The 55,693-nt window shown below is 59.8% G+C and carries 47 protein-coding genes; 24 read left to right on the top strand and 23 right to left on the bottom strand.

Features of this window, described 5'->3' with window-relative positions; all coding sequences use genetic code 11:
- The 5 genes from VIL80_RS06795 to VIL80_RS06775 form a co-directional block, all read left to right on the top strand.
- Positions 1-1,014, top strand: a 1,014-nt coding sequence (locus tag VIL80_RS06795) for a vitamin B12 dependent-methionine synthase activation domain-containing protein (RefSeq protein WP_332035364.1), incomplete at its 5' end; no start/stop codon positions are given.
- A 49-nt stretch (positions 1,015-1,063) separates the two neighbouring features.
- Positions 1,064-1,279 carry a DUF2970 domain-containing protein gene (locus VIL80_RS06790; protein ID WP_332035363.1) on the top strand — a complete coding sequence of 72 codons (216 nt, stop codon included), beginning with the start codon at positions 1,064-1,066 and terminating at the stop codon, positions 1,277-1,279.
- A 627-nt stretch (positions 1,280-1,906) separates the two neighbouring features.
- Positions 1,907-3,571 (top strand): nitrite/sulfite reductase, encoded by a 1,665-nt coding sequence (locus VIL80_RS06785; protein WP_332035362.1) that lies wholly within the window; start codon positions 1,907-1,909, stop codon positions 3,569-3,571.
- Positions 3,555-4,115 (top strand): DUF934 domain-containing protein, encoded by a 561-nt coding sequence (locus tag VIL80_RS06780; protein ID WP_332035361.1) that lies wholly within the window; start codon positions 3,555-3,557, stop codon positions 4,113-4,115. Before VIL80_RS06785 ends, VIL80_RS06780 begins: the two co-directional genes overlap by 17 nt.
- Positions 4,116-4,283: 168 nt before the next feature.
- A complete protein-coding gene (locus VIL80_RS06775; RefSeq protein ID WP_332035360.1) occupies positions 4,284-5,474 on the top strand; it encodes a mechanosensitive ion channel family protein in 1,191 nt (396 codons plus the stop codon).
- 33 nt (positions 5,475-5,507) lie between these two features.
- Here VIL80_RS06775 and VIL80_RS06770 read toward each other — a convergent pair whose 3' ends face one another.
- The 5 genes from VIL80_RS06770 to VIL80_RS06750 form a co-directional block, all read right to left on the bottom strand.
- Positions 5,508-6,551 carry an ArsA family ATPase gene (locus VIL80_RS06770; protein WP_332035359.1) on the bottom strand — a complete coding sequence of 348 codons (1,044 nt, stop codon included), beginning with the start codon at positions 6,549-6,551 and terminating at the stop codon, positions 5,508-5,510.
- Positions 6,551-6,844, bottom strand: coding sequence for a cory-CC-star protein (locus VIL80_RS06765; RefSeq protein WP_332035358.1), 294 nt, complete (start codon positions 6,842-6,844; stop codon positions 6,551-6,553). The genes VIL80_RS06770 and VIL80_RS06765 overlap by 1 nt, the downstream gene beginning before the upstream one ends.
- Positions 6,845-6,919: 75 nt before the next feature.
- On the bottom strand, positions 6,920-8,596 hold the full coding sequence (locus VIL80_RS06760) for a carbon starvation CstA family protein (RefSeq protein ID WP_332035357.1): 1,677 nt from the start codon (positions 8,594-8,596) through the stop codon (positions 6,920-6,922).
- 170 nt (positions 8,597-8,766) lie between these two features.
- Complete coding sequence (locus VIL80_RS06755; protein ID WP_332035356.1) at positions 8,767-9,300, bottom strand: MliC family protein; 534 nt, start codon at positions 9,298-9,300, stop codon at positions 8,767-8,769.
- Positions 9,301-9,510: 210 nt separating this feature from the next.
- The gene (locus VIL80_RS06750) at positions 9,511-10,734 is read right to left on the bottom strand and encodes a CaiB/BaiF CoA transferase family protein (protein WP_332035355.1); all 1,224 of its coding nucleotides are present in this window, start codon (positions 10,732-10,734) and stop codon (positions 9,511-9,513) included.
- Between the two features lie 165 nt (positions 10,735-10,899).
- Between VIL80_RS06750 and VIL80_RS06745 the strand changes: the two genes are divergently transcribed.
- The gene (locus VIL80_RS06745) at positions 10,900-11,250 is read left to right on the top strand and encodes an Mpo1-like protein (RefSeq protein WP_332035354.1); all 351 of its coding nucleotides are present in this window, start codon (positions 10,900-10,902) and stop codon (positions 11,248-11,250) included.
- Between the two features lie 6 nt (positions 11,251-11,256).
- Here VIL80_RS06745 and VIL80_RS06740 read toward each other — a convergent pair whose 3' ends face one another.
- A complete protein-coding gene (locus tag VIL80_RS06740; protein WP_332035353.1) occupies positions 11,257-12,702 on the bottom strand; it encodes a TyrR/PhhR family helix-turn-helix DNA-binding protein in 1,446 nt (481 codons plus the stop codon).
- A gap of 211 nt (positions 12,703-12,913) precedes the next feature.
- Between VIL80_RS06740 and phhA the strand changes: the two genes are divergently transcribed.
- The 4 genes from phhA (at position 12,914) to VIL80_RS06720 (ending at position 17,636) form a co-directional block, all read left to right on the top strand.
- Positions 12,914-13,714, top strand: coding sequence for a phenylalanine 4-monooxygenase (gene phhA, locus VIL80_RS06735; protein WP_332035352.1), 801 nt, complete (start codon positions 12,914-12,916; stop codon positions 13,712-13,714).
- Positions 13,715-13,997: 283 nt separating this feature from the next.
- On the top strand, positions 13,998-14,468 hold the full coding sequence (locus VIL80_RS06730; protein ID WP_332035351.1) for an Lrp/AsnC family transcriptional regulator: 471 nt from the start codon (positions 13,998-14,000) through the stop codon (positions 14,466-14,468).
- A 66-nt stretch (positions 14,469-14,534) separates the two neighbouring features.
- Complete coding sequence (locus VIL80_RS06725; RefSeq protein WP_332035350.1) at positions 14,535-16,187, top strand: aminotransferase class V-fold PLP-dependent enzyme; 1,653 nt, start codon at positions 14,535-14,537, stop codon at positions 16,185-16,187.
- A gap of 279 nt (positions 16,188-16,466) precedes the next feature.
- A complete protein-coding gene (locus VIL80_RS06720; protein ID WP_332035349.1) occupies positions 16,467-17,636 on the top strand; it encodes a cation:proton antiporter in 1,170 nt (389 codons plus the stop codon).
- 91 nt (positions 17,637-17,727) lie between these two features.
- Here the strand turns inward: VIL80_RS06720 and VIL80_RS06715 are convergent, their stop codons facing one another.
- The 3 genes from VIL80_RS06715 to VIL80_RS06705 are packed head-to-tail and all read right to left on the bottom strand — an operon-like array spanning position 17,728 to position 23,599.
- Entirely contained in the window at positions 17,728-20,883 is a 3,156-nt protein-coding gene (locus VIL80_RS06715; protein WP_332035348.1) for an efflux RND transporter permease subunit, read from the bottom strand.
- On the bottom strand, positions 20,880-22,178 hold the full coding sequence (locus VIL80_RS06710; protein ID WP_332035347.1) for an efflux RND transporter periplasmic adaptor subunit: 1,299 nt from the start codon (positions 22,176-22,178) through the stop codon (positions 20,880-20,882). The genes VIL80_RS06715 and VIL80_RS06710 overlap by 4 nt, the downstream gene beginning before the upstream one ends.
- A complete protein-coding gene (locus tag VIL80_RS06705; RefSeq protein ID WP_332035346.1) occupies positions 22,178-23,599 on the bottom strand; it encodes an efflux transporter outer membrane subunit in 1,422 nt (473 codons plus the stop codon). Before VIL80_RS06705 ends, VIL80_RS06710 begins: the two co-directional genes overlap by 1 nt.
- Positions 23,600-23,993: 394 nt before the next feature.
- Here VIL80_RS06705 and VIL80_RS06700 point away from each other — a divergent pair, with 394 nt between their 5' ends.
- From VIL80_RS06700 to VIL80_RS06685, 4 genes are all read left to right on the top strand, one after another.
- Complete coding sequence (locus VIL80_RS06700) at positions 23,994-25,181, top strand: acyl-CoA dehydrogenase (RefSeq protein WP_318954251.1); 1,188 nt, start codon at positions 23,994-23,996, stop codon at positions 25,179-25,181.
- A 246-nt stretch (positions 25,182-25,427) separates the two neighbouring features.
- Positions 25,428-26,054, top strand: a complete 627-nt coding sequence (locus tag VIL80_RS06695) for a trimeric intracellular cation channel family protein (RefSeq protein WP_318954252.1) — start codon at positions 25,428-25,430, stop codon at positions 26,052-26,054.
- A gap of 89 nt (positions 26,055-26,143) precedes the next feature.
- Positions 26,144-27,865: an alpha/beta fold hydrolase gene (locus tag VIL80_RS06690; RefSeq protein ID WP_332035345.1), complete on the top strand. Its 1,722-nt coding sequence runs from the start codon at positions 26,144-26,146 to the stop codon at positions 27,863-27,865.
- Between the two features lie 63 nt (positions 27,866-27,928).
- A complete protein-coding gene (locus tag VIL80_RS06685) occupies positions 27,929-28,801 on the top strand; it encodes a sulfurtransferase (RefSeq protein ID WP_332035344.1) in 873 nt (290 codons plus the stop codon).
- Here the strand turns inward: VIL80_RS06685 and msrA are convergent, their stop codons facing one another.
- Positions 28,802-29,431 (bottom strand): peptide-methionine (S)-S-oxide reductase MsrA, encoded by a 630-nt coding sequence (msrA, locus tag VIL80_RS06680; protein ID WP_332035343.1) that lies wholly within the window; start codon positions 29,429-29,431, stop codon positions 28,802-28,804.
- 166 nt (positions 29,432-29,597) lie between these two features.
- Positions 29,598-30,215 (bottom strand): class I SAM-dependent methyltransferase, encoded by a 618-nt coding sequence (locus tag VIL80_RS06675; protein ID WP_332035342.1) that lies wholly within the window; start codon positions 30,213-30,215, stop codon positions 29,598-29,600.
- A gap of 264 nt (positions 30,216-30,479) precedes the next feature.
- On the opposite strand from VIL80_RS06675, the gene VIL80_RS06670 reads away from it, so the two are divergent.
- The gene (locus VIL80_RS06670; protein ID WP_332035341.1) at positions 30,480-31,745 is read left to right on the top strand and encodes a porin; all 1,266 of its coding nucleotides are present in this window, start codon (positions 30,480-30,482) and stop codon (positions 31,743-31,745) included.
- Positions 31,746-31,799: 54 nt separating this feature from the next.
- Positions 31,800-32,339, top strand: coding sequence for a J domain-containing protein (locus VIL80_RS06665; RefSeq protein WP_332035366.1), 540 nt, complete (start codon positions 31,800-31,802; stop codon positions 32,337-32,339).
- A gap of 20 nt (positions 32,340-32,359) precedes the next feature.
- Here VIL80_RS06665 and VIL80_RS06660 read toward each other — a convergent pair whose 3' ends face one another.
- Entirely contained in the window at positions 32,360-33,154 is a 795-nt protein-coding gene (locus VIL80_RS06660; RefSeq protein ID WP_332035340.1) for a methyltransferase domain-containing protein, read from the bottom strand.
- A 34-nt stretch (positions 33,155-33,188) separates the two neighbouring features.
- Positions 33,189-33,893 (bottom strand): DUF599 domain-containing protein, encoded by a 705-nt coding sequence (locus tag VIL80_RS06655; RefSeq protein ID WP_332035365.1) that lies wholly within the window; start codon positions 33,891-33,893, stop codon positions 33,189-33,191.
- A gap of 252 nt (positions 33,894-34,145) precedes the next feature.
- Between VIL80_RS06655 and VIL80_RS06650 the strand changes: the two genes are divergently transcribed.
- The 4 genes from VIL80_RS06650 to VIL80_RS06635 all read left to right on the top strand — a co-directional run bounded on the left by VIL80_RS06650 (position 34,146) and on the right by VIL80_RS06635 (position 40,452).
- Positions 34,146-37,058 (top strand): insulinase family protein, encoded by a 2,913-nt coding sequence (locus tag VIL80_RS06650; protein WP_332035339.1) that lies wholly within the window; start codon positions 34,146-34,148, stop codon positions 37,056-37,058.
- Positions 37,059-37,080: 22 nt separating this feature from the next.
- Positions 37,081-37,821: a carboxy-S-adenosyl-L-methionine synthase CmoA gene (gene cmoA, locus VIL80_RS06645; protein ID WP_332035338.1), complete on the top strand. Its 741-nt coding sequence runs from the start codon at positions 37,081-37,083 to the stop codon at positions 37,819-37,821.
- A 15-nt stretch (positions 37,822-37,836) separates the two neighbouring features.
- A complete protein-coding gene (cmoB, locus tag VIL80_RS06640) occupies positions 37,837-38,814 on the top strand; it encodes a tRNA 5-methoxyuridine(34)/uridine 5-oxyacetic acid(34) synthase CmoB (RefSeq protein WP_332035337.1) in 978 nt (325 codons plus the stop codon).
- A gap of 252 nt (positions 38,815-39,066) precedes the next feature.
- Positions 39,067-40,452, top strand: coding sequence for an L-serine ammonia-lyase (locus VIL80_RS06635; RefSeq protein WP_332035336.1), 1,386 nt, complete (start codon positions 39,067-39,069; stop codon positions 40,450-40,452).
- An 18-nt stretch (positions 40,453-40,470) separates the two neighbouring features.
- On the opposite strand, the gene VIL80_RS06630 is transcribed toward VIL80_RS06635, so the two are convergent.
- The 8 genes from VIL80_RS06630 to VIL80_RS06595 all read right to left on the bottom strand — a co-directional run bounded on the left by VIL80_RS06630 (position 40,471) and on the right by VIL80_RS06595 (position 46,926).
- Entirely contained in the window at positions 40,471-41,268 is a 798-nt protein-coding gene (locus VIL80_RS06630) for a class I SAM-dependent methyltransferase (protein WP_332035335.1), read from the bottom strand.
- 34 nt (positions 41,269-41,302) lie between these two features.
- A complete protein-coding gene (locus VIL80_RS06625; protein WP_332035334.1) occupies positions 41,303-41,671 on the bottom strand; it encodes a SpoIIAA family protein in 369 nt (122 codons plus the stop codon).
- 159 nt (positions 41,672-41,830) lie between these two features.
- Positions 41,831-42,262: a hypothetical protein gene (locus tag VIL80_RS06620; RefSeq protein WP_332035333.1), complete on the bottom strand. Its 432-nt coding sequence runs from the start codon at positions 42,260-42,262 to the stop codon at positions 41,831-41,833.
- A 319-nt stretch (positions 42,263-42,581) separates the two neighbouring features.
- A complete protein-coding gene (locus VIL80_RS06615) occupies positions 42,582-43,121 on the bottom strand; it encodes a hypothetical protein (protein ID WP_332035332.1) in 540 nt (179 codons plus the stop codon).
- Between the two features lie 89 nt (positions 43,122-43,210).
- Positions 43,211-43,861 carry a YiaD family glycine zipper/OmpA-like lipoprotein gene (locus tag VIL80_RS06610; RefSeq protein WP_318954267.1) on the bottom strand — a complete coding sequence of 217 codons (651 nt, stop codon included), beginning with the start codon at positions 43,859-43,861 and terminating at the stop codon, positions 43,211-43,213.
- A gap of 694 nt (positions 43,862-44,555) precedes the next feature.
- Positions 44,556-44,783 (bottom strand): SlyX family protein, encoded by a 228-nt coding sequence (locus VIL80_RS06605; RefSeq protein WP_332035331.1) that lies wholly within the window; start codon positions 44,781-44,783, stop codon positions 44,556-44,558.
- 30 nt (positions 44,784-44,813) lie between these two features.
- Positions 44,814-45,959, bottom strand: coding sequence for a serine hydrolase domain-containing protein (locus VIL80_RS06600; protein WP_332035330.1), 1,146 nt, complete (start codon positions 45,957-45,959; stop codon positions 44,814-44,816).
- Between the two features lie 133 nt (positions 45,960-46,092).
- The gene (locus VIL80_RS06595) at positions 46,093-46,926 is read right to left on the bottom strand and encodes an ion transporter (RefSeq protein WP_332035329.1); all 834 of its coding nucleotides are present in this window, start codon (positions 46,924-46,926) and stop codon (positions 46,093-46,095) included.
- A 149-nt stretch (positions 46,927-47,075) separates the two neighbouring features.
- Here VIL80_RS06595 and yciH point away from each other — a divergent pair, with 149 nt between their 5' ends.
- Complete coding sequence (yciH, locus tag VIL80_RS06590) at positions 47,076-47,399, top strand: stress response translation initiation inhibitor YciH (RefSeq protein ID WP_332035328.1); 324 nt, start codon at positions 47,076-47,078, stop codon at positions 47,397-47,399.
- Between the two features lie 18 nt (positions 47,400-47,417).
- On the opposite strand, the gene VIL80_RS06585 is transcribed toward yciH, so the two are convergent.
- Together VIL80_RS06585 and VIL80_RS06580 are read right to left on the bottom strand one after the other, a co-directional pair.
- Positions 47,418-50,069 carry a hypothetical protein gene (locus VIL80_RS06585; RefSeq protein WP_332035327.1) on the bottom strand — a complete coding sequence of 884 codons (2,652 nt, stop codon included), beginning with the start codon at positions 50,067-50,069 and terminating at the stop codon, positions 47,418-47,420.
- 297 nt (positions 50,070-50,366) lie between these two features.
- The gene (locus VIL80_RS06580; RefSeq protein WP_332035326.1) at positions 50,367-51,077 is read right to left on the bottom strand and encodes a TetR/AcrR family transcriptional regulator; all 711 of its coding nucleotides are present in this window, start codon (positions 51,075-51,077) and stop codon (positions 50,367-50,369) included.
- 287 nt (positions 51,078-51,364) lie between these two features.
- Here VIL80_RS06580 and VIL80_RS06575 point away from each other — a divergent pair, with 287 nt between their 5' ends.
- The 3 genes from VIL80_RS06575 to VIL80_RS06565 all read left to right on the top strand — a co-directional run.
- Entirely contained in the window at positions 51,365-52,972 is a 1,608-nt protein-coding gene (locus VIL80_RS06575) for an acyl-CoA carboxylase subunit beta (RefSeq protein WP_332035325.1), read from the top strand.
- A 24-nt stretch (positions 52,973-52,996) separates the two neighbouring features.
- Positions 52,997-54,157: an acyl-CoA dehydrogenase family protein gene (locus VIL80_RS06570; protein WP_332035324.1), complete on the top strand. Its 1,161-nt coding sequence runs from the start codon at positions 52,997-52,999 to the stop codon at positions 54,155-54,157.
- Between the two features lie 25 nt (positions 54,158-54,182).
- On the top strand, positions 54,183-55,693 hold a 1,511-nt coding region (locus VIL80_RS06565; RefSeq protein WP_332035323.1), incomplete at its 3' end, for an acetyl-CoA carboxylase biotin carboxylase subunit.

Below are 55,693 nucleotides of genomic sequence, written 5' to 3'. Positions count from 1 at the left end.
CGCGAGCGCACCGCCAACCGCAAGCGCAACGACCCGCGCCTGAGTTACGCGGACGCGCTGAAGGCGGGCCCGCAATTCGACTGGGCCAGTTTCCAGCCGGTGGCACCAAACAAACCGGGCATCACGGTGCTGGACGACTTCCCGCTGGACAAACTGGTCGACACCATCGACTGGACGCCCTTCTTCATCTCCTGGGATCTGGCGGGCAAGTTCCCTGCCATCCTGAACGATGAAGTGGTGGGCGAAGCGGCGACCGACCTGTTCAAGAACGCCCAGACCATGCTCGCGGACATCATCGACAACAAGCGCCTGAAGGCACGGGCGGTATTTGGCCTGTGGCCGGCGAACTCGGATGGCGACGACATCGTGGTGTACACCGACGAAAGTCGCAGCGAAGAACTCGCACGCCTGCACCAGATGCGCCAGCAGGTGCAGAAACGCGGCGGTGACGGCTACTGCCGCTCGCTGGCAGACTTCATCGCACCGGTCGGTTCCGGCGTGGCAGATTATGTGGGCGGTTTTGCGGTTACCACCGGTATCGGCGCGGACGAACTGGCGGCGGAATTTGAAGCCAGGCACGACGACTACAGTGCGATCATGGTTAAGGCGCTGGCAGACCGCCTCGCAGAATCCCTCGCGGAGTACCTGCACCGCGAAGTACGCAGGCATTACTGGGGTTACCAGGCCGACGAGGCACTCAGCAATGAGGAGCTGATCAAGGAGTCCTACTCCGGCATCCGCCCTGCTCCTGGTTATCCCGCCTGCCCGGATCACACCGAAAAAGCCACCCTGTTCCGCCTGCTGAACGCGGAGGAAAATGCTGGTATCGAGCTGACCTCCAGCTTCGCCATGATGCCCGCGGCCGCGGTCAGCGGCTGGTACTTCGCCCACCCGGAGTCAAAGTACTTTAACGTGGGCAAGATCGCGCGCGACCAACTGGAAAGCCTGGCCGAGCGCAAAGGCATGAGCGTGGATGAACTGGAGCGCTGGGTGCGACCAAATCTTGAGGACTGATTCGGTCGAAACTGTTCAAAGTGAAACAATGCGCGGGAAGGAGACCAACATGACAGACAACAATAAAAACCGGAAACCGTCCTTCGGCCAGGTGGTGCTCAGCACACTGGCCGCCGCCATCGGCGTACAGTCCAACAAAAACCGGGAAAGGGATTTCAAGGGCGGCAGCATCAAGACTTACGTTGCCGCAGGCGTGATCTTCACCACACTGTTCGTGATCGCACTGATCCTGGTGGTGAAGACGGTATTAAGCAATATGGGATAAGCCCGCCGAGCCAGCGGCGAACTTCAACTGAAACTGCTTAAGGAATCGCTGAAAAACGTAGCGAGCGTGTGGCTGGTGGTGGCCGCAGGAGCGCATCAACCGGAGCGTACATTAGTACGCAGGGATTGTGAGCACCACCCGGACGCCGCCAGACGCACGCGCAGTAGCTTTTCCCTACCCCTGAGACGCCACCCAGAATATGCAGGTGCCTACAAAGATGGCTACCAATGCCACCGCTGCAAGGGCGTCTACCAGGTTATCACTATCGTCCGATACAACTACTACTTCTCGGGCTGCTTGATCGCTCATCGCAATACTCCGTCACTCAAGAACTCATTATTGTTTTTAAAGGTAGCAGTACCGCGGAAAAACGGCGGTTGTCCAAGTAGACCAAATCCCCGCAGGGCGTGCAACCGCGCGGTTTTCCAGCATTTTCACCAAGACCTGCTGCTTATAACCATCAGTTACTAATTTAGCGGAAAATATTGTTATTTTTTGTATAAGGCGGCTGGTATGTTAACCGCCATCTCAGGGTGGCTGATAGCCTCAAGAAGTCCCGTTGGGCATTGGTCGGGCGCAGACCTGGCACTGAGAGTCGGCGTAAAAAAGCAATGGAATCAAGCTCTTATGTATCAATACGACGAACAGGACCACAAACTGATCCGGGAACGCGTGGCCCAGTTTCGCGGCCAGACCGAGCGCTACCTCGCCGGTGAGCTGAGTGAGGAACAATTTCTGCCCCTGCGCCTGCAGAATGGCTTGTATATCCAGCGACTGGCGCCGATGCTCCGTATCGCAGTGCCCTACGGCCTCCTGAACAGCACCCAGGTGCGCCGCCTGGCACATATCACGCGCAAATACGACAAGGGTTACGCCCACTTCACCACCCGCCAGAATGTGCAACTGAACTGGCCGAACCTGGAAGATGTCCCGGATATCCTCGCGGAACTCGCCGAAGTGGAAATGCACGCGGTGCAGACCAGCGGCAACTGCATCCGCAACACCACTACCGATCAGTTCGCCGGTGTAGCCCGCGACGAACTGGTAGACCCCCGCCCCTACTGCGAACTGATTCGCCAGTGGTCCACTTTCCATCCGGAATTCGCGTTCCTGCCGCGCAAATTCAAAATCGCCGTATGTGGCGCGGCGGAAGACCGCGCGGCCATCCGCGCCCACGATATCGGCGTGCAAATCGTACGCAACGATCACGGTGAAACCGGTTTCCAGGTTTTCGTCGGCGGCGGCCTTGGCCGCACCCCGATCATCGGCGTCGCCATCCGCGATTTCCTGCCGGAAGTGCACCTGCTCTCCTACCTCGAAGCCATTGTGCGCGTGTACAACCAGCTGGGCCGCCGCGACAACAAGTTCAAGGCTCGCATCAAGATTCTGGTGAAGGCACTGGGTGCGGAAGAGTTCGCCCGCCGCGTGGAAGCGGAGTGGGAGCAGATCAAGGACGGTGCCGATGAACTGCCGCGGGAAGCCATCGAATGGTCCAAGCGCTTCTTCCCGCAGCCCGCCTATAAATCCGTCAATGGCAGCCATGCGGAGGCCGTACTGCGCGACCAGGCGGGCTCCGACAAGGCATTCTCCCGCTGGCTCGAGCGCAACACCTTCCCGCATCGGGTACCCGGCTACCAGGCGGTGACCCTCAGCACCAAGCCCACCGGGATTCCCCCGGGCGACGTTACCGATCGCCAGCTGGAGGCCATTGCCGATCTCGCCGACGAATTCAGCTTCGGAGAAGTGCGGGTTACCCACGAACAGAACGTGGTACTGGCAGACGTGGAACAGGAGCGCCTGTACGAACTGTGGCAGGCGGCGCGCAAGCACGGCTTCGCCACCCCGAATATCGGCACCCTGACCGATATGATCTGCTGCCCAGGCGGCGATTACTGTTCGCTGGCCAATGCCAAGTCCATTCCGGTGGCGGAAGCAATCCAGCGTAAGTTCGATGACCTGGATTACCTCTACGACCTCGGCGACCTGCACCTGAACATCTCCGGCTGCATGAACGCCTGTGGTCACCACCACATCGGCCACATCGGCATCCTCGGCGTGGACAAGAAGGGCGAGGAGTTTTACCAGATACAGCTCGGCGGCAGCGCCAACGAGAAAGCGAGCCTGGGCACCGTGCTGGGCCCCAGCTTCTCCCGCGACGAGATGCCGGACACCATCGGCAAGATCCTCGATGTATTCGTGGAAAACCGCCAGCCGGAAGAACTGTTTATCGACACCTACCACCGTATCGGGCTTCAGCCATTCAAGGAGCGTGTGTATGCCAAAGCCAGCTAAGAAACCTGTAGGTGCGCAACCGGAAAACCCCGCACGCCTGATCATCGACGGTGCGGTGGTGGAGAATCAGTGGAGCCTGTTGCCGCTGGACGAAGAAGCGGAAATCACTGCCGCCGACCTGGCGCCGGGCAGGGTTATTCTGCCACTCAGCACCTGGCTGGAACTGCGCGACCAACTGCAAGCACGCAAAGGCGAAATCGGCGTGTGGCTGGACAGCGATGAAACCGCCGATCTGATCGGTGAATATGCCAGCGAGTTACCGCTCATTGCCGCGCATTTTCCGCTGTTTACCGATGGCCGCGCCTTTACCGCCGGTCGCCTGCTGCGTAGCCGCTACGGATTCACCGGCGAACTGCGTGCGGTCGGCAGCTTCATGCGCGACCAGCTGACCTACCTGACACGTTGCGGTTTCAATGCGTTTGCCTATCAGGGGGAACAAACGCTGGAAGGCCTGCTGGATTCACTGCAGGATTTTACCGACAGCTATCAGTCTTCAGTGGATCAACCACTGCCGATCTATCGCCGCCGCTCTCTCGCGGGCTGACACACCCAGGCAGCCAGTTCCTGCGGGGCTGGCTGCGGCATCCTGCCGTGTGCGTCGTTTCCCAGCACACACTCTCTCAACCGATTTCAGTTTCAGGCCCAGTGAAGCGCCGCGATCCGTGCTTCTGCGATATGATTTGCTCTCGCACGCTCATGGAGTTTGGCCTGTATGAACACCCCCCTTCCTGAAACGTCAGCGGCCAACCCGGCCGACTGGTGGCCACAACAACTGCAGCCGGCCAGCGCACTGCTCGCGGACCACCCACTGCTGGGCGCCGCGGCCATATTCGCAGGTGCGCTAGTAGTCGCGGTGCTTTGTCGCATTGTGATATTTAAACAGCTGAAACGCTGGCTGCCGCAGGATGATTTGGGTCCCGGCTCGCGATTGCTTGTGCAGCTACAGCGGCCGGTTTTCACCACCATTATCTGTGTCGGGCTGATTATTGCGTGCCGCCTGGCAATACCGGACAACAGCCGTATTTTAACCAGTCTGTTAACCACGGTCGTACTGGCGAGCTGGGTTCGCACCCTGTTCCTCCACTGCGGCACATTGCTGGAGGTCATCAGCACCCAATCGGCACGACTGTCACTGATCGACCAGCGCGCGATCCCCCTGCTCGACCTGACCTGCAAGATGCTGGTCATTCTTTTCGGCAGCTATCTCCTGTTGCTCGTCTGGGGGATCAACCCCCTGGGATGGCTGGCGTCTGCCGGTGTGATCGGTATTGCAGTGGGTTTTGCCGCAAAGGACACCCTGGCCAACCTGTTTTCCGGCTTTTTTATTCTCGTCGACGCACCTTACAAGGTGGGCGATTTTGTGAATCTCGACAGTGGCGAGCGCGGCCGCGTTACCCAAATAGGCCTGCGCAGCACCCGCATACTGACGCGCGGGGACGTGGAGATCACGCTGCCCAATTCACTGATCGCGAGCGGCAAGATTGTGAATGAGAGTGGCGGCCCCAGTCCTTCCATCCGCGTCACCATCCCGGTGGGCGTGGCCTATGGGTCGGACGCCGAGCAGGTCTGCAGGATTTTGCTGGATATTGCAACGCAACACCCGGACCTCGCCACCACGCCCGAACCGCGGGTACGCATGCGACAGTTTGGCGCATCCAGTCTCGACTTCGATTTACTCGTCTGGATTTCACTGCCGGAAGAGCGCGGACGTATCCGCCACGAACTGCTGTTAGGCATTTACAAAGCCTTCGCAGTACATAAGGTAGAAATTCCGTACACAAAATCGGATATCTACATCAAGGAGTGGCCGCGGAACCCAAGTGGCGCAGAGCAGCCTGCAGAGATGCCAGTTCGCACTCACGCATCCGGCCAATTGGCTGAGGACACCTCCGAACCCAGCTGAGCAAACCACTGGTAACCAGCAAGCCGCTCCGCACTAGAGCGGCTGACCTGCCACAGCAGTCGATTGCGCGACGAGCTCTTGCGCCAGCCATTCCAGCCCCGCCCGGCCCTGCAATGCACGCCCGGTCATCGGCAACTGTAACTTTGGCAGGTGTGCAAATTTCGCAGACACTTTCTCCAGTACTTGCTGCTGAAGTGCCCAGGCGCCGCGCAGAAAATCCACCTGCTCTGCTTCCTGCGGCAACAGGCGGTTGAGCACCAGCCCCGCAACGGCGATATTCTCTTCTGCCAGGGCCGCCGCCGCACGCAGAGTTTCTTCCAGCGGTAGTGATTCCGCCGTCATTACAAACAGAAAGCCGGTAGCCTTCGGGTCGCACAATACTTGCGCGGATTCGCGAAAACGTTGCTGGCGCTCGAGCAATGGTGCGAGAACTGGCGGTAAATTTTTGCTGGGCTTCTCGCGTTGCGACGAAGACTTGCGTGGAATACGAAGAGAGCCAATCACGTCGCGAAAGCGCTCGGTGCGCTTTTTCTGCGACACCAACCCATCCACCCAGGTGGACATCACCGCTGGCAGTGACAACAAGCGCAAGGTGTGCCCGGTGGGGGCGGTATCGAAAACAATCAGGTCGTACTCGTGCCGACGCTGGATCAGGCGGGTAATTTCATCAAGCAGTGCAGCTTCTTCCGCCCCCGGCGAATGGCGCGTGAGATGCAGCTGCTTTTCAAGCTGGGGGCGCAAGTTGATGGCTACGTGGGGCAACATCTGGCTACGCACTGTATCCAGATACGCGTCCAGCGCCGCACTTGGATTCAACTCCTGAGCAAGCAATCCACCACCCGCCCAGGGGATCTGCTGCGGGGCCTTGCTTCCCAAGGTACATTCAAACAGGTCACTGAGATTGTGTGCGGGGTCGGTGGAAATCAGCAGGGTTTTGCGCCCCCTGTTTGCCGCAGCCACCGCGAGGCTCGCCGCCACCGTACTTTTACCTACGCCGCCCTTGCCACCCACCATCAGCAGCCGGCGCTGCAACAGCTGATCGAGATTGAGCGGCGTTGTCGGAAGATTATCGGGCATCAGCAGCAGCGCAATTCGTCGAGGGGGGATCGCTCCATACCCATGCGCCGGTGCCATTCGTGGAAACGCTCCAGCATCAGCGGCTGCAATTCCAGGGTGTACAGGCTCACCGGATTGGGAATACCGAGGGACTCCGCGTATACCAGCAGCATGAACAGGTCTTCCTCATCCCGCTCGGCACGGGCCAGGGCACTGCGGTAGGGACCGTTGTAGTAGGCCTCCAGTTGTTCGCCGATTCTGCGAAATACCAGCTTCAGATTCTTCGGCAATCCAGGTTTTTTCGGTGTATCCATCACCTCACCCTCTTCCGCTTGGAATTGAACGCTTTGCGCAATAATTAATTCATCATCCCAGATTCATATACTTTTTCAGGATTCCCCGCCGATGGAGTCCCGCGCAGGTTTTTTAAATGCGGAGGCGCACTCCAAGGTCACCAGGATCGCCGCCACCAGCACCACCACATCCAGCCCCAGCAGGAACCAGTCTCTTTTCTGGTAGAACTCGTTCAACTGGATCACCAGCGCCGCCAGCGTCATCACCAGCAGGAACACCAGCGGGATCAGGGTGATCCACATGGGGCGCTTTAACCGCACCAGCATCACCGTGATCACCAGCAGCGTGAGCCCGGCGAGCAGCTGGTTGGTGGTACCGAACAGCGGCCAGATCAGCAGGCCACCGGAACCTTCGGCACCGCCGGCACCAAACGCCAGCAGGATGCAGCAGCCCACCGCCATCAACGTCGCCGGCAGCGGCCTGCCAAGCCAGTGAATACGATAGATCTCTCCGAACTCCTGGAAGATGTAGCGCTGCAGGCGCAATCCGGTATCCATGGTGGTACCGGCAAACAGCGCCGCCATCACCGTCAGGATGGTGGCGGACACTTCCGTGTCGATGCCCACACCGTTGTGCAGAATGGTGGCTCCGCCGTCTACAAATGCCTGTACCCCACCCTGGCCAAATGCGGTATACACCCCCTGCCACTCGCCGAGTGTCGCGAATCCCGCGGAGACAGCAATGATCGCCGCCAGCGCCAGCGCTCCCTCTCCCACCGAGCCGAAATAGCCCACGAAGCGGGCATCCGGCTCCCTGTCCAGCTGCTTCGATGTGGTGCCCGAAGCCACCAGGCCGTGGAAGCCGGAAATCGCCCCGCAGGCGATGGTCACAAACAATAGTGGAATCAGCGGCGGTGCGCCCTCGGGTACATTGTGGTTGATCATCGGCGCCACGACCTCGGGGCTCGCGATCAGCACCGCGCCGTACAACAGGATCAAACCCACAAACAGTTGCAGCCCGTTGATATAGTCCCGCGGCTGTAATAGCACCCATACAGGCAACAGCGAGGCGATGGCCGCATAGGCGAACAGAATCAGAATCCACGCGGCGCCATCGGACAAACCGAAAACCTGCTCCGGCAGTGAAACAGGTATGTCGGGACCGATATAGATCAGCGTGTAAAGCGCAACGACGCCGAGCAGGGAAACCAGTGCGAGATTTAACTTGAAGCGGTAAATCGCCTGACCAATCACCAGTGCCACTGCAATTGCACCCCAGATTGGCACCACCGAGGCGGGGTTCTTGATCAGCAGGCCCGCGATCACCACGCCGAACACGGCGTTGACCATCAGCAACACCAGGAATATCACGATCATGAAAATGGTACGGGCGCGCTTGCCCACCACCTGACCGGTGAGCGAACCGACGGAAAGCGCCCGATTGCGCACACTGGCCCAGATGGCACCACTATCGTGTACGCCGGCGAAAAAGATGGTACCGAGCACCACCCACAGAAATGCCGGGAGCCAGCCCCAGATCACGGCGATGGCAGGCCCCACAATGGGCGCAGCCCCTGCCACGGAAGTGAAGTGATGCCCCCAGAGTACGAATTTATTGGTGGGGACATAGTCAACACCGTCTTCAAACTCGTGGGCAGGGGTAATGAAATCCGGATCGAAACGATAAATCCGATCGGCAATAAAGCGGGAGTAAAAGAGGTAGCCCGCGGCCATGCCGCCAAGCCCGAGCAACATCAGCAAAATTGCGCTCATGCAAACTATCCCTGTTGTGCATTATTTTTTGCGCAGAGCCCTCACAGACTGGCAGCCCTCTAGAATTCACTACCCTCGCAAATTCACTGAATAGTAGCGCAGTCGCCATTTACCACACCACAATTGGCGCCGAATTCCATTTATTGGCACCAATTAATCCAATTACACCCTTAGTGTTCCACCGTGCAATACATTTCCGGTGCACCGTAGCCCCATACGATGGTGGCCTCCCCCTGATGCTCCCAGATGCTTTCGTTACGCCCGACATAGTGGCTGCCGCTGGCACTGCGCGTAACGCGCATGATCGACTCCTCCCCTTTGTAGCGGGCCAACAGTGCAGACGGCTCAGTTGCAAAATAGGTGGCGGTTACCACGAGGCCATCACACAGATAGGTCGCAGAACCTGTGATAGGTACCAACCGGTATTGAATCTGTAACTCTGAAATGCGCTGCCGGTAGCGGTCGACCACACATTGGCGCTTGTCATCCGCCTTCCAGCAATCGTTGCGCCCCTTGATCCACCCGCGCTGGCTGGCCTTGAAATATTTATCCTGCTGCGCCAATTGCGTTTTGCTGGCTGCGGCAAAGACCTCTGCCATCTGGCGGTCGAGTGCCGCGAGAGATACATCGCGACAGATCAGTTCCTCAATGGAGCTGTCCAGTTTTGCGCTGCAATCGTAGGAAGGTTTGGTGTCCGTCGGCATCGGTTGTTTGGCAAGATGGTCTTCCGCAGATTGTGCCGCCAGCGAGAACTCTACGGCATTGGGCGCCGCCTCTGAACTTAACGATGTATTTCGCTCACAGGCGGCCAATATCACTATCGCGACTAACCCGAGGGAAATCGCAATCCCACCTTTTCGTCCTGAAAATGATATCGGCATAAACTCTCCCCCTGCCAATATCGGCAGGCGCCTCTAGATCACCCCCTGCTCACGCAGGTGCCCAATTTCCTCATCATTCATGGACAACAGAGAGTGCAAAAGTTCTTCCGTGTGCTGCCCGAGTACCGGGGGTGCCTGCTCGTATTCCAGGGCTGAAGCAGAAAATCCCAGCGGATTACGTACCGTTTTGACTTTACCCGCAACCGGGTGTTCCTGTTCGACCACCATGCCCCGCGCCTGCACCTGGGGATCCGCAAACACCTGCGCCAGGTTGTTGATCGGCCCACAGGGCACGTGGGCATCACTCAGTTTTTCCAGCCACCAGGCCGCGGGCTGCTGGCGGGTCGCCTGCTCAATCAGCGGCACCAGTTCATCGCGTGCCTGCACCCGTGCGTTATTGCTGGCATACGCCGGGTTTTGCGCGATCTCATCCAGCCCTGCGATGGCGCAGAATTTCTGAAACTGGGCATCGTTGCCCACCGCCAGCATGAAGTAACCATCGCTCGCGGGCACCGCCTGATAGGGAACGATATTCGGATGTGCGGTGCCCTGTCGTTCGGGACTTTTCCCGGAGGTGAGATAGTTCTGGGCCTGATTGGCAAGCCAGGCCACCTGGGTATCCAGCAGCGCCAAGTCAATCTGCTGGCCCTCGCCAGTTCTGTCGCGGTGGATTACCGCGGCGAGAATTCCGGAAACCGCGTACATGCCGGTCATCAGGTCCGCCACCGCAACCCCCACTTTTTGCGGTCCGGCGCCGGGCTGCCCCTCGGGTACACCGGTCAGGCTCATCAAGCCGCCCATACCCTGGATCATCGCGTCGTAGCCGGCACGGTTGGCATAGGGGCCAGTCTGGCCGAAGCCGGTAATTGAGCAGTAGATGACCTTCGGATTCACTGCGCGCACGGCGTCGTAATCGAGTCCGTACTTTTTAAGGCCACCCACCTTGTAGTTTTCCAGCAGCACATCGCACTGCTTTGCCAGCGCAAGCACCAGCTGCTGCCCCTTGGGGCTGGTGATGTCCACCGTAATGGATTTCTTACCGCGGTTGGCGCACAGATAGTAGGCCGCCTCATTGGTTTCCTCACCGGCCTGATCCTTCAGATAAGGAGGCCCCCAGTGACGGGTGTCGTCGCCCTTTTGTGGACGCTCAACCTTGATGACTTCAGCCCCGAAATCCGCCAGCACCTGGCCGGCCCAGGGGCCCGCCAGAATCCGACTGAGATCGAGAACCTTGAGGTGTGCCAGCGGACCGGCCATAACTACCGCCTTATTAAAAAAGTGATCACAAATATAGATGCGTACACTACCAGCCCTGCGGCAATAAAACAGGTACCAATTGGTCTAAAACTGGAACAGACGTACACTTCTCGTCAACGCAAACCGCATTAGTGAATCCAAAATAACCGATAACAGGATAGCGAGATGGCCGACACCGCAATGAACGAGCAGCAACAAGTGCCCACGGAGAAAACGCCCGAATTTCGCAGTTTTCGCGACTTCTACCCCTACTACCTGAAAGAGCACAGCAACCTGACCTGCCGCCGGCTGCATTTCGTCGGCACCAGCCTGGTGATCGCCCTGCTGGCGACGGCGCTGATCACCGGCCAGTGGTGGTATTTCGCTGCGCTGCCTGTTGCCGGATATGGCTTCGCCTGGATCGGGCATTTCTTTTTCGAACACAACCGCCCCGCCACCTTCAAGCATCCGTTCTACTCACTGTGGGGCGATTTCGTGATGTACAAGGATATGTGGCTGGGCAATATCGAGCGCTAAGGCTGCCTATTCACCACTCAGTCCATATTTACGCAATTTATTGGCAACGGCGGTGTGGGAAATACCCAGCCGCCGCGCCAGCTCCCGGCTGGAATGCTGTGCGGGCGGCGTTTCTGCCAGCATTTCTGCGAGAATTGCCCGTTCCACTTTCTCCATCTGCTCCGGCAGGCTCAACCCCCGCCCCCAGTCTCTCCACGGCAATTCTTCCGTCGCCGGTTCATCCGGAAAATCCTCAGGCGCGAGCACACTGCCACCCCGCCCCCGCAAATGAGCAAAAGCAGCCTGTAGATATTGAGAGAGCCCAATCAGGTTGGTCGGCCAGTCTCGCAGTTTGAGCATGTGTACGACGTCTTCCAGCAGTGGGCCATCGACCTCACCAAGTTCACGCTGGATCAGTGCAGCAAACCGCCCGATCACCGGCCGCATTGCGCGCAGCGGCGGCAGGTTAACCTGGTTCGCGTCAAACAATTGCTGCAGCGGACGCTGCAGGCTGTCGAGAGACCGTGCCGATGCGATCAGCCGAGGGCGAAATCGGCCGTGAAGGATCATCTCCGCGAGACCGAGTTGCACCGCCTCCGGCGCAAGCTCCAGATCATCCACCAACAGCACCGCGGTTTCCGCCAGTGCAGCGGCCGCCGCCAGTGCCGAAGGCGTAAAGGTGGCGCCGCGGAATTGCTGCACTTGCCCGTATTCCGCCAGCGGGCTGAGATAGTAGGCCGCGCCGAGAAAAGTACTTTTGCCGGTGCCACGCTCGCCGGTGAGTAGCAGCGCTTCCCGCAACGGTGCGAGCTGCTGCAAACGCAGACAGCACTCGCGGCGCTTATCCAGATCCCACAATACACAGGGCGTGGGCGGCTCCAGGGAGGCATCCCTGTCCCGCGTCTGTTCCTGCGCCTGCAACGTCAGAACCGCACCCGCCAGTGAAGAGACTTGCCCCGGATCATCCGCCAGCGCTATGGGCGACCAGTCCAGCAGGTAATCGCGGCCACGCACGGATACCGGAAAACCGTATCGCGGCGCGGTGATCCCCCGCAGCAGCTCTTCCAGCTGCAAACGGGGCATGAAACGCTGCAAATGCATACCCGCCACCTGTCCCAGGCTTACGCCGAAGGCGCGCGCGGCCGCGAGATTGGCGGCAACAATTTGCCCCTCCCGGTCGACAGAAAGTACCGGAAAGGCTACATGACGCAGCAGGGTATCCAGCTCAAAGTGCCGGCGTTCCGAGGGAATCAGGGCAATTCGGCGCACCTTCTGCACGCCGGGAACCCGGTGTAAGGCCTTTTCTATTGACTGAAATTGCGTCACCAGCAGCCCGGGGGCAGACAAATAGACCTTATCACCACTGTCACCGCCGATCTCACCAGTGCGCACATTGATCCGGAATTCGGCAAATATCGCCATAATTTCCTGAAGGATGCCCACGCGATCACTACAGGTTATTTCTATTCTCACGGCAGACCTGTAAACAATTATTTACAGGAAGTGTAGCCAGTAGCTGACTGTAGCTTCAAGTTCTCCACCCTCCCCCCTGCCGAACCGGCCTCCGGGTGTCTAAGAATAGAGAGTACAAATAACAACAGATGAGGCGGCACATGCTGACCGCCCACAAGAGGTAACAGCCGTGAGCGTTGAAAAAGCAGCCGTGAGCGTTGAAAAGACAACCGTGAGTGCTACCAAAAAGCCCAGCAAATATGTCGCGCGTGAGCCCGACGCCAGCGGCTTCATCGAGTACACCGAACTCGAACACCAGACCTGGCAGCAGCTGATCGAACGCCAGCTGCAGGTCATACCCGGTCGCGCCTGCGACGAGTTCCTGCACGGCCTGGAGCTGCTCGACCTGCCCCGCGACCGCATTCCGCAACTGGAAGAAGTGAGCGCTGTACTGCGCCGGGAAACCGGCTGGGAATGCGCACGGGTACCGGCACTGATCGGTTTCGAAACCTTTTTCCGCCTGCTGTCTGAGCGCAAGTTCCCGGTGGCAACGTTTATCCGCACTCCGGAGGAATTCGACTACCTGCAGGAGCCGGATATCTTTCACGAGATCTTTGGCCACTGCGCCATGCTCACCAATCCGGCCTTCGCCAATTTCACACAGAACTACGGCGAACTGGGGCTGAATGCCTCCCCCAAAGAACGCGCCTACCTCGCACGCCTCTACTGGTTCACCGTGGAGTTCGGGCTGTTGAATACCAAAGATGGGCTGCGCATTTACGGCGGCGGTATTCTCTCCTCACCGAAAGAAACCCTCTATGCACTGAGTGATGAGCCGGTACGCGCAGACTTTGATGTGGTGGATGCATTGCGCACGCCCTACCGCATCGACATCGTACAGCCCATCTACTACGTGCTGCGTAACCTTGAGAACCTGCAGCAGCTTACCGAGATCGACCTGATGGCGCGTGTGCGCGAAGCCATGGCCGCTGGCCTGTACGAGCCCATGTTCCCACCGAAGGAAGCCGCCTGATTCTTCAGGACAATTTTCCAATATCTCCCTGTTGATTGGCCGGGCATCGCCCGGCCTTTTTTGTTGCCTGCATAGCGCAGAGAAAATTCCACTACTGACACCCCGGAACTGAGATTATCGTTACCAGCAAGACACGGGGCACAGCAAAGGATTCTTCCGAGGCTCACCAAAGTCGGATCTCGCTGCGCCCTCCAAAATTACTGGGGTATTTTGTTGCTACGGATAGCGGAATGGATACGCTTCATGGAACCGATCCCCGCGTTTTCGGGAGATATGTAGAACTATGTCCTCACTCGACGCGATTGATCGACAACTTCTTGCCATCCTCCAATCTGATGTTAGTCTCTCCATCGAAGAGCTGGCCGAGCGCGTGGGTCTTACCAAAACCCCGTGCTGGCGCCGGATACAGAAATTGGAGAAAAGCGGCATCATTCGCCGCAAGGTCGCACTGCTGGATGCTGAAGTCCTCGGACTGCCGGTATCGGTGTTTGCCCAGGTAAAAACCAACCAGCACAGCGCGGAATGGGCGGAGTCCTTTTCCAGTGCCATGGCCGACCTGCCAGAAGTGGTGGACTGCTACCGCATGGCGGGCGACTACGACTACATACTCCGTGTGGTCGTCAGCGACGTGGCCTCCTATGACCGCTTCTACAAAAGGCTGATCGCCCACTCGGGCATCTCCGATGTAGCCTCCAATTTCGCCATGGAGCAGATCAAAAGCACCACCGAACTGCCCATACCGCCGGGAGAATAACCCCAGCTCAAATACTGATAAATTTGCCCGCGGTTGATCCCGCGGGCGCAGTCATTTGAGGTTGCCATGTCCGCAAACGGTTCACTAGAAATCGATAACAAAACCGAATCCTTGCTTCAGCGTATTCGCGACAACGTCATCGGCGAACGCATGCCGATGCAGACCCCGTTCGGGCAGCGACCGCTGATTTACGCCGACTACACCGCATCCGGCCGTGCACTGACTTTTATCGAGGATGCGATTCGCAACCGCGTGCTCCCTTGGTACGCCAACACCCACACCGAGACCTCGGCCACCGGGCGCCAGACCACTGCGTTCCGCGAGCAGGCGCGCGCGGCCATTCGCAAGTCCGTGAATGCGAGCGATGATCACGCGATTATTTTCTGCGGTGCCGGCGCAACCGCTGCGGTCAACCGCCTGGTGGACTCCCTCGGCCTGCGCGCCGACTGCTACAGCAGATTCGGCGGCAGCGCCGGACTGATTCCGGAAGACAAGCGCCCGGTGGTTTTTATCGGCCCCTACGAGCACCACTCCAACGACCTGCCCTGGCGGGAGTCCATTGCCGACGTGGTCACCATCCCGCTGGATGCCGCTGGCGGAGTCGACCTTGAAGCCCTGCAAAATGCCCTCGACCAGTACGCCGATCGCCCGCTGAAGATCGGCAGCTTTTCCGCCGCCTCCAACGTCACCGGCATCCGTACCGATGTAGACGCCGTCACCCGCCTGCTGCACAAGAACGGCGCCCTCTCCTTCTGGGACTATGCCGCGGCAGCGCCCTATGTAGGAATTGACGTACGCGGCGAAGATGAACTCAGCAGTAAAGACGCCCTGTTTATCTCCCCGCACAAATTCGTCGGCGGTCCCGGCACCCCCGGCCTGCTGATCGTGCGCCGCTCACTGCTGCCGCAAAACCAGCCCTCCGTCACCGGCGGCGGCACGGTGTCCTGGGTAAGTCCGGGAAGACACACCTACCTGCCGGCGGGCGAACGCCGTGAAGAAGCCGGCACCCCGGCCATCGTGGAATCCGTGCGTGCCGGCATGGCGTTTGCGCTAAAAGACCAGGTGGGCGCCGATGTCATCGAAGCGCGCGAAGCCCACTGGCTCGACCGCGCCTTCGCGCGCTGGAGCGGCAACGAGAACATCCAGATCCTCGGCGGCACTGAAGCGGAACGGGTCAGCATCGTCTCCCTGCACCTGCTGCACGACGGCAAGCCGCTGCATCACGGTTTCGTCGTCGCCCTGCTCAACGACCTGTTCGGCATCCAGGTCCGCGGTGGCTGCTCCTGCGCGGGCCCCTACGGGCACCATTTGCTGCACCTCACCGACGAACAGAGCACCGCCATCGAACAACTGGTGAGCGAAGGCGAGAGTATCCTCAAGCCGGGCTGGGTGCGCTTGAACTTCAACTATTTCCTCGATGAAGAAACCGTCGACTACCTGATCGACGCCATCGAACTCATCGCTGAATTCGGCCACCGCATGCTGCCCTACTACCAGTACGACACAGCACACGGGGTGTGGCGTTACCAGGGCGAGAAAGCGAGCGATCCGTTTGCACTGTGCTTTGAAACCGACATTTCAGCGCCGACCAAGGTGGCAACTCCGCTGGAGGAATTTATTCAGCAGGCCCGCCCGATTCTGGAAAACCCACCGGGAGAAATTTGCGAACAGCCGATCCTGTCTGAGAAAGGTGAGAGTTTGCGCTGGTTTAAACTTTAATTTTTCGAACAGCCCGATAGTTAACGAAGTGCAAAACTCAGAATCGAAGGCCGAGTAGCGGGTACCCCTTTTCAGAAGCGTCGCAAACAGGGATGTTTGCGACGCAGCGTACAGGGATGTATTCACCGCGGTTCTGAAAAGGGGTACTCGCTGCTTGGCCGCCCCAGAAACCAGATAGAACCACCACTCACAAATGCAGGCGGGACATTGAAAACCCATACAAACCCCGCCCATAATGCCTGAACAACGAAATTCTCCAGTCTGCTACAAGGATGCGCAGTGCCCGAGACCTCCCTGTTCCAGTCGTTTTTCCTGATTTTCACCGGCGCCGCCATCGTCGCCTCGCTCGCCCTATGGGGCCGGCAACCACTGCTTGTCGCCTATATCGCCCTCGGCGTACTTCTCGGCCCCTCAGCCCTCGGCGTCATCGACAACGTCGAACTCATGGCAGAGATGTCCAACATCGGCATCATCTTCCTGCTGTTCCTGCTCGGCCTCGACATGCAGCCCAAGGCGCTCATTTCCGTACTGCGCAAAGCCACCTTCGTTGGCCTGATAAGCTCCGCCATTTTCCTCGGCCTGGGCTACGCCATCGGCAGATTGTTCGGATTCACCAGCACCGAATCCTGGGTGATCGGCATGGCCATGATGTTCTCCAGTACCATCATCGGCATCAAACTCCTGCCCACCACGGTGCTACACCATAAACACCTCGGCGAAATGATGGTCGGCCTGCTGCTGTTCCAGGACTTCGTCGCCATCACCTGCCTGATGATTTTATTGAGCGGCAGCACCGGCTCCGTGGACTTCACCCAACTGGGTATCTCCTTTGCCGCGCTGCCCCTGCTGATCGCCGTTGCCTGGGGTGCGGTACGTTATGTGTTGCAGCCGCTGCTGGCAAAATTCGACCGTTTTCACGAATACGTGTTTCTGCTGGCGCTGGGCTGGTGCATGGGACTTGCGGAACTGGCGGAAATCATGGGCCTGTCGCGGGAAATCGGCGCGTTTATCGCGGGTATCACCCTCGCCACCAGCCCCATTTCCCAGTACATCGCGATCAGTCTTAAGCCGTTGCGCGACTTCTTCCTGATTCTGTTTTTCTTCAGCCTCGGCGCACAATTCCATCTGGAGATGATCCCCCAAATCGCGCTGCCCGCTCTGGTGACGGCCATCGCAGTACTGGTAATAAAGCCGGTAGTATTCCGCTACCTCTTGGGGCAGCAGAGTGAGCGAAATATTCTCGCGTGGGATATCGGCTTTCGCCTCGGGCAGATCAGCGAGTTCTCGCTGTTGATTGCGTATCTGGCGATGAGCCAGCAATTGATAGGCAGCGCCGCTTCACACCTGATTCAGGCAACGGCAATCCTTACCTTCCTGGTTTCTTCGTATATCGTGGTTTTGAATTTTCCCAACCCCATTGCGATCAAGGACCATTTGCGCAGGGATTAACTTTGAATTGAACGGAAATTGCTGGGTATGGGTTTTCGAAAGCGTCGGCGACAGGGACGTCGCCGACGGAACGATAGACTCAAAGCCTCTACTAAGTCGAAGAGTTCGCAAGAGCTCGGCCTTTCAAAAGGCCAAACAACACCGGAATATCACGGGAAAACATCAGATACAGACACGGCACCAGCAACAGGGAAATGGTGGTAGCAGCAAGGATTCCGTAGCCCAGTGAAATCGCCATCGGAATCATGAATTTCGCCTGCACCGAAGTTTCAAAAATCATCGGCATCAGGCCACAGAAGGTAGTTACCGTGGTCAAGATAATCGGACGGAATCGGCGGGAGGCCGCGGCCTTGATGGCGTCGGTGATGGGTACACCCTCCTCCCGCAACCGGTTGCCGTACTCGATCATCACCAGCGTATCGTTGATCACAACCCCCGCCAGCGCCACCATCCCCAGAATGCTCACCATACTGAGTCCGTAGCCCATTAGCAGGTGGCCCAGCAGGGCACCGATCACCCCGAACGGAATTGCCACCATCACCGTGAGCGGCTGGATATAGCTCTTCAGCGGAATGGCCAGCAGGAAATACAAGATCGCCAGCGTCAGCGAAAACGTCACCGCCAGGGAAGAAAGCCCCTCCCGCTCTTGCGCCTGGCGCCCCTCGTAGGAAATCGACAAGCCTGGATACTGTGCCCGCAACTGCGGCATCACACTCAGGTTTAACTCATTGATCACCAGTGCCGCCTGATCTGCCGGGTCCACATTGGCCGTGACCGTCATTACCCGCCGCCCCTCGCGACGATTAATGGTGGCATAGGCGCGCCCCTGGTCGATTTGCACCAGATCCGGCAGCGGTAACCACAGGCCATTACCAGCGCGGATCATGATGCTGTTGACATCATCCAGCGTCACCCGCTCCTCTTCCGGCAAGCGCACCATCACCTTCACCTGGTCGCGCCCGCGCTGCTGGCGGAAGGCTTCGGCCCCGTACAGTGAGGCGCGCAGCTGACGACCGATATCCTCCGCAGTAAGGCCGAGGCTCTTGGCGGTGTCGGTGAGGGTCAGGTCCAGCTGGCGCTTGCCCTGGGAAACACCGGCGTCGATATCTCCCACTGACGGGAAGCCTTTCAGCGCTTCCGCCAGCTGCGTTGCCGCCTGCTCGAGCAGATCCGTATCCGTATGCCGCAACTCCACCGTCAACGCCGGTCCGGCTCCTGGGCCGCCGCGGTCACTGGCAAAGCTGGAACTGAGGGAGCCCGGTACCGGCCCCACCGCGCGACGCCAGCGCATGACGAATTCGCCGGTCGAAATGCTGCGCTGATCACCCGGGGTGAGGTACACGTCCACCTGTACCGAGTCGTTGCGAATCAGTCCGCGCATGCCGATAAACACACCGTCGCGACCGGTCTCTTCCAGAATCTGATCCGCCGCGCTCATGATCTGTTTGCGCGCGCGATCCAGCTGGGCCTCCGCGGTGCCCGGCGGGAAGGTAACTTCCACACGGCCGGAATCCCGCTCCACCTTCGGCATCAGGGTAAAGCCCATGCGCCCACTGGCCGCGTAACCGGTCATCACAATCAGGATTGCAATGGATACCGCGATCGTGATGTACCGGTGCCGCACACACAGGTCCAGCGTCGGCTTGAAGCGCCTTTCCACAAAACGGTCGAGGCTGCGCGCAATCATTTTCTGGCGGGCGGCGAAGCGACGCGCCGCACGGCTCTTGTGACCCCGCCTGGAGTACGCCAGGTGCGCCGGCAGGATAAACAGCGCTTCAATCCAGGAGATCGCAAACACCGTGCCCACCACAAACGGGATTACACCAAAAATCTTGCCCATAAAACCGGGCAATTCAGTGAGCGGGAGAAACGCGACGATATTGGTGAGGATGGCAAACGTCAGCGGTACCGCTACCTGCCTTGCACCGGCGATCGCGGCCTCGAAGTTGTTGTAGCCCTGCTGGCGCCACTCGTGAATGTTTTCACCGGCGATGATCGCATCATCCACCACGATGCCGAGCGCGATGATGAACGCGAACATGCTCACCATATTGATGGAAATATCCATCGCCGGCAGGAATAGCAGCGCCCCCAGGAAACTGGTCGGAATACCCAGGGTTACCCAGAATGCGAGTCGCAATTCAAGAAATGCCCCGAGTACCACGAACACCAGCAACAACCCGAGAAACCCATTTTTCAGCAACAGCGCCAGGCGCTCCTTGAAAATTTCCGAGTCGTCGTCGCGCACACTGACATGAATGCCCGGCGGCAGGTTTTCGCGCAGTTCATCCAGCACCTCATGGGTGGCGTCACTGACGCTCATCGGCGTCTGGTCGCCGATGCGAAACACATTGATGCCCGCTGCCGGCTCGCCGTTGAACACCATGTTGCGCGGTTCATCCACCAGCGCGTCGCGAATGGTGGCGACATCCCGCAGGCGCACGGTACCGCCGCCCTCACTGCGGGCCACAGCAATATCGCCGAACTGACGCGCCCAGTCCTTGCGCTCGGTGACCCGCACCAGGATCTCTCCCGATTCGGACTTCACAGCACCCGCCGGGACATCCACCGCGGCGTTGCGCACCAGCTGGGCGATATCCGGCAGCGACAGGTTGTAGCGGCGCAGATCGTCGCGGTCTACCTCGATGGCAACTTCGTAATCCTTGACCCCGTAGGCCTCGACCTGGGTGATGTCGGGGTGCGCCTCCAGCTTGTCATACACCTGCATGACGAACTCCCGCAGGGTACGCTCGTCCATGTTGCCGTAGATGACCACATCCAGCACATCGCGCTTGCGCTCCGCCAGGCTGACCTGCGGGCGTTCGATATCGGAGGGGAAAGTACTCACCCGATCGATCGCGGCCTGAACATCCTGGAACACCTTGTTGCCATCGGCATCTTCATCGAGTTCCAGGGTAAGACTTGCACTGCCTTCACCCGCGCTGCCGCGCAATTCCTTGACCCCCTCAAGACCGGTGATCGCCTGCTCCGCAGGAACCAGCACGCCGCGCTCCACCTCCTCCGGGCTGGCGCCGGGATAGGAGATGTTCACCGTCACCATATCAAGGCTGAACTCGGGGAAGACCTCCTTCTTGATGGCAAAGGAGAAAAACAAGCCGCCAAACAGCAGCACCAGCATCAACAGGTTCGCGGTGACATGGTTGTGCGTCATCCACGCGATGGGGCCGTGCCTGGTATCCACGGGGGGGCGTTGGCGCTTATCGCTGAATTGATGGTTACTACTCATCCGCGTTCACCGTCAGTACCCGCCTTGCGGCTTTTTTCACCGGGTTCCGGCAATTCCGGTGGCTGGCTATTTTTACCGGGGCCGGCGGGTGCTGATCTCGTCGCATCAGGGCGCGGCGCGCGCGCGTCCCCGGGATTGCGCGCTTCACCCACGGTGCGGACCGGCATATTTTCAGTCACGCTGGTGAGACGTGTGGTCACCAGTGTCTCGTCACCCTTAAGGCCGCTGGCAAGAATCGCAAACTCGTTATCGAAGTGCGAAACCTCAACCGGCTGGATATGAATTTTCCCGTCCTGCACCACCCACACCTGATTGCCATCCTGCAGCGCGGTCAGCGGGATACGAACCTGCTGGCCTGCAGCGCGGCCGGTAATTTCCACTCGCGCGAGATCGTTCAGCAGGAGCTGTGGATTGGACGGGTTCTCTATACCCAGCGGATCGTCGAGCTCCACCAGCACACGCGCCAGCCGGCCCTGCTCTTCCAGCACCGGGATCACCCGCACAAAACGCCCCTCGCGGAATACGCCCTGGGGCCACTGGCTGCCACGAATGCGCACCACCGCCTTCGGGGTATTCAATTGCGGCAGCTGGCTCGCCGGCACTTCCACTTCGATCTGGAAACGGTCCGCGCCCGCCAGGGTGTACATCACTGTGCCGGGGGCGACACGATCGCCAATATCCACACTGCGGGAAACCAGTAACGCATTGAACGGTGCGGCGAGGCTGGTAAGGCGCAAGTCGCGTTCCGCCAGTTTGAGCTGAGCCTGGGCGGAATCCACGCGGGCGCGCGCGGCGGCCAGCTGCGGTTCGCGTAGTACCAGCGACCGGTCTGCGTCCGGCAGCGTGTCACCCAACAGCTCAAACTCTTCCTGCGCCACCTGGCGCTGGCCCTGCTCCTGCTGCAGTTCCGCTCGGCGCTCGGCCAGGGTACTGCGCGCAGTCTGCAGCGCGAGCTGGTAGGGCTCCTGCTCGATGCGCAGCAGCACCTCACCTTTAGTCAGGGTGGAACCGGGGCCGAGATCGTAATTCAGCCATTCCACGCGGCCATCCACCTGCGGCTGCAATTCCACCAGTTCCCGCGCCGTCACTTTACCCAGTGCGCGGATAGTGAGCGGGAATTGCCCGTACTCAGCGCTGGCGATATCCACGGTCAGTGGCGGCGCCTTGCGCTCGCCCCGCTGCATCGTCGGTTTCTCACGCAGCAGCCAGTTGGACATCAGAGATGCCAGCACGATCAGCAGCACCGGAACGGCAATACTCCAGTTGATCTTTTTCAGTAACGCATGCTGTGCCATTAGTTATTCTCCACCCGGTAAACTTCCAGCTCTACCGCCGAGGGCTCGGGCAGATCGACTGTCGGCAATCCCCCAGAAAGCGCGCGGTACAGTGTTACCCGGTTTTCCAGCAGTTCGCGGCGCGCCGTCAGCAGCTGCCGCTCGAGTGATTGTTGATTATTGGTTGCCGACAGCACGTTGAGAAAATCCACGGTGCCACGGCCATAGGCCCGTCGCTGGCGCACAGTAATCTGGTCCGCCAGTTGCGATCGTGTTTCGAGATGTTGCAGGCGCTCGCGAATGGCCTGCTCGTTGATCAGCGCCTGCTCCACTTCCGACAGCGACTGCATCACCGCGGTGCGAAACGCGGCCCAGCGCTCCTGCTCCACCGCTTTCTGCTGGCGCTGTGCGGCGGCGAGGTTGCCTCCATCGAAGATCACCCCATCGAGTGCGGCGCTGAAATTCAGCAGCCAGTCCTCGGTAATATCCGCAAGCGAGCGGCCGCCGCCATTGAAAAACAGGCTGAGCGTCAGTGCCGGCAGTCGCTCTGCCCAGGCCTGATCCGCCAGGTAGTGCCCCTGCAGCAGTTCGCGCTGGGCGCGGCGCACATCCGGTCGGCGCAACAGCAGTTCCGATGGTACGCCGGTAGCGGGCAGAGCCGGCAGGCCTGGCAGCGATTCACGCTGCAGTACAAACGCCGGCAGCCCTTCCGCGCTGGTACCGAGAAGCGCCGCCAGCTGGGTAAGAAGAATCTGTGTATCCGCACGGCTCTGATCCAGTTCCTGCAACGACTGCTGTACCAGTTGCCGCTGCTGCAAAACGTCCGCGGCGGCACCCACACCGCCGCCAAAGCGCAGCTCCAGTGCGCGCAGGGTTTTGCGGTTGATCTCGAGCTGCTGCTCCAGCAACTGCTGCTGCCCCCTGGACTCCTGCAGTTGCAACCACAGGCCGGTCACTTCTGCCACCAAGGTCAGCGCCGCGACCTGCAGGTTGTCCTGCTGGGCCAGGCGCCCGGCCTCCGCCGCGCGCGCACCGCTGCGCACCCGGCCCCAGAGATCGATCTCATAGCCGGCGGCGAGACTCCCGCTCCAGCTGTTGCCCTCATTCTCGCCACCGGAAAAATCAAAACCATCGGCAGAAGAGCGCCGCTGCTCGGTGTTATCCAGGGAACCGGTGAGACGCGGCCAGAATCCGCTGCGGGCCTGCGCGGCCGCCGCATCCGCCTGCTGCAGGCGCCAGTAGGTAGCCTGCAGGTCGGGATTGGTGGCAAGCGCAATGCTCACCAGCTGGTCGAGTTCGCTGTCGCCAAAGCTCTGCCACCAGCGCTGATCCTGGGCAAGTGAGCCGGAAGCGCTAAACTGCCCCGGCAATCCGAGGGTCTGTTGCGGCAGGTCTGGCGGCAGCGACGGCGTGCTGCATCCCGCCAGGGACAGTGCACCCACAAACCCGCCGAATACGGCCAATTTCGGCAAAATGCCCATAGTTTTAATTCGATATAACTGCATTTTTTTTCATTATCGAAATTTCACCGGGAGCGCCAAGACGTTTTACGTTTGTTTACCTCCCGACCGAAAAGCACTCACCAGAGAAAATGTGGTGATTCGCCCTCACAAAAAAGTGATCACATTCTCGAAGTCGGCGACCATGTCGGTTATGATGACCCGGTATTCAAGTGGCTTCGGCGCCCCCCAACCGCGCGATGGCGGCAGTTTGCCACCGAGCGAGGTGAGGAGTCGCCGGCCATTTGCCTAAGATTGCTAGAAGAGAGATGGGCTGCCGGAAATTCACGGTGAACGCCCGAAATCCGAAAACTACCAAACCGCACGGACCCGAACCATGAGTAAGAACCAGCCTTTGGCACACTGGGACGACATTCTCCTGCTGGATCGACAGCTGAGCGATGAAGAGCGCATGATCCGCGACACCGCCCGCGAGTACTGTCAGTCAAAACTGATGCCGCGAGTGCTTGAAGCCAACCGCCACGAGATTTTCCACCGCGAAATCATGAATGAGATGGGCGAACTCGGTTTGCTGGGTTCCACCATCGAAGGTTATGGCTGTGCTGGCCTCAACTATGTGTCCTACGGCCTGGTGGCACGGGAGGTTGAGCGCGTCGACTCTGGCTACCGCTCCGCCATGAGCGTGCAGTCGAGTCTCGTCATGCACCCAATTTATGCCTACGGCAGCGAGGCCCAGAAAGAAAAGTACCTGCCGAAACTCGCCACCGGTGAGTGGGTTGGCTGCTTCGGCCTCACCGAACCGGATGCCGGTTCTGACCCCGCCGGGATGAAGACCCGCGCGAAAAAAGTCGACGGCGGCTACCGCCTCACCGGCGCCAAGATGTGGATCACCAACAGCCCCATCGCCGATGTGTTTGTGGTATGGGCGAAGGATGACGAAGGCGATATCCGCGGCTTCGTACTGGAGAAAGGCATGGAGGGCCTGAGCGCGCCGAAAATCGAAGGCAAGTTCTCCCTGCGAGCGTCCATCACCGGTGAAATCGTGATGGATAACGTGTTCGTTCCCGAAGACAACCGTTTCCCGGACATCAAAGGCCTGGGCGGCCCCTTCGGCTGCCTGAACCGCGCCCGCTACGGTATTTCCTGGGGTGCCCTGGGGGCCGCAGAATTCTGCTGGCACGCCGCGCGCCAGTATGGCCTCGACCGCAAGCAGTTCGACAAGCCGCTGGCCCAGACTCAGCTGTTCCAGAAAAAGCTCGCGGATATGCAGACCGAAATCGCGCTGGGCCTGCAGGGTTCGCTGCGCGTCGGCCGCTTGATGGACGAGCAGAAATCCAGTTTTGACCCGACGATGATTTCCCTGGTGAAACGCAACAACTGTGGCAAGGCCCTGGACATCGCCCGTGTCGCCCGCGATATGCACGGCGGCAACGGTATCTCCGACGAATTCCACGTGATCCGCCACGCGATGAACCTGGAAGCGGTCAATACCTACGAGGGTACCCACGATGTGCACGCGTTGATTCTGGGGCGTGCGCAGACCGGGTTGCAGGCGTTTTTCTAAGCCGTCTGGCCATTACCACTTCGCGAGATGCGAAGGTACTGATACCGGGTGCAGTCTTGTGAGACCTTCACCGCCATGGATGGCGGTGCAGAGCCCCCAGGGATGGGTATACGGCGTGTCTCACAAGACTGTACCCGGTAGCAGTACCGCCCCAACGTTTGTTAGAGCCTCTGTGCGCTCTGTACCTTGCCCCCAAGTCGCACCATAATCTTGCGCTGACCGAAAACTCACGCGCGAAAAATTTCCATGGAACAACTGCTTTACTGGTGCGACCTGATCGGCATCGTCGTTTTCGCCTTTACCGGCGTACTGGCCGCCGGGCATAAGCAGATGGACCTGTTCGGTGCGGTGGTGCTCGCCTGTGTAACCGCCGTCGGTGGCGGTACCACCCGCGACATGATCCTGAACGTGCCGGTATTCTGGCTCGCCGACAGCTATTACCTGTGGATTGCCGTTGCCACCGGTGTCATCAGCTTCTATCTCATCCGTTACCTGCAGGTACCCATGCGCCTGCTGATGATCGCCGACGCCGCCGGACTCGCCGTGTTTGTGGTGATCGGCACCCAGAAAGTGCTCGACCTCGGCCACTCCCCCGCCATCGCCATCGTTATGGGCGTGATCACCGGCACCTTTGGCGGCCTGATCCGGGACATTCTCTGCGGCGACATCCCCCTGCTGCTGCGCCGTGAAATTTATGCCACCGCGGCCTTGAGTGGCGCCACCGCTCTGGTGATACTGGACGACATCGAAGTGCTGCCCGGCAAGGCCGTGGTGGCGATTGCGGTGCTGGTTACCCTGTGCATCCGCCTTGCGGCACTGCGCTGGAACCTGTCAGCGCCCATTGCCCGTATCGGTCCGAAACCCGGCGTTTAGGCCCAGAAACCCTGTAATCAGGGAATAATCCGCCCGTGTAACCCCGGCACTACCTGACCGGCGATCCATCAATCCAGATTTTCCAGATTATGTCCGCACGTTTCTTCCCCGCCACCCTGCTTCTCTCTTTGACCCTGCTGCTTGCGGCCGGCTGTGCGCCGGAAGAACAGGCGCAGGTGACAAACCCGAACCGGCTGATCCCCAAACCCTGCTGGTTTGAGACCGAGAACAACTGGCCGACCACCCAGTGCTACATGATGGAAGTGCCGGAGAACCATGCCAAACCCGCAGGACGCAAGATCCAGTTTCCGGTGGTGCGCTTCTTCGCCACCATCACCGATCCGGACAAGGAGCCATTGCTGCACCTCGGCGCCGGTGGCCCTGGCGCCAGCATGGGACTTGAGCCGGAAAACGCCAGCGACTGGCTGTGGGTCAACTATGCCGGGATGAGTATCGAAGATGGGCGCGACCTGATCGTTATCGACCCCCGCGGTACCGGTATGGCCACGCCGAAGCTCGCCTGCGACGAATTCGTCAAGGACGCCGACCTCGCCTTCACCCGCAACCTCAGCACCGATGAAGAATCCCGGGTATTCACCTACAGCATGGAGCGCTGCTACAGCCGCCTGAGTGAAGTTGCCGACCTCGCCCAGTACAACAGCGCCACGGTAGCCAGGGATGTGGAGGCGCTGCGCCAGGCACTGGGAGTCCCCAAACTGAATCTTTACGGTGTCTCCTACGCCAGCCGCTATGCCCTCACGTTCGCACGGGATTTTCCCGACTCTGCGCGCGCCATGGTGCTGAACAGCGCCGTCTTCCCCAACATCATCTACACCCAGCAACTACCCCAGGATGTCATCGCTGCCTATCAGCGCGGCATCGACTACTGCGGCAAAAATGCCGAGTGCAGCAAGCGCTACCCGGATCTCAAACGCCGCCTGGAGGCGCTGGTACAGCAGCTGGATGAAGAGCCTCTCACCGTGGACACCAGCAATATCCACCCCGGCAAACAGTATCCCTTTGTGCTCAGCGGCCAGCGCCTGCTGCGGGTGCTGTTCCAGGCGCTGTACAACGAAAATTTCTACAAGGAATTGCCGGCGATCATCGAAGAGCTGGAAGCCGAACAGGCAGAACTGCTGAAGCCTTCCATTGCCAGTTTTATGGGACTGGTGCTCGACCCCAACTTTGGCGACGCCGCCGGTATCAGTCACTTCTGTTATGAGGAGGCACCATTTGTGGACTTCGAGCTGGCGCGCCAGTCCGCCTCCACCAGTGGCATTCTCGGCGGCTCGGTGCGCTCGGACATCGACATGTTGCAGATCCAGTGCCGCATCTGGGCCATTCCCTCGGCCCCGCTACTGGAATCCCGCGCCATCAAAACCGAGATCCCGGCACTGGTAATGCACGGTGCACTGGACCCGGTACTGTCCGCGGACGACGCCAATAGCGCGCGTAAAAAGCTCCCGAATCACCAGTGGCTGCTGTTTCCCCTGCTTGCCCATGACGTGATTTCCGCGAGCGATTGCGCAGAACAGGCCGCGGCCGCTTTCCTCGATCACCCGGATCAGTCGGTTGTGGAAACCGCAGCCAGCTGCCGCAGTGAAGAGCTGGCGCGCCAGGCCGAGCTGGAACAGAAAATCGCGGAACTGGAAGCCGAGCGCGCGCGGGAGGAATCCCAGCCCGAGGCCAAACAAGGCGAGCAGACAGCAAAGTCAGACGCCGGTGTTTTACCGGGAGAAAAGACGGAGACAGAGAGCGAACCACCCCGCCATCAGACGCCGACGGGCAGCCGGTATTCAGAAGCACACTGAGGCTGGACAAATTCATTGCTGCGGCTTAATTTGGCCCCACAACGACGATAAAAAGCAGTAGCTATGAACTATCAGGGTGTCATCGAAGTTTCCGAACTGGCCGAGTGCATTCACCTGCAGGGCCGGAATCCGGCGCAACCAGGCAGTGAGCTGGTTATTCTCGACTGCCGTTACGACCTGGCGGATGCCAGCGCCGGAGAAAACGCTTTCCTTGAAGGACATATTCCGGGTGCGCGCTATGCCAGCCTGCACCGGGACCTGTCTGCACCCTGCGCCCGCTACGGCGGCCGCCACCCTTTCCCCTCCGCCCATCAGTTTGCCGAATTCGCTCGCGCTGCTGGAATTTCCAGCAATACCCAGGTAGTGGTATACGACGATCAGCGCTTTGCCTTTGCCGCGCGCGCCTGGTGGCTGCTGCAACACTTCGGCCATCAGCGGGTTGCAATGTTAAACGGCGGATTCCGCGCGTGGAAAAATGCGGGACAGCAAATAGTCGAAGGTGCTGCGGACGAGCCAACACACGGCGATTTCACTGCCGCGGCAAAAGCAGACGAACTGCTGCATTACGAAGATATCTATGCGCACCTGGACAATCTGCCCTGGCAACTGGTGGACGCCCGCGACTACAAGCGTTTCCAGGGTGTAGAAGAGCCGATCGACCCCATCGCCGGACATATTCCCGGCGCCGTTAACAAGCCCTGGCAGGCCATTACCAACGACGAAGGTTTTCTCAAGCCACTGGCGGAACTACGTGAGCACTGGCAGAGCATCCCGGCGGACGACGAGATCGTGTGTTACTGCGGTTCAGGGGTGACAGCCTGTGTGAACCTCTTCTCCCTCAACCTGATCGGACGCGAGGCCCGGCTTTACCCGGGCAGCTGGAGCGACTGGTGCGCACACATCCTGTATCCGCGCACCGAATCAGCGGGTGCCTGATCAGCGCAGTAGGCAGGCGCCGGTGCCGGCAAGGCCACAGTAGCCACCCGGGTTCTTTGCCAGGTACTGCTGGTGGTCTTCTTCGGCGTAGAAAAATTCCGGCGCTGGGCAAATCTCAGTGGTAATCGCGCCAAAACCTTTTTCCGCCAGCGCCTGCTGGAACGCCGCTTCCGATTCCCGGGCCATGGCCAGCTGCTCATCGCCATAGGTGTAGATGCAGGAGCGGTACTGGGTACCCAGATCATTGCCCTGTCGCATTCCCTGGGTCGGGTCGTGCTCCTCCCAGAAGTGCCGCAGTAGCTCCCCGTAACTCACCTTGGCGGGATCAAACACCACCAGCACCACTTCCGCGTGGCCAGTGCCGCCACTGCATACTTCGCGGTAATTCGGATTCGGGGTATGGCCACCCGCGTATCCGGCGGCAGTGACGTAAACGCCATCCACTTCCCAGAACAACCGCTCTACGCCCCAGAAGCAGCCCATACCGAACACCGCCTGCTGCAAACCCTGCGGGAACGGTGGCTTCATCGGGTGGCCGGAAACAAAATGCACGCCGCTAATAGGCATGGAATCCGCACGCCCCGGTAAAGCTTCTTCTGCGGAGGGAATCTGGGATTTGTCGTAATGCATCGCGAACCTCAAAAATAATGTTGTGGGGGCCACTGAAAAACGTAGCGAGCGAGTGACTGGTAGTGGCCGCCGGAGCGCAACAACCGGAGCGTACTTAAAGTACGTGAGGATTGTGAGCACCGCCGGACGCTGCCAGGCACTTGCGCAGTAGTTTTTCGGTGGCTCCCTAGGCGCAGGCGTGCAGGATACAGCCTTTGGCTTTGATCGGGCGCTGAGTCTGCCACTCGAAATAACCGGCGTCGAGCTTTTCCACTGCGCGCTCGGCCAGCTGACGGAACGGTGGCCGTCCGGGATCGACCAGCACTATGCGGTCAACACCGGCTCGCAGTGCACGGCGTGTCAGATTGAATAGCGGCGCCTCAAGCTTGTCCCAGAAGCAGATATCGGTTCCGATGACCGCGTCGAATTCTTTCAAGGCTGCCTCCGTCACCTTTTCATAACGGCAATGCCAGGTTTGGATCTCCACACCATTGAGCTCAGCGTGATATTGCGCAAACGGAAATACCGACGAGTCCGCATCCAGCGACGTCACCTTGGCATCAAAGGCTTTGGCACAAAAGATCCCACCCAGCCCCCAGCCACATCCCAGATCCAGAACCCGCGCGCCCTTAATCAGTGGATTCTTCGTCAGGTAATCCATGGTCAGGCAGGAGCTTTTCCAGAACTTGTTTCCGTGCAGGCTCGCATCCCCCGCCTCCCGTCGCAACCGGCGCATATCCGGGTGCGCATTTTTGCGCACTGTCAGGCCGAACATTTGTCGACTGAGAGAGTTGTCTTCTGCCAAAGCAATAGCCTCCTCGGCTTTACCGTTTTCCGATTGTTAATTTGGCGCAACATGATGACATTTCAAGCCGCAGCGCCCGAGAATGTTTAATCCGCGTTATCAGCAGCATATTCGACCAAAAAAAAGCTCTCACTGCCAATTATGTGCAGTGCATCGTTTTCCTCACCCCCGGCTTACTGGCTGTTCTATTTTTGCAAGTGACGAAAATTCTGTGCAGTACCGACGCCCGATGTAATGCGACGCCTGCAAGCAAGAGACCAGGGCATGAACAAAAAAATCCATCGGCAGCTACTGGCTGCGGCAATCATTGCCGCAGCGTCCAGTGCCCAGGCAGTGCCGATCTACCAATCCAATCAGGTAACCCTGTATATGGAGGGGTATTTCACCGCGCATATGGTGAACAGCTTCGGCGATACCCAAATGCAGGACGGCGCCTCACGGATTCGCATCGGTCTGCATGTGCCCGCCTACGATGAGTGGGACACGGGCTTTAATGTCGAATGGGGTGTCAGGGCCATCAATTCCGCCCGCAATGTGGTGATCCAGGGCGACCAGCAGGTGGCGCCGGGCGACGAACGCCAGCCGCTCTACCTGCGCCAGGGACACGGATTTTTCAAACACCCCAAATGGGGTGAATTCTCCCTGGGCAAACAGTGGGGCGTGTATTACGAAGTAACCTATATCACGGACTGGTACAACGTATCCGGGGGTCTCGCCAGCGGCACCTATTCACTGGGAACAGACGGCGGTGTCACCGGTTCCGGCCGTGCCGACAGCGCCATCGCCTGGCGCAAGTCGTGGGATTTTGAATCGGGTGAATTCAAGATCGGCATGCAATACGCCGCCCACGTGGCAGACCTGGAAATCAGCGTCGATGACATCGCCGGCCCCGATACCCTTATGGTATGCCCACCGGGCGATTGCGAATACGGCATAAGTCACGGCATTGCCGCCGTTTACCGGGCCAATATTGGCAAGGGTTTGTTTTTCGGCGCCGCCTACAACCGGGTAAAACTGGATATCGCCAGCCAAAACGGGCTCATCTTCGACACCTCCAGCGGCGAACCGGTCCTGATCGACGATACTTTTGCCTTCAACGCCAGCAGCAACACGTGGACCACGGCGCTCGGGGTTTATTACGGCGGCGAGGCCTTCTCCAAAGGCTTCTACGGTGCGGTTGTCCTCCAGCGCTCCCAGAACAACGAACTCGCACCACAGGGCTCAGTGATAGGGATTACCAATTTTTTCGATGCCAAGGGGGTAGAAACGTTCTTCAGCTACACCTGGGGTGCGGATAACTGTTACACAGCCTATGGCGGCAACAACTACCTGGTTTCCGACGACCCGGAATTCGACGCTGCCCTGGTGGTGGGAAATAAATACAAACTGTCCCAACTCTATTTCGGCTTCCAGTACCGCTGGAATGAGCGGGTGCGGCTCTACTTCGAAAACGCCATCGATGGCAGCAATGTTGTCGCGGCTCCGGTTAGCAGTGATTTCAGTGCCATCGGTTTTCGCGTCGACATCTGATACGCTTGCGGCCTGACGTTTCAACTCCACTGGGGGCAGCACACCTTGGGCCGCATGATCCTGCTGATTGCCGTCGGCATTTTTGCCTGGCTGGCCATCCAGAAATTCAAATACAGTCCGCCGGAGCAGCGGCGCAAACTAATTTTCCAGTGGGTGCTGATTGCCCTGGCCCTGGGCGCGGTATTACTGGCGGTTACGGGCCGCCTGCACTGGGTGGGTGCGGCAATTGCCGTGGTACTGCCACTGCTCAACCGGTTGTGGCGTACGTTCGGGCGGCACCTGCCGTGGATCGCCCCGCTGATCGCCAAGCACGCGCAGGCAAGGGCTGAGAAACAGAAAGCGGACAACGGCAAATCGCAAAACGAAAGCGAAGCGCGCGGAGACCACCGCACCACCACTAGCCGCGAACCAGAACTTACCGTGGAAGAAGCCCGCAAGATCCTGAGCGTATCCGCCCACGCGAGCCGCGAGGAAATCATCGGCGCACACCGCAAGCTGATCCAGAAATTTCACCCGGACCGCGGCGGCAACGACTACCTCGCCTCCCGAATCAATGCGGCCAAGGCGCTGCTGCTAAAGCAACTGGATCGCTGACCCAAACTCGGGCCTACTCGTCACACCCGCCGGCATAACAGGTGCACATAGCGCGCCAGCTGCCGGTAGGGATCGATGCGGGAATATAGCAACTCCTTTTCCACAATGGCCGCCGACGGCAACTTGTCGCGCATTTCCGGCGTCATAAAATCGTGAAAACAGCGGATCCCGCTGTGTGCCACCAGCGTCAATCCCGCCTGCTCCACCCAGTCCATTACCATTTCCGGCAACAGTGGGTTCTTCGGTGTCAGGCTGCCGGGATGCCCTCCCCAGTCACCGCTTTGGCGGTTGCGGTCCAGCTGCCGCAGGCTGCCGCGCTGCAACAGGCGGAATTCCAGCGCACGACGGTTGTAAAACGTGAGCGACAGGTAACCACCGGGTTTCAGGCATTCTGCCAGATGCACCAGTGCCTGCTGCGGTTGCGCCAGCCACTCCAGCACCGCGTGACACAGCAGCAGCTCCACATCGGGAATCCTCTCATCACTGCTCAACGCCTGCAGCGGCAACTGCAAAGTCTGCACCCGCGCCGCCAGCGCCCTTGCGACAACCTGCTCCTGTGCCAGCGCCAGCATCTCGCTGGAGATGTCGGTGATCCATACCCGGTGCCCGCGCGCCGCCAGATCCAACGCAAACTGGCCCTGGCCGCCGCCGGCATCCACGATGCTCAGTTCTCGCGCCGCGTCAGTGGACGATGACTCGCCGAGCAGCGGAGCCAGATCCCGGTTCAACACCGCGAGGCGAATATCGCCCTTGAGGCCGCCGTAAATGCGCTTTTTGAAGCGTTGGGCAAGATCGTCGAAATTGCGGTCACTCACGGCGCTGCAATCCGCATCAAACAGGGGCTGCGCATTATTTATCCCGCTGCTGGTCGAGGGCGCGCCCTTCGGCGGCGAGAATTGCCTGCAGGGTTCTGGAGTGGAATTCACGCATATACAGTACCCACACCACCGTTACGAAACCGGCGATAAACAGCACCGGATGCACGAACCAGCCCATCACCGCCATGGAGAAGTAGTAGCAGCGCAGCCCGTAGTTGTAGCTGTGCCCCGCCTGGTCAATCACCTTGGCGGCACTGATGGCGTAACGGCGGCGCTCCTCGCGCGTCACCTCCCCCTCTTCCACCAGCGGTGCGGCGCCGAGCAGGACATTGGCAAACGAGTACTGGCGCAGCGACCAGGTGAAATTGAAGAAGGCAAAGATGTAGATCAGGATCAGCACCAGCACCTTCAGTTCAAACTGCTGCACCGTGGTGGGCTGGGCGAACGGCAGGCTGCTGAGCACCTCCACCGCCGCGCTGTTGGCGGACAAGGCAGTCACCAGACCGGCGAGGATCAGAATACTGGTGGAGGCAAAGAAACCGATGACCCGCTCCAGGTTACCGAGGATCGCCGCATCGGGCATGCGCATGTCGCGCTCCAGCATCCGCAGCATCCACTCGACGCGATACCACTGCATGGATGACGCCAGGCACCAGGCGGTTTTTGCCTTCTTGCGAGCAAATAAGGTGTAGCCCGCCCACGTCAGGCAGAACCCCGCCAGGCTTGCATAGTCCATCCAGTTCAACGCGCTTCCCCCTATCAACTACATTTATGGCGTCACGGCGGTACCGGTCAAATTATGAAGTGTAATAATTTCACTAGCACAGCAAATAAAGCCGGAAGTTTCGCACCGGCGGCGCAGGTGTCAACTCCCTCCTGTCAACCCTGTCATTTCGCCGCCCTGGAGCGCTAAAATGGCCGCCGTTTTTGCCCGCGCCGGGTTTCCCGGTGCCACCGGCAACCGCAATTTACCCAATGGAGCCGTCATTTGAGCAACGTACACCCCGCATTCGAGCCGATTACCAGTGCCGAGATCGAATCCCTCGGTGTCCGCGTGGAAGAGTACCGCCACCGCCGCACCGGCGCACAGCACCTGCACATTGCCGCCGACAACGCGGAAAACGTGTTCCTGGTGGCGCTGCGCACGGTACCGGAAGATTCCACCGGCGTCGCGCATATTCTCGAGCACACGGCGCTGTGCGGCAGCGACAAGTACCCGGTGCGCGATCCGTTCTTCATGATGATACGGCGCTCCCTGAATACCTTTATGAACGCCTTCACCAGTTCCGACTGGACCGCGTACCCGTTTGCCAGCCAGAACCGCAAGGATTTCGACAACCTGCTGGACGTGTACCTGGATGCGGTGTTCTTCGCGCGCCTGGACCCGCTGGACTTTGCCCAGGAAGGTCACCGCCTGGAGTTCGCCGAAACCGAAAACCCCGACAGTGATCTGGTGTTCAAGGGTGTGGTGTTCAACGAAATGAAGGGCGCCATGAGCTCGGTGACCTCCCAGCTGTGGCAGAAACTGAGCAAGTACCTGTTTCCCACCACCACCTATCACTTCAACTCCGGTGGCGAGCCCGCGGACATCCCCGACCTCAGCTACGAAGAGCTGGTGAACTTCTACCGTACCCACTACCACCCCAGCAACGCCATTTTCATGACCTTTGGCAATATCGACGCGGCGGAGCACCAGGCGGTATTTGAAGAAAAAGCCCTGCATAAATTCGACCAACTGCACAAAACCATCGAGGTGGGCCGGGAGAAGCTGTACGTGGCGCCGGTGCGGGTGGAAGAGAAATTCCCACTCTCCGGCGAGGAAGGCCTCGAAGAGAAAACCCACATTGTGCTCGGCTGGCTGCTGGGCGACGTCACCGACCTGGAGGAGGCGCTGACCGCGCACCTGCTTGCAGGCGTGCTGCTGGACAACAGCGCATCCCCGCTGATGCACCTGCTGGAAACCACCGAACTCGGTCAGGCGCCCTCCCCGCTATGCGGCCTCGACGACTCCCAGCGTGAACTGGTATTCGTGTGCGGTATCGAAGGCAGCGAGCGCGAGCGCGCCGACGAGCTGGAGCAACAGGTACTGAAAGTGCTCGAAGACGTGGCGGAAAACGGTGTGCCCTACGATCAGGTCGCCGCGGCCCTGCACCAGCTGGAACTGCAACAGCGCGAGATCGGCGGCGACGGCTACCCTTACGGCCTGCAGCTGATTCTCACCGCGCTGACCGGCGCCACCCACCGCGGCGACGCCATCGGCCTGCTCAATATCGACGCCACCCTGGAAAAACTGCGCGAGCAGATCAAGGATCCGAAATTCATCGCCGGCGCCGCGCGCAAGCTGCTGGTGGAAAACCAGCACCGGGTGCGTCTGGTACTGTCGCCGGACCCCGACATGGCGGGCCGTGCCGAGCAGGCGGAGAAAGCCCGCCTGGCACAGATCAAGGCCGGTCTCGACGACGGCGAAAAGCAGCAGATCATCCAGACCGCCAAGGCGCTGGCCGAGCGCCAGCAGCGCAAGGACGACGAATCCATTCTGCCGAAAGTGGGCGTGGAAGATATTCCGCCGGAACTGCCGAAGGTCGAGGGCGAAGAGCTGCAACTGAACGGCGCCAAGGTCAGCCGCTACAGTGCCGGCACCAATGGCCTGGTGTACCAGCAGCTGGTAGCGACCCTGCCGGAATTCACCAACGAAGAGCGCACCCTGCTGCCCTATTACTGCCAGACACTGAGTGAGCTGGGTCTCGGCGACAAGAGCTACCTCGAAGTACAGCAGTGGCAGGCAGCGGTTGCAGGCTCCCTGCACGGCTTTACCAGCCACCGCACGGCCCTCGACAACCTCGACAGCCAGTCAGGCCACTTTATTTTGTCCGGCAAGGCGCTGGCGGCTAACCAGGCCGCACTCACCGAACTGATGCAGGCCACCATCGAAGACGTGCGCTTCGACGAACTGCCGCGCATCAAGGAACTGCTGCTGCAAACGCTCGCCCGTCGCGAGCAGTCAGTGGTGGGCAACGGCCACGCCCTCGCCATGGCGGCCGCCAGCTCCGGCTTCAACCGCGCGGCGGCGGACGGCCACGAGTCCGGCGGCCTGCTCGGCCTGCGTCAATTGAAGGCGTTGGTGAAATCCCTCGACACCAGTGCGGGCCTGGAAACCCTGGCCGGCAAGTTCAATGCCATCCACCAGAAAATCGCCGGTGCCAAGCGCCAGTTCCTGCTGATTGGCGAGGACGACAAGTTGGCGGGCTTTACCGACGCCCTGAGCCCGCTGGTGAACAGCGGCCCGGACAGCGGCGCCGAAGAGAATGCGCCGTTCAGCCCGCGCAAGGTTCAGGAAGTATGGGTGGCCAACAGCCAGGTCAACTTCTGCGCCAAGGCGTACCCCACTGTACCCATGTCTCACGCCGACGCCCCCGCCCTCGCGGTACTGGGCGGTTTCCTGCGCAATGGTTATCTGCACCGCACCATCCGCGAACAGGGCGGCGCCTATGGCGGCGGCGCCAGTCACGATGTGAACATCGGTGCATTCCGCTTCTACTCCTACCGCGATCCGCGCATGGCGGAAACCCTGAAGGATTTCGATGCATCCATCGACTGGCTGCTGAACGAAACCCACGACGACCTGCAGGTGGAAGAAGCCATTCTCGGCGTGGTGGGCGGCATGGACAAACCCGGCTCCCCCGCTGGTGAAGCCAAGAAGGCATTCCATTCCAGCCTGTATGGCCGCACCCATGCCGTGCGCCAGGCGTTCCGCCGCAATGTCACCGAGGTCACCCTGCAAGACCTGCAGCGGGTGGGTAGAACCTACCTGCAACCGGAAAAGGCCAGCACCGCGGTTGTCACTGGCAGCCAGGGCCGCGAAGCGGGCCTCGCACTGGATCTGCACGAAGAGAAACTGTAATCGAGTTCATGAGAGTTACCCTGTGAGCAAGAAAGACGACATCTTCGCCAAGCCGCTGGGGCAGGTCGCGGGTTTCAGTTTCGATCAGTCGGTGGTGGAAGTTTTCCCGGACATGATCCAGCGTTCGGTGCCGGGCTACACCACTATCGTGGCGATGATCGGCACCCTCGCCGAGCGCTACGCCCAGGCTGGCAGCCGCTGTTACGACCTGGGCAGCTCACTGTGCGCGGCCACCCTCGCCATGCGCCACCGGATTCCGGCGGCGGATTGCTCAATCATCGCGGTGGACAATTCCCCCGCGATGATTGAGCGTGCACGCACGGTGCTGGCGGCGGATAGCGGCCAGCTCCCGGTGCAGCTGGTGTGCGACGACCTGCAGAATGTGGCCATCGAAAATGCCTCCGTGGTGGTGCTGAACTTCACCCTGCAGTTCATTCCCACCAGCGAGCGCGAAGAGATCCTGCAAAAAATCTACGACGGCCTGCGCCCGGGTGGCGTGCTGATCCTGTCGGAAAAGGTCGCCTTCTCCGATGCCGATCACCACGAACTGATGATTGACCTGCACCACTCGTTCAAGGCCGCCAACGGCTACAGCGCGCTGGAAATCGCGCAGAAACGCAGCGCCCTGGAAAACGTGCTGATCCCGGAAACCCTGTACGACCACCGCACCCGCCTGAAAAATGTTGGGTTCAACAGCGTCGACGTATGGTTCCAGTGCTTCAACTTTGCCTCGCTGATCGCCATCAAGCGGCGCGACGGCTGACGGTTTTTCAGTTTCATGATCGACTACACCCAGCTCTACGCCGGCCTGCAGCATATTCCCGCCCTGCGCCCCTGGCTTGCCACCCTGCCGCAACAGATCGCCGACGGCTTGAGCCCGGCGCGCTGGGGCGACCTGCCGGACTGGCAGGCGGTGCTACAGGCACTGCCGGACATTGCGCCCTCCTCCCTGGAAATTGCCTCCGAGGTTCGCATCGGCTGCGGCAACGACGCCACCGACGAACAACGGCAGCAACTGGAAACCCAGCTGCGCAAACTGCACCCCTGGCGCAAGGGTCCCTGGACCCTGTTCGATGTTTTCATCGATACCGAGTGGCGTTCGGACTGGAAGTGGGACCGCGTCGCGCCACATCTCGACGACCTGAGCGATCGCCTGGTGCTGGATGTGGGCTGCGGAAGTGGCTACCACTGCTGGCGGCAGTATGGTGCCGGCGCGCGGCGGGTGATCGGCATCGATCCTTCCGCCAAATTCGTCGCGCAGTTTTACGCACTGAAAAAATACCTGGGATTGGACAAACCAGTGGATGTGTTGCCCGTCGGTATCGAGGCCCTGCCCGCAAACCTGCAGGCCTTCGATACCACCCTGTCCATGGGGGTGCTGTACCACCGCCGCTCGCCACTCGACCATTTGCGCGAGCTCAGGGAAACCCTGCGCCCGGGAGGACAACTGCTGCTGGAGACCCTGGTCATTGAAGGGAAACTTGGCGACTGCCTGGTGCCGGAAGACCGCTACGCGAAAATGCGCAATGTGTTTTTCTTTCCCAGTACCGCGACGCTGGAAAGCTGGTTGCGCAAAACCGGTTTCGCGGACGTGCGCACCGTCGACCTGGACCGCACCAGCCTTGAGGAACAGCGCAGTACCGACTGGATGCGTTTCGAATCCCTGGCCGATTTCCTCGATCCCGAGGATCACAGCAGGACCATCGAGGGTCATCCGGCACCACTCCGGGCGACAGTCACTGCGATTGCCCCCTGACCCGGACTACTAGACCAATTTCCCCGCGATATTCACAAAATTCCATGCGGCTGCGTGCAACAAATTAGCCGTTTGTTGCACGCCACGCCCCTGCCGACCAAATAAAATATTGAATTCCTCCCCCCGTATTGCGCCATGCCGGGGCTTCAGCGAACGTGTACGCCGTTTGCCATAGGCCTACCGGCCATATAACTACACTTACATATCCGCCGGACCCTATTTCCGGCACGCGACGAGAGACAACCCGAACACATGAGCATCAGTGTTTTTGAGCTGTTCAAAATTGGTGTGGGTCCTTCCAGCTCCCACACCGTCGGCCCCATGGTGGCGGCGAAGCAGTTTGTCTGCGACCTGGAAGCGCGCAATGAACTGGTAAAAACCGAACGCGTCGAAGTACATCTTTACGGCTCCCTGGCATTGACCGGCATCGGCCACGGTACCGATATGGCCGTGCTGATGGGGCTCGAAGGTGAAGCCCCCGACACCATCGACGTGGACCGCATCGATGCCCGCCTGGCGGCCATCGACCAGCATCAGCAGCTGATCCTGAACGGCACCCGCGCAATCCACTTTGAAAAGGCGCGCGACCTGCAATTCCACAAGGAAGTCTTCCTGCCCCAGCACTCCAACGGCATGACCTGCAAGGCCTTCGTTGGCGATGAATTGCTGTTCCAGCGCAGCTATTTCTCCATTGGCGGCGGCTTCGTACTGTCCGAGGAGGATTTCCACCACAAGGACCAGATCGCCACCCTGCTCCCCTACGACTTCAGTTCGGCTCAGGAAATGATGGAGATCTGTGAACGCCACGGCTGGAGCATCGCAGAGCTGGCGATGGAGAATGAAAAGGCGTTTCGCAGCGAGCAGGAAGTGAAAGACGGCCTGTGGCGAATTTGGGAAGTAATGGATGCCTCCATCCAGCGCGGCTGCCACCAGAAAGGGATTTTACCGGGCGGCCTCGGTGTGCGCCGGCGCGCGGCGGAACACTACCGCGAGCTGTCCAAACAGACCGACGAGGAACGCCGCCAGGGGCTCTCCATCCTCGACTGGGTAAGCCTGTTCGCGCTCGCCGTGAACGAGGAAAATGCGGCGCGCGGACGCATTGTCACCGCTCCCACCAACGGCGCCGCCGGAGTGATCCCGGCGACCATCGCCTATTACGTGCAGTTCGTGCACGAGCCGGAAAAACACGGGGACCTGAAAGATCAGGTGGTGGAGTTTATGCTCACCGCTGGTGCGGTCGGCATGCTGTTCAAGAAAAATGCCTCCATTTCCGCGGCGGAAGTTGGCTGCCAGGGTGAAATCGGTGTCGCCTGTTCTATGGCCTCCGCCGGTCTCGCGGCGGTTCAGGGTGGCAGCAACCAGCAGATTGAAAATGCCGCGGAGATCGGCATGGAACACAACCTGGGCCTGACCTGTGATCCTATCGGCGGCCTGGTGCAGGTACCCTGTATCGAGCGCAATACCATGGGTGCCGTAAAAGCGATTAACGCCGCACGTCTGGCCCTGCGCGGTGACGGCGCGCACATCGTGCCGCTCGACAGCGTGATCGAAACCATGCGCCAGACCGGTATCGACATGCAGAGCAAGTACAAGGAAACCTCGCTCGGCGGCCTCGCGGTTAACGAGGTCAACTGTTAAGAGACCTCCGCCCCTCTCTCAACCCGGCACTCCGTGCCGGGTATAGAGATCAAAGCGGCCCGACTTCCCCTCAAACCGCAGACTCGGTTTTTCGCCATTCAGGTCCGGCGCGAGCCGCGGCCTTTTCACCACGGTGCGGTAATAACAGGCGGCATAGGCCGGTGCCAACAGTGCATCCGCATCTTCGTCGCAGCCCACGATCTCGTGAAACGCGGCCATGTCCTTTTTCACCTTGGCACTTTTCTCACGGCTGGGAAACATCGGGTCCAGGTACACCACCGGAATGGACTCCGCCGGCTGCGCTTGCAGCCAGGCCGCGGCACTCTCCACCCTCGGTTCCAGCAACATGCGTTCGGCAATGGGCGCCAGCTCGATATCCCGTTCCGCCGCCTCCCGCAGCCGCCTGACACCGTCCGCCAACAGGGCGTGCACCACCGGGTTGCGCTCCAGCATTCGCACCTCGCACCCCAGTGAAGCCAGTACAAACGCATCACGGCCAAGGCCCGCGGTGGCATCCACCACCTGCGGATAAAACCCACTACGTACCCCGACTGCCTTGGCAATCTGCTGCCCCTTGCCGCCACCGAATTTACGCCGGTGCGCGGCGGCGCCACTGACAAAGTCCACCGCGATGGGGCCAGGCGCCTTGCGACCGGTGGCGCACAGCTGCAGGCTGTCGCCGCAACTCAGTACGAAAGGCCGGTCTTCAATGGTCTTTTCATCCACCAGCCCGAGAAACGGCAGCTGGAACTGCGCCGCCAGTGCCTCGGCCTGCTCAAGATATAACTGCGCCGCGGCGGTGATTGCCAACTGCATGGTATGGGCTCTTCCTTCGCTCAAAGCGGGGAATTTAACCGGGATGGAGCAGCCATTCCAGCGCGAATTCGCTGTCTTCTGCGGGAAACGGGCGCACTTCTGCGGCGACGAAATGGTTCACGATCTGCGGCATAAAGCCAAGCAGAGTGTTGTCGGAGAGCACCGCAATACGGTGCAGGTGGCGGTGCTGGTTGCGGGTAAAAACGCAGTGTGAAACCAGTGCGGCGAAATTCTGCCAGCCGCGAAAGTGGCGTGCATCAATCAGTATGCCCTGCAGGTAACCGTGCTGGCAGATAACCGGGTCCACCTGCGCCGCCAGCGCGCGAAACTCGGCGGGCTTCAATTCCGCCACCGGTCGGATTTCCAGAATATCGTGGTCGTGATGCCAGCTGTGCTCGATCATCGGCGCTCAGGATTTGGTTACTACTCCCTCAAGCCTAGAAAAGAATGGCGGTACCGGAAAGAAAAAAGGCCGCGAGCAAATCGCGGCCTTTTTCACTTTCCAGCAGTTGTTGCGGCCCGCTACATACTCATCGCGCCGGCCACCGAGAGGATTTCGCGTTTACTGCTGGGGCTCGTCTTCGGTTTTGTCTTCACCGCGGAGTTTGTCCATGGCATCTTCGGCGGCATCTTTGGTCGCGTCACCGGCGTCCTTGATTGCTTCACCGGCATCCTCGGCGGCACCCTTGATGACATCACCGGTTTCTTCCGCCGCATCTTTGATCGCCTCACCCGCTTTCTCGGCTTCGTTTCTCAAACTGTCCGAAGTCTGCGGTTCATCGGTGATAGGCGCCACGTCGTCATCATCCTGTGGCATGGTGGGCTCGGAATCCATAGCCGGCGGCGTTGAGGAGTCCGGCATCGGTGTGGTGCTTTCAGCCGGGGGCTTTTCAAGTTTGTCGTAGTCGCCGTCCACAGTGTGGTCCGATTTCTTCGCCATGAAATAGCCGATGATCAGCAGCAGAATAATCAGTGGTAACAGTAATCTTTTCATATACCCAATGACCCCTGGTCGGTTGTGCAGGATTCAGAACGAGTTGGGCAAATACATACCCATTGTGTCGAATGACGCGGTAGCAATTTGCCCTGTCGTTACCGATCGGCGCCACAACGGAATTCGCAGAATACGCGATTGCGGAAGAAGTCGACGCCAATACTGGTAAGAATAATCTTCAATTGCCACACTTCAAGGAACATTGTTCCCGAAAATAAGTATTAATTGCTATTAAGCCCTATGGGGTTATTTGGGAGTGATCTATCCGCAGCCGAAATTCGTGCCACGGCTTTGCACTGCGCCGAGCAGATTAACGCCATCACCCCTGCCCGTAGCGATCCAGCTGCACCAGTAAATTGCCCGCCTCGGCACCGGCAACCGCCGCCTCGCAGCTCGCCAGTTGCAAGCGCCCTTCGGCGTCGGCTTGCGCAAAAATCAGGTACTGCTCGCCCTCATTGAGCCTTTCCTCACAGTCATCCAGGGTCAGCCGGAACGCCAACAGCCTCGCGGACTCCCCCTTCCACACCTTTTCTGCCACGCCGGAATAGACATAGCCGAGTATCGCCATCATCCCCGGCTCTGACAGCGCATGGTCGATCATCCGGTGTACACCGGTAATACGGACTTTCGCCACCAGCTCGGCCTCGGCGATACGCACGGACAGGGCTTCATCCATCACCGGGGTGTCGCCGCTATCCTGCGGTGCCTCGATCGTCGCAGCGCGGGCTTCAGGGTTGCCCGCATGCAGCGCGGCATCGGAGATACGCTTGCCGGCACAGCCAGTGGCAATCGCCGCTACCGTAAGCAAGGTGAACCAGCGCGCTACGCTGATGATTGAATTTCTGACTGGATCGTTCAACGCGCTTCCCTTTTCTCGATCTCTTTCATCTTCCATGGCATCGAAATCAACAATAAAAAAGGGCGCCGAAGCGCCCTCTTTTGTCTCTGTTACTGCAGCGGGAGCAGTTCCAGTTCTACACGACGGTTGGCCTGGCGGCCGGCGTCGTTGTCGTTGCTGGCGATCGGGTAACGCTCGCCATAGCCAACGGCCTGCACGCGACCAGCGGCAACGCCACGGGTGCTGAAGAAGTTGGCAACGGACTGGGCGCGACGCTCGCTCAGGGTCTGGTTGGTTACATCAGAACCGGTGCTGTCGGTGTGGCCACTGACACGGATCGCGGTCTTGTCGAACTCGTTCAGCACCAGTACCACGGAATCCAGAGTGTCGTAGAAATCGGTGCGGATATCGTAGCCACTGGTCGGGAAGGTGATGTTGCCCGGCATGATCAGGCGGATATTGTCGCCTTCACGCTGAACTCGAACACCGGTGCCTTCCAGCTTCTGGCGCAGCGCCATTTCCTGGCGGTCCATGTAGTAACCGACACCGCCGCCGATGGCTGCGCCACCTAGGGCACCGGTGATGGCGCCTTTCTTGCGATCGCTCTTGCTGGCAGTGGCGGCACCAATGATGGCACCAGCTACCGCACCAGCACCTGCGCCTTTGGCGGCATTGCTGGTTTTACTTTCCTGAGTGTAGGGATCCAGAGTGGTACAACCTACCAGTGAACCCAGGGCAAGAATTGCTACCCATTTTTTCATTTAAGCTTCTCCTAACGCTTTTACTGATATCGGGTGAGAAAACGGCTGTTGGATGCAGTATCGCTTCGGTTATCTGACTGGAAGCTGAACCGCATTCGCCTTGGGCACGAAGACTATGCGCAAAGTCCCCTTAGGTCTACGGCACAGATCCCAAATTTGACGTCTTCGAGATTCCATTTGGTTCCGCCGCTCGCAAACCCGAAATTCGTTTCTCTGGGAAACATTCGGCGGTGGTTAATCCGGTCGACAGGCCATTTCCGTGTAATTGGGTGTAATGGCTTCTTCCACAAGATCTGTGGATAACTCTGTGCATGAAGTGGCAAAAGTGGACCTCAGCCGGCGTCGTCTCTCGCCCCCAGCAATTTGCGCACTTTTTGGCCCCGCACTTTTACCCCTTAAAAATCAGTACTTTACGAGAAATACACTTTTTTCCGTACCAACTTGGCGGCTGTATACACAGCTACCCACAGGCTGTACCGGCATGTGGAAAAAAACTTGTCAAGGCTTGACTGGGGGATAAGAACGGGAATTTTGAAAAATTCCAGAAATCCGCGTGGAAAAACGCGCTGCGTGGCAAGCATACCCACCAGGGGTGACAATTTGGTGATGGCGGCCGGGGTGGTGGCAGGCAATCTGCCCGCCCCTTTTCGAGGACGCGGCGGGCACCGGCACAAGGAATCGCGAACGCTATTGCTCAATAGTGAGGCGGCCTTTCTTCCCCCGGCTTCAGTCCCTTCTGCATTTCATAGCTGAGGTCCTGGTACTTTTCCGCCATGTCCGACATCCGCCCCACCAGCGCACGCAGCTGTGCGTCCTGCGCCGCGATCACATCATTGAGCTGGGTCAGGGTGTCCTCCTGGAAGGCGAGCCGGGTTTCCAGTTCGTCTACCCGCGCATTAAGGCGCGCTATTTCGTCGCTCATGTTCTCTACCTCGTTCTGATAATCCGGCAATTACAGTAAGCGGTAGAGGCATTGCATCAGCCCCACCGCGCGCTGGTCCATAAACAGACTCTGGCCCATTCGTGATGTGACATAGCCAAAACCCAACTCCTGCTGCGGATCGGCAAAGCCGACACTACCGCCGGCGCCGGGGTGCCCGAAGCCTGCGGGGCTGCCGAAATACAGGTCCCCGGCCTCGGCGGATTTAATAAAGCCACAGGCAAAAGCCACCTCGGCCTGCAGGATCGCGTCCTGGCCGCGGCTCTGCTCCACGGTCGACGCCCGCAGCAAGTCTGCCGGCAACAGCGTCGGGTCCTCGCTAGCCAGATCGCCATAGACGGTCGCCAGATCCCGCGCGCTGAAATGCCCGTTGGCGGCGGGGATCAGCGCACCGCGCCACTGGTCACCGTTAGTGCCCATCATCAGGGTGACGGGATTGGTAAACGCGGTGGCAACCGGGCCCTGGCGGTCCTCCTTGATGGAGCGACCAATGGCGTTGTCGCGCAGTTCCGGCAGCGGCTTTTTCAACGGGCCCACATCGGCGATGTTCGCAGAGCGGTGCCCCAGCGCACCGAAGCCGCCGTCCAGGGCCAGCGGTTCCGCCACGCCCTCGCGGTACAACGACATCAGTGGCTGGCCGCTGGCCTTTTCGATCAGGCCGCCCAGGGTCCAGCCGTACAGGAACGGCGCATAGCCCTGGCGTGAACCCGGCGCCCACCAGGGCTCGGTGACCGCTACCTGCTGCAATGCCGCGTCCCAGTCATAGATCAGGTTGTCGGCAACCTTCTCCCGAAACGCTATTACCCCCGAGCGGTGGCACAGCAACTGGCGACCGGTAATTCCCCCCTTGCCCGCGGCGGCAAATTCTGGCCAGTAGTGGGCCACCGGCAGATCGAGGTCGAGCTTGCCCGCGGCGACCTGCTGCAGGGCAATCAGGGCGAGCACACCTTTGGAGCAGGAAAAAACGTTGGCGAGGGTATCCTCCTCGTACGCCTGTGTACCATCGCGGTCCGCACTGCCGGCCCACAGGGAGGCTATAACCTCGCCGCGCTGAACGGCACAAAACGACGCACCCACGTCCCCATGTTCGAGAAAGTTGCTGGCAAAGGCGTCGTACAGGGCTTCGAAGCCCGGTGCGCAGTATCCCTGAATATCCATAGGGCTAAGGTCCGGTATCAGATAGGTAGGGGCAGACCGGGGGACGCGCCCGCGGTGTTGCCGGTCAAACGGGGCGCAAGGATAGCGGATAGCCGGGGGGCTGTTAAGGAACCTGTGTAGCAGACGCAGGCGGTCAGTCGCCGGGAGTGGGCTCAAAGTCCTCGAGCTTGTAGCCACAGTGCTTGCAGAACTCCGAGTCGGCATCGTGACCGGCGCGGCCACAGTTGTGGCAGCGGGCCAGCTGTTTTTCCCGCCCCAATTCATGGGCCAGCTCTGCAGTGACGATCCCGGTGGGCACGGCAATGATGGAGTAACCGATCAGCATGGTCATCGACGCGATGGCCTGCCCCCACGCCGTATGCGGGGTGATATCCCCGAAACCCACGGTAGTGATGGTGACGATGGTCCAGTAGATACTCTTGGGAATACTGGTGAAGCCGTTTTGTGGCCCCTCCACAATAAACATCACACTGCCAAAAATGATGCACAGCACCAGCACGCTGGCGTAGAACACCAGAATCCGCCGCCGCGCCTGCCACAGGGAGCGCACCAGCAGATTGGCATCGCTCAGGTAGCGCACCAGCTTGAGGACCCGGAAGATCCGCAGCACACGCAGCAACCGGATCACCATCAGATAGGTGGCGCCGGTATACATTAGTGCCAGGTAACTCGGCAGGATGGCCAGCAGGTCTACGAGGCCGTAAAAACTGAATATGTAAGAACGGCGGTCCCGCGCGCAGTAGATCCGCGTCAGGTACTCCACGGTAAACAGCGCGGTAAAGAACCATTCCAGCGCGAAAAATATGTCACCGTAGCGCACCCACCAGCTCTCCACCGATGCCAGCAGCACCAGCACAACGCTGAACAGAATGGTCCAGATCAATACAACGTCAAAATATTTACCCGCAGGGGTATCGGTTCCGAAAATGACTTCGTTCAGCCACTTGCGGGCTCCTGTCAGCGCCATTCCCTCTATTCCTTATTGGCGGAAGCAAACGATGACATTCTAGCCGAACCCGCCCCTACTCTCTCAACCTTATAAACATCAGCCCCTCTTTAACCAGCTCTCCTGCTTCGCTATCCTTGCCCGCCAATTATCGAAGTACGACCAGCCCCATGAGCGACAAAAACCGACTTGTCTATTCCACAGATCGCGGCCGTATCAAAGAGGAGCCGCAGGCCGAGAAACGCCATCAGGGCGATGGCATTGTGCGGGTGCAGCGGGAAACCAAGGGCCGCAAGGGCAAAGGGGTGACCTGTGTGCGGGGTGTAGAAGGTACCGACAGTGAACTCAAGCTACTGCTGGCAGAACTTAAGAAGCGCTGCGGCTGTGGCGGCGCGCTGAAAGACGGCGTGATCGAAATCCAGGGGGACAAGCGCGACGAGATCAAGGCGCTGCTTGAAACCAAAAACTACAAGGTCAAACTGGCCGGGGGATAAAGCCCGGCCACTTCCAGGTCAGATAACCGCGACCAGGCGCAGCGGCTTAATATTCTGGCGCTTCTCTTGCGCCAGGCACATTGCCAGCAGACGTGCGAGCCGTACCTGATAGCCCTCGTGCACCACCGCGCTCGCGTGCTTGCAGCGCAGCTCCAGCGCCTGCAGCTGACTGATAAGCTCGCCGGAGCGGTTGTTCGCGGCAATGGCCACCTCCCCTTCTCCGCACGCGGCCAGTTTCTCCAGTAAATCATCGGCCAGCAGGCCCGCGTTGCCCGCGGCAACCTGGTGCACTTGGCGGATTTGCTGCACCGCCAGCTGCGGATACTTTTGCAGCAGCGCCATCGGCAGTTCGCCACTGGAGAGCTGCTCGATCATTTCGCACACCAGGTCGCCGGAGCGCTCAAGCCCGTTGAGCGGCTCCCGCAGCTGCTCGTACCCCGCGAGCCGGGACAACAGCGCCCCGGCCGTGGAGCGCTCGGACGCATCCATCGCCGCGACGGTTTTGCGGATACGCTGGAAGAACATTGCATGCATCTGCTGACGCTGCTGCTGGCACTCCTGAATCCGTACCTTGTTGTCCTTGCGGGACTCCTCTGCCGCGGACGGCGTGGTGCCAACCAGGTGGTAGCGGCGCGGGTCGATGCGTACATTGGCACGCACCAGCGCCACACCCAACTGGATGCGGGCACCGCGCAGCTGCAGTTGCGCGAGGCGCTTATCCAGATCCTGCAGATCCACCAGGCGGCTGCGCAGCCAGTCAATGGTCTGCTGCAAATCCAGCTCTGTCAGCTCCGCATTGGCCGGTTCGATATTTGGCAGGAACTCCCGTGGAATCACCCGGTTGAAATACTCAGTCAGTATCAGCTGGGCCTCCTCGGTCTCGCGACTGGCGGTGAGCAGCAGGTGATTTTCCACCGCGCGGCAGCTGTCGTCCGTGCCGAGGCGGCTGGCTCTCACACACAGGCCATCAAAATCCACGAATAGTTTCTGCAGGGAAAAGTCCCCGCGCTGTAACAGCGGGTTGAGGGTGCGCCCCTCGACCGCGGCGATACGCTCGTGCCCGGCCGGCTCCGACGGATTCCAGCAATCCGTCGCCTCCGCCATCGCCATTTCGATACTGGTGCGGGTTTGCTCATCGAGGTTATTACGCAGCCAGCGCACCGCCTGCGGCACATTGGCCAGCCTTTTACCCACCAGCTGCGCTTCGCGATTGATCTCGCCGCACACCAGATCTGCATGCACCAACTGGTTCCAGCGCTCGGCAAAGGCGGCAAACGCCTCACTGCCAACAATCTGAGCAGCAGCGCGATCGGCGCGGGCCTCCAGCTGCCTGGCAAGGGGCGCGCTGGCGGTACGGTGTAATCTGAGCAAACGATCGGCGACCGGCGCCAGTGCCAGCCCGCACATGGCCAGCAGACGGTGCAGGGGCTGTAGTATTTTTGCCGGCTCGCCCCTGGCGCTGAGCAGAGTCACTTCCTGCTCCATGGCCTCCTGCATCTGCTGCAGTCGCTGCGCAGGCGTCAGCGCCAGCCCTGTGGCTAGCTTGATCCAACGGCCTTGAAACCCGGACATAGCCCTGGCTATCAACGCCAGCACATCGCCCCCGTTCAGGCCGGCCACTGCAGCGAGCCCCAGAGACAGTTTCAACTGTCCGGCTCCGCCTTTTTGCACCAGTACTTCGGCACCCGGCAGTACTTCCACCAGCGTACCGGTGGTGGCACTGGCTGCGGACAGGTTGCGGGGGCCCGCCAGCTTGGCGGCAATCCCCAGGCCAGATTTTTGCTGCAGCACCTCGAGTAACAGAAACAACCCCGGGGCATCCTGCTTGCACAGGCGCTCGCCAGCGGCCACGCCATTAACCGAAGACTTTTGCGGGAAGAAATAGGGAACCAGCACCAACGCGGCGACGATGCCCAGTATCGACAGCTTTACCAGCATGCCGACTACCGTGGCAATGCCAAAATCGCCCGCGATAACGGCCGCAGGCAGCGCCCACAGTGCCAATGCGGCCTGGTACACAAAGAACAGCAGCAACAGGCCGAACAGTGCTGGTACCAGCGCAGCACTGAGCATCACCGGGAGCATGGCCAGCCGGACAAGGGCGCCGTCGAATGCCGGCTTTTCCCCCGGATGAAACAGTGCCTCCAGCTGGGCGCGGGCGCCGGATGCCACACTCACGTCCCGGGACTGGGCCGACTCCCTATTATTTTTCTTGTGAGATTTGTCCTGGTTGAGATTGTCCGGCAGGTCCTGTGCAGTGAAGCTGGCCTTCGTTTTTTGCTTGTCCGATGTTGTGGCTTGGGCCGGTTTCGGTTGCGGAGCTCTGGTCTGCTGATCTTTTGTTTGCAGACCTGCTGTTTGCGCGGCAGCGACTTGCGGGGTTGGCGCTGCCGCGGGATTCATCTTTGCCTTGCGCTGACGGGCGAACTGAATCCGCGCGAGGATGGCGCGGTTATCGAATTTGCCGGCGGGATGGACCTCGACCTTCAAGCCGATCTGCTGCAGCTGGGTGCGGTACTGCACCACCTGTCCAGGCGATAACTGGTCCTTGATCACCCAGCCTTTCACGAACAGCTTTCGCGCCTGCTCGGTGGGAATGGAAAACGCTCTGGCGATGCCTACAAGCACTTCATCCGGCTTTTTCGCCTGTAGGACTTTGCCAGCCGACACAATCTGAAACTTATCCTGCCCCGCCACGTCTGCCCTCTCCCCAATAAAAACACCAGCACAATGCCAGCCTGACTCCCTGTACTGACCCAGATGGCACATCGCGCTTGTTGTTCTACTGGATAGCGCAAACGGGGTGTTGAAGCCCGGGCCACATTGGGAGTTCACAGAATTTGCGAGAGAGTAAAAGAATCCTCGCCGGTTAATTGCGCACTAGTTCTCAGGCGATCGTGCGAGCAATCACTCATTTTGCAAACGCGACCGGATTCACACCACCTGCAATTACTGCTTCTCAAACCTTCAGTGATGAGAGTTTGACCAGACCGTCAATAGCGCTTGCTCCGCCAGTGTTTTCATCGTCAAACCCCGGCCGCGGGGCTTGAACCAGTTATGGGTATGGGAAAGTGCGCCCAGCAACAGTCTCCGCGCCAGTTGTGGGTCCGCAATACCGCAGTCAGGCGGCCGCTGTTCCAACACTTGCAGCCAGATGGCTTCATATTGCTCCCTCTCGGCCAATACCTTGGCCTGGTTCGCGGGAGAAAGACATCGCCACTCCGTCACCAGGATAGGGAAACCCGGTACCGCCAGACCGTGGATGGCTTCAAGCTCACATGTGATGCACGCCAGCAGGCGATCTCGTGGATGCGTCTGGCGTTCGACGGCAGCGGCCATCCGCGCCTTCGCCAGTCGGGTTACCTCCAGCATGATGGCGCACAGCAGCTCTTCCTTGTTTTTCACATGATGAAAAATACTACCGGACAAAATGCCCACTTCTGCGGCGATATCACGCACGGTGGTAAGGGCAAAACCCTTGTCCTGAAACAGCCTGGCAGCGGCACCAATCAACCGTCCCCGGGGCCCATCGGGATCGCTGATACTCCCGGCCGACACCAGTGCGCGGACCAATGTCGCGTCTTCCGCAGATTTTGCCTGTCCAACGCTGCCCACAGCCCGGGCCGGTTTTTCTTTCTGCGGCTTGTTATTGCTGCTCGTCACACCAGTATTTTTCACGTCAATTGCATCCGTACTCACCAGATGTAGGCCTGTTTTACACCCTCAATGCTCAGGGTCTTTCCAAGAGTCTCGCCAAGAGTCTCGCCAAGAGTCTCGCCAAGAGCCCTAGGGAATAGACACTGGATAGTGCCACGGCACAAGGATCGGGCGCCACCCCATTGATAACCAAGCGCTTGCTTGGTACCGTTGGGCACATAACAGGGGTGGAGTACAGCGGACAAGACGCGGCCGTTACCCGCCCTATTAAAAACAGCACCGGTAACTCCACAAGCGAGGCCCATTCCGTGCAGCCAATTTGTTCAGACATCAACGCGAAGACGGAAGAGTTTGAGAACAACCGCTGTGCCATGCAGCACGCGCTCTCGACATACCAGACGGCGCAACAACGTATCGTTGATACCGAAAACAATAAGGCTGAGCGCTACCATCAGCGTGGCTTACTTATGCCCCGGGAACGCCTCAGCCACCTGCTGGACGCGGGAGCACCGTTTATCGAGCTTTGCGCCCTGGCCGGCTACAAACTCTACGACGACAGCGACGGAACCGCTGCAGGTGGCGGTGCGATCTGCGGGATCGGCACGGTAAGCGGGCGACGCTGCCTTGTGCGCGTGGATAATTACGCAGTAAAAGGCGGCACCATTTCACCGGCGGGAATGGATAAGGCACTGCGCATTCAGCAGATCGCACTGGAAAACCGCTTACCGCTCATCACCCTGGCGCAAAGCGGCGGCGCCAACCTGATGTACGCCAATGAAACCTTTGCCCCCGGTGGCCGCGGCTTTGCCAATCAGGCCCGCCTGTCCGCTGCGGGCATCCCCCAGATCACGGTCGTTCACGGCAATGCCACCGCGGGAGGTGCGTATCAGCCCGGCCTTTCCGATTACGTGATCATGGTGCGCGATCAGTCCGGCATGTTTCTCGCCGGACCACCGCTGCTCAAGGCCGCGACCGGGGAAGTCGCTACCGAAGAAGAGCTGGGCGGCGCGGAACTGCATTGCAGTGTGGCGGGCACCGGGGATTACCTGGCGGAAGACGACCGCGACGGCATCCGGATTGCGCGGGAAATAATCGCCGCACTGCCGCAAACCCAGGTTGAAAGACCGCATGTCCATTGGCGCGAGCCACGCTACCCCGCCGACGAGCTGATGGGCGTGGTACCCGCAGATAGTCGCAAGCCCTATCGGGTGGAGGAAATCCTCGCGCGTATTGCAGACGACTCCGCGGCGCTGGCGTTCAAGCCGGAATTTGATCAGCAGACCTACTGCGGCCATATTCGAATCCACGGCCACGCCGTTGGAGTCATCGGCAACAATGGCCCCATCACCCCGAATGGCGCCAACAAGGCCGGTCAATTTATCCAGCTGTGCGAACAGAGCGGTACACCACTACTGTTTTTGCATAACACCACCGGCTTTATGGTCGGCACCAGAGTGGAGCAGAACGGCATTATCAAACACGGTGCCAAAATGATTCAGGCGGTGGCCAATGCACAGGTGCCAAAACTAAGTATCGTGATTGGCGGCTCCTACGGTGCCGGCAACTACGCCATGTGCGGACGGGGATTCGACCCGCGCTTTATTTTCGCCTGGCCGAATTCCCGCACCGCAGTCATGGGTGCCGCCCAGGCCGGCAAAGTGATGCGGATTGTCACCGAACAGAAAATGCGCCAAGCCAATCAGCTTGACGAAGCTACGCTCGATAAGATTGAACGGGATACCGCCCAGTTTATGGAGGCAGGGTCCGACGCGCTGTCCTGCACCGCGCGACTTTGGGACGACGGCATCATCGATCCGCGCGATACCCGCACCCTGCTCGGCCAGCTGCTCGACATCTGTACCGAAGCAGACCAGATAACCCTGCGGCGCAATAGCTTTGGCGTAGCCCGGTTCTAGCATCCCAACCCCAGGAAGACGGCCATGATACTGACTGACGAGCACCGCGAGTTGCAGCGCACCGTGCGCAACTTCGTCGAGCAGGAACTCAATCCCCATGTGGAAGAGTGGGAAGCCGCGGGAAGTTTCCCCATCAAGGAAGTTTTCCGGCGCCTCGGAGAACTCGGCCTGCTGGGGATCAGCAAGCCCGAAGCGCTGGGCGGAATGGGATTGGACTTCAGCTACGAAGCCGTCTTCCTGGAAGAACTCGGCGCGGCACACTGTGGAGGTGTGCCCCTTTCCATCTCGGTGCAGACATCCATGGCGACGCCGGCGCTGGCCCGCTTTGCGGACAAGGCACTGCAGGAGGAATTCCTCAGCGCCGCCATCCGCGGCGATGCCATAGCATCGATCGCCGTTTCCGAGCCGGGCGCCGGCTCAGATGTCTCTGCCATCACCACCACGGCGGTAGCTGACGGTGACGACTACATCGTCAATGGCAGCAAGATGTGGATCACCAACGCCCCGCGTGCGGATTTTTTCTGCACCCTGGTAAACACCGGAGGTGAAAAGGCCCACAGCAACAAATCCCTGCTGATCATCCCGGCCAATTCTCCCGGCGTTCGCGTCGGCAGCGCCCTGCACAAGATGGGGATGCGCGCCTCGGAAACCGCACCGGTATTTTTCGACAATGTGCGGGTTCCCAAGCGCTACCGTATTGGCGAGGAAGGCAGCGGCTTCCTGTTGCAGATGCTGCAATTTCAGGAAGAGCGCTTGGCCGGTGCGGCGCTCAGCCTCAAAGGCCTGGAAAACTGCGTTTCCTCGACGATTGACTATGTGCGTGAACGTCAGGCATTCGGGGCACCGCTGCTCAACAACCAGAGCGTGCATTTTGCTCTGGCAGAAATGCAGACCGAAGTGGAATGCCTGCGCTCATTGACGTATCGCGCCATCGAATCCTATGTGAATGGCGAAGATGTCACCACCCTCGCCTCCATGGCCAAACTCAAGTCCGGTCGCCTGACCCGCACCATCCCCGACCAGTGCCTGCAATACTGGGGCGGCATGGGATACATGGAAGAATCCGCGATCAATCGCGCCTATCGCGATCTGCGCCTGACCGCCATCGGTGGCGGCGCCGATGAAGTGATGCTCGGCATCATCTGCAAGTTGATGGGGATTCTGCCCTCGCGAAAAAAACAATAAACAATTCGAGCCCGAGGAAAACCACATGCCCACGCTCCTGGTCGCCAACCGCGGCGAAATAGCCCTGCGAATCATGCGTACCGCCAGACAGGAGGGGTACCGCACGGTAGCCATTTACAGCGATGCGGACCGGGATGCGGCCCATGTTGCCGGCGCGGACATGGCGGTCCCGATTGGTGGCAACACACCGCAGGAGTCCTATCTGGACATCGGCAAGATACTGGATGCCGTCGAACGCACAGGAGCCGACTGCATCCACCCTGGCTATGGATTTCTCTCCGAAAACGCACAGTTTGCACGAGCATGCGAGGAGGCCGGACTGTGTTTTATCGGCCCCTCTGCCGACGTGATCGAGTTGATGGGCAACAAGCGCCAGGCAAAAAACTTTGCCCTTGCCGCAGGCTTGCCCTGTATTCCGGGCTATGAAGGCTCTCAGGAAGCCGCCGAACTACAACGACAGGCTGAGCGGATCGGCTATCCGGTAATGCTGAAAGCGGCCGCCGGCGGCGGTGGGCGCGGAATGCGGGTAGTACACAGTGGAAGCGACTTCAGCGCGCAATTGACATCGGCCAGAAAAGAGGCGATTTCAGCTTTCGGCAACGACGAAATTATCCTTGAGAAAGCACTGTCCGAAGTCCGCCATATCGAAATCCAGGTTTTTGCGGACAAACAGGGAAACTGTATTCATCTTGGCGAAAGGGACTGCTCCATCCAGCGCAGACACCAGAAAATCGTCGAAGAGGCGCCCTCCCCCATCCTGACTCCCGCATTGCGCCAAGCCATGGGCGAAGCCGCTGTGACCCTCGCGCAAGCCTGCGGTTATGCCAATGCCGGGACGGTGGAGTTTCTCCTGGACCGCGAGGGCCAGTTTTATTTCCTGGAGATGAACACCCGCCTTCAGGTTGAGCACGGCGTAACCGAACTGATCACCGGTACAGATCTGGTTGCCTGGCAGCTCGCCGTCGCGCGCGGGGAATCATTGCCGCTCGGCCAGAACGATATTGCACTGAATGGCCACGCCATCGAGGTGCGCCTGTACGCCGAGGATCCGGAGCGCGACTTCTTGCCCCAGAGTGGAAAAGTGCTGTTGTGGGAAGACAGTTTCGCCGGTGAAAAAGCGATGGCAAGTACACCGCCCGCGATCCGCTTCGACCACGCCCTGGCCACAGGGGTCACCATTTCCCCTTACTACGACCCGATGCTGGGCAAGTTGATGGCGTGGGGCAAGGACCGCAACGAGGCGCGCCGTCGCCTGTCGCACGCATTGCGGGCGTTAAAGCTGTTGGGCCCGCAAAACAATCGCGCCTTTTTACAGCAGATTATCGACCACCCGGTATTTGCGGCCGGCAATGCCCACACCGGCTTTCTGGAACAGCAATTCTCTGCCGACGTCGCGGGCGGCGAATCTGCGACCCAGGCACACGCCCTCGCCTGTGCGCTGCTCCACCACGCGGGGATTTCTGCGAGAGATTTCGCCAGCGGCGCTGCCAACTGGCAGTCAGGGCAGCTTCCGTTTAACCGGGAATACCGGCTGAG

It is taken from the genome of Microbulbifer sp. (genome assembly GCF_036563125.1).
In the GTDB taxonomy this organism is placed as follows: Bacteria; Pseudomonadota; Gammaproteobacteria; order Pseudomonadales; family Cellvibrionaceae; genus Microbulbifer.
This window is presented reverse-complemented; position numbering and strand designations above follow the sequence as displayed.

Coding starts and splice junctions, on each gene's coding strand:
- VIL80_RS06760 (WP_332035357.1), bottom strand. CDS start 8,596: ATGAGCGCAATTTTGCTGATGTTGCTCGGGCTTGGCGGCATGGCCGCG.
- VIL80_RS06775 (WP_332035360.1), top strand. CDS start 4,284: ATGAACACCCCCCTTCCTGAAACGTCAGCGGCCAACCCGGCCGACTGG.
- VIL80_RS06605 (WP_332035331.1), bottom strand. CDS start 44,783: ATGAGCGACGAAATAGCGCGCCTTAATGCGCGGGTAGACGAACTGGAA.
- VIL80_RS06625 (WP_332035334.1), bottom strand. CDS start 41,671: ATGATCGAGCACAGCTGGCATCACGACCACGATATTCTGGAAATCCGA.
- VIL80_RS06695 (WP_318954252.1), top strand. CDS start 25,428: ATGGAACAACTGCTTTACTGGTGCGACCTGATCGGCATCGTCGTTTTC.
- VIL80_RS06780 (WP_332035361.1), top strand. CDS start 3,555: ATGCCAAAGCCAGCTAAGAAACCTGTAGGTGCGCAACCGGAAAACCCC.
- VIL80_RS06750 (WP_332035355.1), bottom strand. CDS start 10,734: ATGGCCGGTCCGCTGGCACACCTCAAGGTTCTCGATCTCAGTCGGATT.
- VIL80_RS06630 (WP_332035335.1), bottom strand. CDS start 41,268: ATGCAGTTGGCAATCACCGCCGCGGCGCAGTTATATCTTGAGCAGGCC.
- VIL80_RS06790 (WP_332035363.1), top strand. CDS start 1,064: ATGACAGACAACAATAAAAACCGGAAACCGTCCTTCGGCCAGGTGGTG.
- VIL80_RS06725 (WP_332035350.1), top strand. CDS start 14,535: ATGTCCGCAAACGGTTCACTAGAAATCGATAACAAAACCGAATCCTTG.
- VIL80_RS06690 (WP_332035345.1), top strand. CDS start 26,144: ATGTCCGCACGTTTCTTCCCCGCCACCCTGCTTCTCTCTTTGACCCTG.
- VIL80_RS06600 (WP_332035330.1), bottom strand. CDS start 45,959: ATGGATATTCAGGGATACTGCGCACCGGGCTTCGAAGCCCTGTACGAC.
- cmoB (WP_332035337.1), top strand. CDS start 37,837: ATGATCGACTACACCCAGCTCTACGCCGGCCTGCAGCATATTCCCGCC.
- VIL80_RS06710 (WP_332035347.1), bottom strand. CDS start 22,178: ATGGCACAGCATGCGTTACTGAAAAAGATCAACTGGAGTATTGCCGTT.
- VIL80_RS06635 (WP_332035336.1), top strand. CDS start 39,067: ATGAGCATCAGTGTTTTTGAGCTGTTCAAAATTGGTGTGGGTCCTTCC.
- VIL80_RS06765 (WP_332035358.1), bottom strand. CDS start 6,844: ATGGATACACCGAAAAAACCTGGATTGCCGAAGAATCTGAAGCTGGTA.
- VIL80_RS06685 (WP_332035344.1), top strand. CDS start 27,929: ATGAACTATCAGGGTGTCATCGAAGTTTCCGAACTGGCCGAGTGCATT.
- VIL80_RS06595 (WP_332035329.1), bottom strand. CDS start 46,926: ATGGCGCTGACAGGAGCCCGCAAGTGGCTGAACGAAGTCATTTTCGGA.
- VIL80_RS06715 (WP_332035348.1), bottom strand. CDS start 20,883: ATGAGTAGTAACCATCAATTCAGCGATAAGCGCCAACGCCCCCCCGTG.
- VIL80_RS06620 (WP_332035333.1), bottom strand. CDS start 42,262: ATGAAAAGATTACTGTTACCACTGATTATTCTGCTGCTGATCATCGGC.
- yciH (WP_332035328.1), top strand. CDS start 47,076: ATGAGCGACAAAAACCGACTTGTCTATTCCACAGATCGCGGCCGTATC.
- VIL80_RS06745 (WP_332035354.1), top strand. CDS start 10,900: ATGGCCGACACCGCAATGAACGAGCAGCAACAAGTGCCCACGGAGAAA.
- VIL80_RS06570 (WP_332035324.1), top strand. CDS start 52,997: ATGATACTGACTGACGAGCACCGCGAGTTGCAGCGCACCGTGCGCAAC.
- VIL80_RS06730 (WP_332035351.1), top strand. CDS start 13,998: ATGTCCTCACTCGACGCGATTGATCGACAACTTCTTGCCATCCTCCAA.
- msrA (WP_332035343.1), bottom strand. CDS start 29,431: ATGCATTACGACAAATCCCAGATTCCCTCCGCAGAAGAAGCTTTACCG.
- VIL80_RS06665 (WP_332035366.1), top strand. CDS start 31,800: ATGATCCTGCTGATTGCCGTCGGCATTTTTGCCTGGCTGGCCATCCAG.
- VIL80_RS06785 (WP_332035362.1), top strand. CDS start 1,907: ATGTATCAATACGACGAACAGGACCACAAACTGATCCGGGAACGCGTG.
- VIL80_RS06670 (WP_332035341.1), top strand. CDS start 30,480: ATGAACAAAAAAATCCATCGGCAGCTACTGGCTGCGGCAATCATTGCC.
- VIL80_RS06755 (WP_332035356.1), bottom strand. CDS start 9,300: ATGCCGACGGACACCAAACCTTCCTACGATTGCAGCGCAAAACTGGAC.
- VIL80_RS06700 (WP_318954251.1), top strand. CDS start 23,994: ATGAGTAAGAACCAGCCTTTGGCACACTGGGACGACATTCTCCTGCTG.
- VIL80_RS06655 (WP_332035365.1), bottom strand. CDS start 33,893: ATGGACTATGCAAGCCTGGCGGGGTTCTGCCTGACGTGGGCGGGCTAC.
- VIL80_RS06770 (WP_332035359.1), bottom strand. CDS start 6,551: ATGCCCGATAATCTTCCGACAACGCCGCTCAATCTCGATCAGCTGTTG.
- VIL80_RS06610 (WP_318954267.1), bottom strand. CDS start 43,861: ATGAAAAAATGGGTAGCAATTCTTGCCCTGGGTTCACTGGTAGGTTGT.